Genomic DNA, 57,671 nt, shown 5'->3' with positions numbered 1-57,671 from the left:
TAATCAACGATGTCCTGCGAATACAAGGTGTCATGCTGCAACGCATGCGGTCGCGGCCCGACCAGCGACATTTCCCCGGTCAGTACATTGAACAACTGCGGCAATTCATCCAGGCTGGTACGACGAATGAAGGCGCCAATCTTGGTGAGCCGCGGGTCATCCTTCTGTGCCTGCTTGACCACACCACCTTCGGGCTGGTGGACATGCATGCTCCTGAATTTCCAGATCCGGAACGATTCCCCGGTCCAGCCCGTGCGTTCCTGGCGGAAGAACACCGGCCCGGGGCTGGTGAGTTTGATGGCCAGTGCAACCGTCAGCAACACGGGCGAAGCGCACAGTAGAATCACCGCTGCCAGCACCCTGTCCTCTAGGTTTTTCAGGAAAAGGCTCATGCCCGTCAGGGGCGTTTCCGACAAGGTCAGCACAGGAATCCCGGCAATTTCCCGCACACTGTGGTTGATCAGGCGCAACGAAAAGATATCCGGCACCCAGTTCACCGCGATGCACTTGTCGAGCAACTTGAAGTACACATCGTTGATGACCTCGGAGCCACCGAGCGGCGTGACCAGGTAAACGGTGCGTATGCCATGCTGCGCGACGATTTCATCCAGGTCTGCAATGTGCCCCAGCACAGGCAGGCGCTGCTTTCCCTCGCCGTTGTCACGCCCCTGGCCGTCGCCCTTGTCGAGCAGTACGCACCCCAATACCCGTTCACCAAACCAGGGGTTGTTGCTGATTTTCTGATAAAGAAAATTCGCCAGGTCGCCGTCGCCGATAATCAGCGCGTTATCCAGGCGTGCATGGGCGGTAAAACGCTTTTGCAGTTCACGAACGGCAAAGTGCAGGAATAACTGCGCGATGTAGCCAATGATGAACAACTGCACCACCAACAAACGCGAGTACGTTTCACTCTGCTTGGTCAGGAAGGCCATGACCACGAGAAAACAGAACGTTGCCGACCAGGCCTTGAACAGGCGGAAGGCTTTGATCGAAAGCCCGACATTGGTGCGGTAGATCGCATAATGGTCGTAAATGACGGCCAGTGCGCCAATCAGCAACAGCAGCATGATTACATAATCGGAGGTAATGTAACCAAACTGGTCGTAGATGAGATACCAGGCAATACCGGTGACTGCAATGCCATCGAGCCCTGCCTGAATGGCGTTACTTACGCTGCTTCTTCTTTGGAGTAAGGAACGACTGCTTCTGGGTTCGAAAACCATTTCAGACCTCATCTGTGTCAGCGTAGCCAGTGCCTTCCATCAAGCATCAAGTCTTGAAAACAGCGTGTACAACGCCAGATAAGCAATATCGTGCAGCCCCCAAGCCACTGCTATCACTGTAGCAGCCACCCGCCATCAGCGCGGATTTTGGCCGATTCATACAGTGCCCCTGGCCGAATCGGCTGCCTTGCGGTAAAGCAGCGTGCGCAGCAAGAACAGCGGGTTGCCCACCACATAACGCATGAACAGACGTTTTGGCTCGCGCAACAGCCGGTAGGCCCACTCTCCCCCCAGCCGCCTTAGCCAAGGCGGTGCCCGGCTGACCTTGCCGCCGAGAAAGTCCAGAATTGCCCCACCACACACGATCAGGCACGGCCCGCCAACGGCTGCCAGCCTGGCCGCCACCGCCTCCTGTTTGGGCATACCCATGCCCAGCACGATCAGCTCGGGTTGTTGCTCACGGGCCAGCTGCAGGTAGGTTTCGAGGCTGGCAAAGCCGTCATGTACCGACACGGGCACGACACCAAACTCGGTTTCACACCGCTGCACGGCCTGGTTCAGGTAGGGTTGCCGGGTGCCCCAGAATGCGACCTTGCGCCCACGGTATGCGGCCATGAGCCTGGGAATGAAGTCAGTCCCGTTCATGTTAAGCCCGGGTGCCAGGCCCAGACGCCGATACAGGATGGCCATGCCGGAGCCGTCGCGCAGCAACACGTCGGCTGCCGACAGTGCCTGGCAGTAGGCGCCGTCACGGACCACCAGGTTCATCGCATGGGCATTGACGAAGCCCAGCACGGTCGCGGCTTGCGGGGCTGCCAGCCTGTCGAGCAGGCGCTGTGCCGCGCCGCTGTCGGGTACCACCTCGAGCGCGTCGATTATGCATTGCCAGCGATTCTGCCATTGCCACAGTGCCATCAGTCATCATCCCGTTTTGAGCGCACCCACTCAACCTGGCGCTTGATCAGGAACCCTAGGTACAAAGGGATTTTCTTTGCCGCGTAGAACGGTGCGTAAAGCAAGACGGAAAACGGGATCAGCTCACGGCAGAAGCGCGCCCAGGCCAGCAAAACCGCAAGGCTGAGCATGGCCAAGGCTATCAGGGCGATCCACGCTGGCGCGGCAACATCAAACAGCAAGTACGCAAGCCAGGCCACCAGATTGAGCCCCAGCAGGGTCAGTACCAACAACGCCAAAGGCGGTACCAGCAAGTCGAGGGTCATCGCCAGCAGGCTACCATTGCCTTGGGTCACGGCGGCCAACGCACGCTTGGGCGCATCGGCCAGCATCAAGCCCAAGTGGCCATGCTCCCAGCGGGTGCGCTGGCTGTTCAGGCCTTGCTGGCTGGCAGGAAACTGGCTGGTGACCAATGCCTCGGGGCAGAACACGGGAGGCTTGCCCTGCTGACACAGATCCAGGCCCAGTTTCACGTCCTCTACCAGGTGCCCATTGGCAAGATTGATCAAGGTCAGGTCGTGCCAACCGAATGCCATGCCCGCACCCATCAGTTGGCAGGGCAAGCCCAGCCGCGCCCAGCCACGCGGGCGCACCAGGTTTTTTACCCGCCAGGCAAACTCGGCGACCTGCACTTTCAGCCCGGCCCCCACAGGCGCACGCATCAGGTACAGCGCCTGTACCGGCCGCTGGGTCTGGTGATAGCGACGCGCCAGGCAGTCAATCGCCCCCTCGCCCACCTGGCAATCGGCATCCACCACAATCACCACCTCGGGTGGCTGTTCGGCCAGGTGACGCACGCCGAAGTCCAGCGCATAGCCTTTGCCACGCAACACCGAGTCGAAGCGTTCCACCACCTCGGCGCCGGCGTCGCGGGCCAGCTGGGCCGTATCATCGGAGCAGTTGTCTGCCACCACCAGCAAGCGGTCACCCTCAAGCAATTGCGGGGCAATGCTCGCCAGCGTTGCACGAATGATCGCAGCCTCATCGTGGGCAGGTACCAGCACCGCCACCCGGGGGCGCAGACTATGGCCCAGGTACTGCGAGCGTGGTGGCAGACACGCCAGCAGCATCTGTACAAAAAAAATCGACACAGGCACAAGGACGATGACCGTCAGCAGGCCCAGCGACCAACTCAATACACTTATCATGCGGATGCCTTGAAATAAGCGGCCAGCCGGGCCGCTTCGGTGTCGATATCATGCCGCTGCAGCACACGCTGGTAGGCTGCCTCGCCCATGCGCTGCAATACGTCGGCCGGTTGGCACAGGCAATCCGCCATGGCTTCAGCCAGCTCGTCGACGGCGCCAGCGGGGAAAAGCCAGCCGTTCTCGCCCGGGCGCACCAGCTCGGGGATGCCCGCCACATAGGTGGTCAGCACTGGCCGGCGCAAGGCCATGGCCTCCATGATCACCACCGGCAGGCCTTCGGCGAAGCTGGGCAATACCAGCGCGCGGGCGGCAAGGATTTCTTCGCGCACCTGTGCACTGCTGATCCAGCCAGTGATGCGCACGCGCCGCTGCAAGCCATGCCGGGCAATCAGGGCCTCGATCTGCTGGCGCATTTCGCCGTCTCCGGCCAACACCAGTTCGAAGTCAATCGACTGCGCAGCAAGCTGACACGCCGCCTCAAGCAACAGCAGCTGGCCTTTCTGCTCACACAGGCGCCCCACGCAAACAAGCCGTGGTACTGACGGTACATCGACCGGCGCCACCTCATGGAAACCCCGCTCCAGGCCGCAATGCACAACCTTTACCTTGGGCCAATGCTCGTGCGCCACCCAGCGGAACAGCTGGCTGCGCCCGTAAGAACTGACCGCTGCGACAAAGGCGGCTCGCCGTACCTTTTCGCCCATGTGCAGGAACTGCGGTTTGTCGAACTCTTCCGGCCCATGCACGGTAAAACTATAAGCCGGCCCGCCCAGTTGGTTGGCCAGCATGACCACCTCGGTGGAGTTGGTGCCGAAATGGGCATGCACGTGTTTCGCCTCACTGGCCTGCAGCCACTGCAGCACCTGGCAAGCTTCGGCCAGGTAGACCAGGTGGTAGGGCCAGGCGCGGTCGGCGCGCAGGCCAAGGCGCATGGCCAGCCACAGGGCCTGGAAGAACCGCCCGGGCTGTGCTCGCAGCACCTGTAACGTGGGCCTCAGCAAGCCCTTTACACCAGCCCGCAGCACATAGCGGGTCTTGTCGCGCTCGGCCGTATCCTCGGCATCCTGCAACTCGGCGTCCCATCCCCGCAGGGCAATGCGTTGCACCTCTACGCCCTGACGCTCCAACGCCAGGATCTCGCGGCGGATGAAACTGTGGCTGACCTTCGGGTACTGATTGATGAAGTAAGCAATGCGCATACGAATTCAGATCCCAACCCGCTTGATGACCGGCCTCCCCTGGCAACCTTTACTTCAGGCTGTCGACTACGGGTGGTCTGTCTACTGCCGATGCACTCACAGCAAATGCATCCCCCTGTTTTCCTTGTAGTCCAAGGTTGTGACCGCTGCCCGGCAATGCGGCCTGCAGGCGAATAAAAACATCGTCGAGCAGCGCCTGGCGGCGGCGGTACATCGCGCGCTTTTTGGCCGGGATGTCCTGCTCGGCCCGTTGTGCCGGTGCCAAGGGGATAGTGAAGAAGTCGTCGCGGCTCGACGCCGTAGCGCCATTTTCTTGCCAGATGATGTCGTAGTTGGCCGCCAGATCCTGGGCCTTGTCGCTGCCAAAGTACGGGTGGCGATGGTGCCGGCAGGCATCGCTGACGGCATACAGCTGCGCAACGCCCAGCATGCGTGCCAGGCATTTCAACGCTTCGAGCAGCAGGCTGCGCGGGCGCAGCCCCTCGAAGTCCTTGGTCAGGTCACGGTAGATGGCCAGCGAGGTTTCACTGTCGATGCCCTTGTGAATGCCCTGGACGGCACCGATGAACATCGACAGCCCCCCCTGATCACGGCACAGGGTAAACGCCAACGACGCCACGCGCAGGTCGCCCTGGAACAGGTTCAGCACCAGTTCACCTTCGCGCTTGAACCAGATCGGCCGGTCCATCACCAGGTGGCAGCCCGGCGAATAACTGGCCAGCTCGCACAGCGTCAGGCTTTCGTCCCGCCCCAGTAGCAACAGCGCCGGAAACTGCCCGGCCAGCACTTCAAAGTGCGAAGCCACCACATCCAGGCGCTGCGGGGCCTCCCAGCATTTGCTGAGGTAAGGCCACTGCACCACGCCGATGCAATCCACACCCAGCCGCTGCAGCCCCTGCTGGCCCAGCGCCGCCGTCATGCGCTGCATGAAGGCATGCAGCTCAGGCCATTGCCTGACAATCTCTCGGGTCAACTTGTACTTGTTGTTCAATGCCCGCAACGAGTAGCCCGGTTGCAGGGTAAACACGCTTTTGACGAGGGCGCCGAGCATCATGGGTCTCTCTCACTTGTACTCGATCAAAGCCGATTTGCCGGCCGCGAAGCGGTGGCGCATGAATTTCAGCTGGCCGAGCATTTCCGGGAACTTGCCCAGCACCAGGAACACCGCCTGCAGCCAGTTCTCGCGCGCCGATTTGCCACCACGACGGGCCAGGCGCACAGCCTGAAGCGGGTAAATCAATAGCAGTAGCAGGCCCCAGCCACCGAGCAGCAGGCAAGCCAGCACAATCACCACAGGAATGCCCAAGCCCCACAGCCAGGCCCGGCGTGACTCGCGTAACCAGTGCTGCTCTGGCGGCTGCCCATGCAGGTAAGCCCCCTCGGCATAGGCATGGCCGGCACGCAGGCTGCGCCGCCACCATTGGCTGAAGCGGGTCATGGCCGCGTCGTGCAGGGTCATCTCGGCGTCCAGGCGCCAGACTTTCCAGCCATTGCCTCGCAAGCGCACGCACAGCTCGGGCTCCTCGCCAGCGATCAGGTCAGCGCGGAAGCCGCCAGCGGCAGCGAAGGCGTCTGCGCGCATCAACGCATCGCCGCCACAAGCCTTGGCTTCACCGATGGGGGTGTCCCATTCCAGATCGCACAACAGGTTGTACACCGATCGTTCCGGGAAGCGTTCACGGCGGCGGCCGCACACCACTGCCACCTCAGGGTGTTGGTCGAGAAATGCCTGCGCCGTAGCCAGCCAGCGGGCATCCACCTCGCAGTCACCATCGACGAACTGCACCAGCTGCATCGACGGCAACAGCCGCTGCAAGGCGCTAAAGCCTTCGTTGCGGGCGCGCGCGGCAGTGAACGGAACACGCATGTCCAACGCCAGTACCTCCACCCCCAGGCTGCGGGCCAGCTGCGGCGAACCGTCGGTGGAGCCCGAGTCGACGTACATGACCTTGCCCACACCCTGCATCAGCGAACGCAGGCAACGCTCCAGGCGTGTGCCTTCATTGCGGCCGATGACCACCACACCGATTACCGTTGCCATATGCCTCACTCAACGGGCGCGGTGCTAGCCGGCTGCCTGGTCTTGATGGTGGCCGGCACCCCTACCGCCAACGAGTTGTCCGGCACATCCACCAGTACCACGGCATTGGCGCCGATGATCACGTTGTTGCCTATACGAATACTGCCCAGCACCTTGGCGCCGGTGCCGATATCGACGTTATTGCCGAACACCGGGGCAATTGGCTCGTCGACATTCTTCAAGCCCACCACCACGCCGTTGCGGATGCGGCAGTCATCGCCAAAGCGGGCATAGCCGCTGACAACGATGCCGCCAAAATGGTCGATGACGAAGTTGCGGCCAATCACCACTTCGCACGGCAGTTCGATGCCGGTGATGATTTGCACGAATTTGAACAGCACCTTGTAGATCAACGAGCACAGCTTGCGCAGCAGCGCCGGGCGCACGGTATAGCGCCAGCGGCCAAAGCGATACACCAGCAGTACCCAGAACCCCTGGGCGGCCCAGTCACCGCCGTGGGCCCGCAGGTCAGCACGAATATTCTCGAACATGGCTCCACCTACCTTGTCGCCTGGCTGGCGTACCGGGTCTTGAACAACAATGACCAGGTTGTCTGGCAATGACGCCAGCAGGCCTGTATCGCGCCCCAGCCGCGTCGTTTCAACAGCGCCTTGAGTGCCAGCACCAGGTCACCCAAGGTGACCAGCAGCATGTGCAGGGCCAGCCCCGCCACCCCGTGGTGCTTGCGGAAGTACAGCAACTCGCTTTCGATCTGGTACGCCGAGATCTGCCGGCTTGCAGCCTCCAGCTCGGCCACCGATTTGGAGCTTTCACCCCCGATGTGCACCACGGTTGTATGCGGATAGAACACCACTTTCCAGCCCGCCTCCTTCACCCGCTTGCAGTGGTCCACCTCTTCGTAATAAAGGAAGTAGCGAGGGTCGAACAGGCCTACCTTGTCCAGCACTTCGCGGCGTACCAGGTAGAAGCAGCCGGGCAACCAGTCACACTCGCGAACCGATGCGTGGTCCCAGTTCATTTCGTCGACCATTTTCAGCCCGGGGAAAAACCGCCCCAACCCGGTACGCGCGACAAAAACGTTGAGCGGTGTGGGGAAGTAGCGGCAACTGGGCTGCAGGTCACCGTCTCGGCCCTCAAGGCGCACCCCCAGCACGCCGCACTCCGGGTGGGCCTCCATGTAGTCGAGGGTTTTCTGCAAGGAGTCGGCGGCGACAAAGGCATCGGTATTGAGTAGCAAGGCGTACTTGCCCTTCAGGTGTGCCAGCAGCTGGTTGTTGGCCCGGCCGAAGCCCACATTCTGTTTGTTGCTCAACAGCAGTGCTTCGGGACACACCTGGGCCATGCGCTGCACCGAGTCATCGCGTGATGCATTGTCCACCACTAGGTAGCTGGCCAGCCGCTCGCCGTCGGCGCGGCGCAGGGCGTCGAACATCGGCTGTAGCAGCCCGGCGGTATTGAAGTTGACCACCATGACATCCACAGGTTTGCTAGCCATTTTTGCTGTCCCCGAAGAAATACTGACGCCTTTGCGCCATCAACAGCGGCTCCACTTCCGGGTCGTAGGCGCCATTGCGCTGCTTGACCAGGTCGATCCACGGGTACGCTTCGCAACGCGCCTCGACCCGTTTGATCAGCTGTTCGGTGGTACAGATGAATTCAGCCGGGTTGCCACCGTAGACAGTGCCAGGCGGTACATCCTTGGTCACTACCGCGCCGGCAGCCACGATCGACTCTGGCCCGATGGTCACGCGGGGCATGATGATCGCACCGTGGCCGATGAAGCAGTTGTCCTTGATATCGATGAACCCGACTGAATCCAGGTGCTTGCCGAAGCGATGCTCGATCAGCAATACCACCCCGTCATGACCGATCAGCGTGCAGTCGGAAAGGCCCACACTGTTGCCAATGCGCACCAGCGACGGGTCGAGGAACTTGCAGCCTGTATTGACAAAGAAGTTGGTGCCGACCGAGTGAAAGTTGCCCCAACGGGTGAGGTAGGCGCCCCATTCAAGCCCTGAAGGCCTGCAGAACCGCCTGTAGAACGTGCCGCCCCGCCCGGTTGCATGGGCATAATGCGCCACTGCCTTGCGTATCCATCCCTTCATACTGCCTGGCCTCGCAATCAAATCCGTCTGGAATGTTCCTGAGGCGTTCCGGTCTCGTTCTTCTGGTTGCTGACCGCAGCGCACTCAACCCATGTACAACAAGCGTCACGCCACGGCGCCCCTGGCCGCCGTCATCTTGGCATTGAGGTGGTCGGCCAGCCGCACGGCAAACTGCAGCAGCGGCATGGTCGGGTTGGAGGCGCCGCCCTTGGCGAAAATACTGCTGCCGGCGATGTACAGGTTTTCGGTACCAAACACCTTGCAGTTGGTATCGACCACGCCGTACTGCGGCGAGGCGGCCATGCGCGTGGTGCCCATGTGATGGGCATGCGGGGCCATTTTCAGCGGGATCGACGTGTCGTAGACAAAGTCGTTGAGCTTGACGAAGCCCAGGTCCATGTCGGCGAACTGCTTGGCCAGCTCGCTGCCAATGCACTTGATGGTGTGCCGGTCATCGGCAGTCAGTGCCCAGTTGACATTGACCTTGGCAACGCCCAGTGCGTCCTTCTCGTCCAGCAGCGAAATACGGCTGTGCAGGTTGGGGAATTGCTCGATCATCGTACTGATCACGCCATCACCGGGGCAGCTGAACTTGGCAACGAACGCTACCTTGCTGGCGAAGCCCCAGTCACAGGCCAGGTTTTCGAGAAAATGTTTGACCTCGGCGGTACGACCATAAGTTTGCACATCGGCCAGCAAGGCGGCCGTGACGTTGCCTTTGCCGGCCTTGTACTCATCGACGAAGGCATCGGTGGTGTAGTACTGGCGTGGCTCCGGGTTCTGCCCGGACTTGAGGATGAAGGTCCCCAAGTCGATATTCAGGTGCTCCATGAAGCACCCGCCAACCAGCCCGTCCTTGTTCACCACGCCCGCGCCCACCAAGGTCTCACTGTTGAGCAACTGCCGGGCATTCTCGATGGCACCGGTGGCCAGAATGAAGTTGCTTGCCACCAGGCGCTGCCGATTGCGTTCGTAGTCGGACAGGATCACGGCGGCCAGGTGCCCGGACGCCTTGTCGAACTCCAGGTCCACGCAGTTGCAATTGATGAACACGTCCAGGCCTTTGGTCTGTTCGAGGGCCGTGGCGTATTTCTGCGCAAAGCGCGTGGGTGTGCTCAGCAGGAAACGATCGGGTTCGAAATCGCCGCCGTTGAGGCCGGTATTCATCGCACGAAAATCCGACCCGGCCGGCAGGTCTACGATCTCCATGGCTGCAGGCAGGTAACCCTCGATCTCCGAATAGGCGATGGGCCAGCCAGGCAGGTCGCCTGGCGGGGAGATAGAAAAGTCGGAGGGCGTGAAGGGGCGACAACGGCCGGCCCAATGGTTGGAAGTGCCGCCCAGGTAACGCAGGCGGGTTTCCTCGGCGTACAGTTCAAGGCCCGTGGACGCGCAAGCATACAAGCCTTGCGAGTGCGGCGCATACTCACGCCCGCCGCCCTCGGCGAGCAACACGCTCCAGCCCGCAGCGGCCAAGCGCAGGCCCAGGGTAATACCTGCAGGGCCGGCGCCAATGATGCAAAAATCGTAATGATCGCGCAGCCCCTTCTGCTGCTGATAGTCCTTGATCATGCTGGCTCGTTCCGGAAGTAACGGGACGGCAATACCCAGCCGTTGATCACCACGAACCCCGGCTTTTCGACAGGTTTGCCAGCAACGGGGGAAAAAGCGCCGAATACAGCGCTACCGACGCCCAGCAAGACACAACTCTGGAGAAAGCCCCTACGCCCCAGCTGCGCACTACAAAAAGTAAGCTTCCCCATGATCCCGTGACCTGTACCCGTTGAATTTACACCCAGCACGCTGCATCACAGCCAGTTGAAAAAGGCCGTCAACAGCGCCCCGCACAGCGCTCCGACCAGTAGCATCGGTAGCACCACCAGCTCACGTTTAAGGCTGAAAATACCTAGCTTGCAATTCACGTACACAACCAGCACCAGCGTGGGCACGGTATGCAGGGCAACACCCCAGATGGCCCATTCCACACCGCCAATCGCCAACAGCAGCGGTAGCAGCCCCCACAGCGAGACCAGGCGGATGATGTTGTCCATGGCTTGATACTTGGTCAGGCCCAAGGCGATCCACACCTGATGAGCCAAGGTATAGCGCAATACGATGAACGACAGCGAAAGAATCGCCAGCATCGAGCCTGCCTCACTGTATCGCTCGTCGTACATCCAGCCGATCAGCAGAGGGCTGGCGGTCAGGAAGCCACCGCAGATGAACAGCACCAGCAGGTCGACCAGCAGGCGGAAACGGTGATACAGCGCTTTCAGCCGCGCCTTGTCGTCGGCGCGGGCCGCTTCGCTGAAAGCAGGAAGCGCCACGGCGCCCACAATCTTCATCAGTGCGGTCTGCACCGCGCCCAGGATCAGCACGGCAATCGAATACACCCCCAGCTGCGCCGCCGACATGCTGGCACCGAACAGGATGCGGTCGCCGTACATGGCCAGCACGCCCACCATCGACGACAGCAGGATCCAGCGGCCAAACACGATCAGTTCGGTAAGCGCCGTACGGTCCCAGCGCAGGTGGTTGCGCGGCCCCTCCAACGCCGTGTGGCCCAGCACAGTCCAGGCCACGGCAGACACCAGGCCGGCAATGACCAAGGCCCAGATGGAGTGGGTCAGCAAGCCCAGCACCAGCATCACCACCAGGCCGGCCGCTTGTGACGCCAGGTCCACCAGTACCACACGCTTCTGTTGGAAAGTGCGTACCGCCACATCTATCTTGGTGGACTGGAACCCCCAGATGACCGCCGACAGCCCGGTAACCGCCAGCACCATCGGCAATATGGGCGCGGCATAGGTGGAGTCTGCCGGCCACAGTTCTTCGAACTGCGCCACCCAGGCACACAAAGCCAGCAACAGGGTCAGGCCGAACAGCACGAAGCCGCGGATGATCTGCACGGTCCAGGCGGTATTGAGAAAGTCCGGGTCGTCACCCCGTTGGCTCTGGATGATGTTCTGGCGCAGGCCGACATCGGACAGCAGGTGCAGCAGTACCGAAACGGTGGTGGCAATGACCATCACCCCGAACATTTCCGGCAGCAGCAAGCGGGCCATGATCAGGTTGCCGCCAAGGCGCATGACCTGTGACGCCACCTGCGACACCAGGTTCCAGGACCCGGCCCTCATGGCCCGCTGGCGCAGGCTTGCGGTGGCTGACACATCAATCGACGGCATGACTTCAATCTCTGACTGATTGGCTAAAAGTCACTATAGTTTCAATTAGCCACGATGCTAGCCGTTGCCCACCGAGGGAAAGGTGTACATAGCCGATGCCTGAACATTTTCGTGCGTTGATCGTCATCCTGTTTTTGGCGAGCGTGGTCTTCCTGCTTGCGCGGCGCCCTGCCACCGATCTGATTCCGCTCGCTGACTTCAAGCGCCGGCGCAACTTGTGGTTCCTGCTGACTGTGCTGGCTTTCGTCTCGCACAGCTTCTGGCTGTATCTGGGTGCGGGCGCGGTCATCCTGCTGATTGCTGGACGCCGCGAACACAACCCCATGGCACTGTTCTACATGCTGCTGTTCCTCATCCCGCCTGCGTCGGTGCAGGTGCCCGGATTTGGTGTGGTCAACTACCTGGTCGACCTGAACCATATCCGCCTGCTTACCCTGTGTGTGCTGCTGCCCGCCGCGCTGCAGCTAAGCCGCCAGGCAGGCACCCTGCGCTTTGGCCGCACCTGGGCCGACAAGCTGCTGGCGGCCGGCCTGGTGCTGATGAGCGTGCTGTACTTGCGCGAAACCACCCTCACCGACACCCTGCGCCAGGCGCTGTACTTGTATGTCGACGTCTTCCTGCCGTATTACGTGGCCAGCCGCGGCCTGCGCCAGATAAGCGACTTCAAGGACGCCATGCTGGCCTTCGTGCTCACCGCCTTCGTCATGGCACTGATCGCCGTGGCCGAGTATGTACGCCACTGGCTGCTGTACAGCGCCTTGGTCGATGCCATGGGCGTGCCTTGGAGCATGTCGGGTTACCTCAGCCGCGGCGGCGCGCTGCGGGCCAGCGTCACCACCGGCCAGGCAATTGCCCTGGGCTATGTGATGAGTGTGGCCATCGGCCTGTTCCTGTTCGTCCAGGGCTATGTGCAACGCCCGCTGCACAAAGCCATGGGCGCCCTACTACTGGCCGCCGGGCTGTTCGCACCGTTGTCACGCGGCCCGTGGATCGGCGTCGTGGTCATCGTGGTGGTGTTCATTGCCCTGGGCAAAGGTGCCGTCAAGCGCCTGGCGCTGCTGGGCGCAGCCGGCATGCTGGCCCTGCCCTTGCTCACCATCGTGCCCGGCGGTGAAAAAGTACTGGACCTGCTGCCCTTCATTGGCAACCTGGAAAAAGAGAACATCACCTACCGCGAGCGCCTGATGGACAACGCCTGGATCGTCATCCAGCGCAACCCGCTGTTCGGCTCGTTCGACTTCCGCAACACCCCGGAAATGCAGTCGATGATCCAGGGCGAAGGCATCATCGACATCGTCAACACCTACATCAACCTGGCACTGCGGGTCGGGCTGGTGGGTCTCGGTCTGTTCGTGGCGTTCTTTGCCGTGGTGCTGCGCGGGATCCGCCGGTCCATGCTCAGTTTCGCTGACAAGGATGATGAACGACGACAGCTCGGCCGGGTGTTGCTGGCGACACTGATCGGCATTCTGGTGATCATCTTCACCGTCAGCAGCATCACCTTCATCCCGGTGGTGTACTGGTCCATCGCCGGGCTGGGTGTGGCCTACATCCAGATGGTTCGCCGGCTGCACGACAGCCAGGCCATGGAACTGGCCGAACCCGGCCTACAACCCAGGTAATGTTCATGAACGTGCTATCCCTGCGTCCTTTCGTACGCCTGTCGGCCATTGCCGGCCTGGCCTTGCTGCCATTGGCCGGCTGGGGCTCCGGCTGGCAGGTCAGTGTCGATGAACAGAGTGGGCTGCCCACCGTGACACACGGCGGTGGCCCGGTGATGAAGGCCAAGTTCGACTTCTGGGCCGCCAACTGGAGCTGGACCGGCTTTTATACCGACTTCAAGGTCAATGGCCCCTATCAGTACACGCTGCGGGGCAAGAACAAAGAGCTGGACTTCGACCTGGCGGCTGATATCCGCAAAGCGCAAGCACAAACCCTGAGCTGGGCCTTCGACCTGGACGCCCATAGCCGCCAGACCGGGGTGATGGGTGGCGGCATGGTGTTCCAGTTCGACCCGGCGCAAATCGCCGGCGATATGGGTGCGCCACAACTGCTGGCCGACAATCGCGGCTGGTCCTGGGGCAAGGCTGACCAAGGCCGGCGCATCGAAATGCGCTTCGACCCGCCACTGGCCAAGGTGTATTTCGAACGTGGCAACCCGTCCGAATTGCGTGCGTTCCTGTACAAAGACCCGATCAACGCCGGCAAGCAACAATTCAAGGCTGTACTCAACGTGACCGGCGACATCGAGTTGGGGCCCACTCCCACTGAGCGCTTTGGCCTGGCCGACCCTGCCGGTTGGCCGGATGACCAGCTGGACTGGCGCACTTCACCGGTGGACCTGTCGTTCCTCAACGCGGCGCAAAAGCCCGCCGGCAAACGTGGGTTCGTCAAGGCGGTCGGTGAACAGCTGATGTTCGAGGACAACACCCCCGTGCGTTTCTGGGGCACCAACCTGTCTGCCTATTCGCTGTTCAAAAGCCCCGACGACGAAATTCGCCAACAGGCCAAGCGCCTGTCCGCACTGGGGTTCAACCTGGTGCGCCTGCACCACCACGACTCGCCCTGGGTCAGCCCGAACGTGTTCGGCGACGGTACCCTGGTGCGCGACACCCAGCAGCTCAGTGCCGAGTCACTGCGCAAGCTCGACCTGTGGATCAAGGCACTCAAGGACGAAGGCATCTACATCTGGCTGGACATGCACGTACAGCGCGCACTTACCGCCAACGACAACATTGACGATTTCGATGAGCTGCCCAAGAAAGATGACCGCGTCGACCTGAAGGGCTATGCCTATGTGAACAACAGTATTCAGGCGGCGATGAAGCGCTTTGCCGAGCAGTACCTGACCCATGTGAACGAGTACACGGGCCTTGCCTACAAGGACGACCCGGCCATCGCCGCCGTGCTGATCACCAACGAGAACGACCTTACCCAGCATTACGGCAACGCCCTGATGCCGAACAAGGATGTACCGCGCCACAGCGAGCGCTACATGGCAGCGGCCAAAGCCTTCGCCAGGCAGTACAACCTGCCCGTCGACCAAACCTGGCGCGCGTGGGAGCACGGCCCGTCGAAGCTGCTCCTCAACGACCTGGAACAGCGCTTCAACGCCGACATGATCGCTCACCTGCGCAGCGTGGGGGTAAAGGTGCCAATAGCCACCACCAGCACCTGGGGCGGCAATGGTCTGAGCGCATTGCCGGCCCTGACCGCAGGCGATGTCGTCGATGCCCACAGTTACGGCGCCATCGGCCAACTGGAGAAAAACCCGTTGACCAGCGACGGCATGATCGACTGGATCGCCGCCGCCCAGGTCGTGGGCAAACCACTGACCGTCACCGAATGGAACGCCGAGCCTTTCCCACTGCCCGACCGCCACTCGCTGCCGCTGTACGTGGCCGGCACTGCCAGCCACCAGGGCTGGGACGCGCTCATGCAATATGCCTACAGCCAACAGGCCTTCAACCCTGGCTGGCGCACGGCGGACAACTGGCACGCCTACAACGACCCCGCGATGATCGCCACGCTGCCCGCTGCTGCCCTGCTCTATCGACGTGCCGATGTGAAGCCTGCAACCACCCATTACGTTTTCGCACCGACGCCCGCCACCCTTTACAACCAAGAGATCACCCCACGAAATTCGCCTTTGTTGCGCACAGCCATGGAGAAGGGCCAACTGCAAATTGCCCTGCCGCAAACACCGGAGTTGCCGTGGTTGAAACCGGCCGCCATTCCCGCAGGTGCGCAAGTGCTGCAAGACCCAGGGCAATCGCTGCTGGCCACCGATGCTACCGAATCGGTGACCGACACCGGCGAGCTCAAGCGCAACTGGCAACAAGGCATCTACACCATCGATACACCGCTGAGCCAGGCCGCCACCGGCTGGCTGGGAGGGCGTTCGATCAGCCTGGGGGCCATTCAGGTGCAAACGAAAACGCCTTACGCCAGCGTCGCGGTACAGAGCCTGGACGGCAAACCGCTGGGCCAGTCACGGGAGCTGTTGCTGTCACTGGGTACCCGCGCCATGCCCAAGGCCGATGACAAAACGCCATTCAATGTCGAACCCTTCGAGGGCAGCCTGACCATCGAGGCACCTGCCGGGCTGAAGCTGTTCGCACACGATGCGCAGCTCCAACTCAAGCCCCTGCCGGCAACGTACAAGGACGGGCATTACGTGATTACGTTCGACGGCAACTACATGTCCAACTGGCTGTTCTTGAAATAGGGCATCTGGCCATCTACGCTCAAGTCACCTGTAGCTGGCCAATTCACCTGAACTTTTCAGGGACGGTTCACCGCGTTTGTAAAACAGCAGGTCACAGGAGGTGCGGATGAAGTTCCTGGTTGTCGGTGGCGCCGGCTACATCGGCTCGCATATGGTCAAGCACTTGATCGCTGCTGGCCACGAGGTGGTGGTGGCTGACCTGGTTGCACCTGCACCTGGCGTCCAATGGGCCAAGCTGGATATCGCCGACGAGGCCGCACTGGATGTGTTGTTTGGCGTGTGCCGCTTTGATGCCGTCTTTCACTTTGCCTCGTTCATTCAGGTAGGCGAGTCGGTCAGCGCGCCTGGCAAGTACTACCAGAATAATGTCGCGGCCACCCTTAGCCTGCTGCAGGCCATGGTGAATGCCGGCATCAAGCATCTGGTGTTTTCTTCCAGCGCGGCCGTTTACGGTAATCCGCTCTATATTCCAATCGATGAAGGGCATGCCAAAGGACCAATCAACCCATATGGGCTGAGCAAGTGGATGGTCGAGCAGATTCTCGAGGACTTCGACCGGGCCTATGGCTTGAAATCGGTTTGCCTGCGCTATTTCAATGCAGCAGGCGCTGACCCGGAAGGCCAGCTGGGAGAGCGCCACGAGCCCGAAACCCACCTGATCCCGCTGATCCTGCAGGCTGCCTCGGGCCGACGTGAGGCGGTGACGGTGTTTGGCCGGGATTACGACACGCCGGATGGCACCTGTATACGCGACTACATCCATGTGGCCGACCTGGCGGCGGCGCACGCGCTGGCGGTGGATTATCTATTGAAGGGTGGCGAGCGTACGGCGTTCAACCTCGGCAATGGCCATGGTTTTTCAGTGCAGGAAGTGATCGATACTGCCCGTGCGGTGACTGGGCGTGAAATCCACGTAATCGATGCACCGCGTCGCGCCGGCGACCCGCCCCGGCTGGTGGCCGATGCTGGCAAGGCGGTGAAAATATTGGGCTGGCGGCCGGAGTTTGTATCGCTGGAGCAGATTGTGCGGCATGCGTGGCAGTGGGAGTTGCAGTATCCCTGGACTATGCGGCAAGGCTGACATCTTCGGGGGCTGCGTAGCAGCCCCAATGGTTGCATTTGAAGCCTCAATAATAGGTCCGCGGTTGCTCGTCGGCCTTGTTCAGCACGGTCCCGATCAGGTTCACCTGCCCCAGGTGATGCAGGCAATCCTCGATTTCCTTCTTGTTGTTCATCCCGTTGGCCACCACCAGCAATACACAGTCGAACTTAGGTATCACGGTGATCGCATCATCAGAGCTAAGTAACGGTGGCAAATCGAAAATACAGATGCGCGACTCGTAGCGGTTGCGCAAATCGCTGATCAGGTTGTTCACCTTGGGCGACGACAGCATCTCGGTCGACAACGGCACAGGTACCCGCGTAGGCAGCACTACAAAGCGCGGCAGGGTCGGGTTGACCAGGCATTCCTGCAGTTCGGCCTTGTCCGTCAAAAACTCATTCAGCGCCTGTTCCATGGGCAGGCCCAGGCTGCTGCCGACCTTGGGCCGGCGCAAGTCGAAGTCCACCAGCAGCGCCGTCTTGGTGGTGTGGTGGGCGATGCTCATGGCTAGGTTGATCGCCAGCACCGTCTTGCCCGCCTCAGGTGTGGGTGAGGTGATGGCCAGGGTACGCCAGCCGTTTTCGTCCATAAGCCTGAGTACCTGCGTGCGCAGCAGGTCGATCGGCCCGTTCATGCTGGAGTTCTTGTTGTAGGCCACGATGCGGTGACGTTCAAGGTGCTCCGCGCGAAGCGGCACTACCTTGGTGTTCACGTAGTCGAACTGGCCAGGCACTTCCGCCAGTGCCGTCCCCGGGGCAGGTGACAAGGCCTGGGGAGTTCCCGGTGTCACCGGGTGAACGTTATTGCCAATAGCCGGCTTGATCCTGTCCATCACTGCTTTCCCTATGCAAACCGAGACATGACTTTGAACAACAGCACATCCAGTGGCATGTAGAACACGTGCACCAGCACTACCATGATAGCCGCCAGTACCAGCGCCGCCAGGATCAACCCGTTCCGCCAGCGTTTACGCCTGGCCACATCCGCTTTGGTATCGATGTACGGCACCGCCACCAACACGCGTTTGCCCAGCAGGTTTTCCAGGGCACCGACGCCGCGCACACGCTGGTTGAGCATTTCCAGCAGCATCACCAGTGCACCACCGCCTGCCGGCGCCAGCACCAGCCCCAGAGCCGCGATTTTCTTGCGGTTGGGCTTGATCGGCTTCTCTGGCATCAACGGTGGCTCCAGCAACACGAAGCGCTCGGCCTTGTTTTCCTGTTCCAGGCTTTCGGTAATCTTCGCGCCCATTTCCTTGGCGCGGATTTCTTCGTACTTCTTGCGCGCGTTGTCGTGGTCGCGCATCAAGGTCACCAGGCCACGTTCGACCTGCGGTGCTTCGAGGATCTCGGCCTCGTAGCCTTCCATCTTTTTGGTCAGTTCGCGCTTCTGCTCGGCCAGCGAACTGATACGTTCCTGGGCTGCACTCATCTTGGCGCGCACGCGGGCAACATCGAGGCCCACCGTGGAAGCCGCTGCCGTGCGACCGCCCGTGGCTTCGAGCGCCTGAATCTTGCGTTTGATCGCCACCACATCCGGGTGAGCGTCTTTGTAGCGAGTCAGCAAGCGGGCGTATTCAGCCTTCAGGCTCGGTAGATCCTCGGGCTGGTCGGCGCTCGCTGATTTGCTGCCTTCGATTGCCTTTGTGGCCAGGCCAGCATTGGCGGCGGACAATTCCAGCTCAAGGTAGCGCAGCTCTTCCTGGGCAGCCTTGTAGTCACGGTCGACTTCACGGAATTCCAGCTCCGAGCGCGACAGCATGTTCATGCGCAGGGTCTGGTGCTCGGGCAAAGCGTTGGCATGGGCTTGCTTGAAGTCGGCCAGCTGGTTTTCCAGGCTGGCCAGCTCGGCGCCCAGCTTGTTGGCCTCCTGGGTGAGAAATTCGGTGGTTTCGTTGGCCCGTTCGGTGCGCTGCTTGAGGTTCTCGTTGAGGAACAGCGTCACCAGTTCGTCAGCCACTTCCTTGGCCACTTGCGCCTGCTTGTGCTCGAAGGACACATTGAACGCTACGGTGGCTTCACCCCGCCCGCGCACGAAGGTGGTGAGGGTTTCGACCACGATGGCATTGCGCATCTGGTCGATCTTGTCGCTTTCGCTGAGGCGCTTGTCGGCGAACAGGTCGTACTTGCCGATGATGCGCAGCAGGTTCCCACGGGTCATCACCCGCTGGCGGATCACCTCGATGCGCTCATCGGCAAAGCTGGTGTTGTTGGTAGACACCAGCTCGGGCGAAATCTGCTGCGACTCCACCAGGATAGTGCCGGTCGACTGGTAGATCGGCGGCACCATCAACGCGACGGCCACGGTCGCGGCAAGAATGACTGCGGCACTCACCCCTAACACCAGGGCCCTGTCCTTGATAATGGCGATGTAATCCCTGAGGGAGAGTTCGTAGTCAGACTTCATGGGGCCACCTGCCTGAAGTTCAGATGTCGGGGTACCTGTACGTCAACGTCAAACCAACGATTGTCGCGGTTGCATCCGCTACATGGTCCTGCTGCCGTTCCTTGTACATCAGCGACAGGCGCAGGTCCCAGTACGGCGAAAACTGGCGGCTGGCCCATACGCTGTAAGTCTGTAACGTGTTGGGGCTCTGCCCCTTGCTGTCTTGCCAGGCCGCGTCCGCGCCCACCCGGTTCAGCTCGCTGACCGCATAACTCCACACACCGCGCACCTGGTCCAACTCGGCGAAGCCACCTTCGGCGCTGGCCACCGTGCTGCGTTCGGCAGTAAAACTGGCATCTGCGCGCACTCCGGTGTAGAGCAGCGACACGCCGCCCTCCCCGCGCCGGCCGCCTTCATCACCGGATACTTCGTTGACGCCTACGTGCGCGTCGGCGCTCAGGCGATCCGAAAGCTGGTACTTGATCCCCACCGCCGGGGTGTAGCTGTTGGAGGCTGTCGCGGTAAGGTCTTGCTCGGGCTCATACCGCCGCGCGCCGAAACGGGTGTACAGGTCGGCCCGCTCGCTCCAGGCGTAGGTCCAGGTAAAGACGTTCGCCAATTCGTCGTAACCCGTCAGCGTACTGATGTCATAACGGGCCCGGCTGTACGTGGTTTCGTTACTCAGGGTGCTGCGTTCGGTAACCGCCTGGCTCCAGTTGCCGGTCAGCGTATACAGCTTTTGCGTACCGTCGGTGGTGATCACGCCAGTGTCCAGCACGGTTCCCGACAGGGTCGAGCTTTCGTTATAGCGTGCCACCAGGCCAAAACGCCCACGCTCGGTCGTGCGCTGCCAGCCCAGGCTCAGGTCAGGGTCTTCCCGGTCATCGACTATGTCCGTGTCGGATGAGCGCAACACATGCATGCCCAAGCCCAACCTCAGTTCGTCACGGTCGAAGGTACCGATCAGGGTGTAGTCCGGCGCAATGATCGTGCGCGTTATGCCCTTTTCCCCCGACGTGAGCAACAAAGGGTTGCTGTCGTATTCGACGGATGTCGGTACCACCACCGTGGACTGCCAATTTGCCGCCAGGACCGCGTCCGTGAACGGCAACACCAGAATTGCCGTTGCAATGCGTGTTGTTTTAAGAAGATGCATTAAATGTTCTTATTAAAGGCAAGATCAAGGAACGACCAGCGTGTCGCCAGCCTGAAGTTGGATGTTGGTGGACATGTCCCGCCCAGACACCAGGTCCTTATATCGCACGGGCAGGATCTTTTGGGAAGCGCCAGTGCCACGGACCACCTTGATTTCGCTTTCGTCCGCAAACTTGTCCAGGCCGCCCGACATGCTCAGGGCCTGAAGCACCGCCGTAGGGCCTGCCATTTGTACAGGGCCCGGCTTGATCACTTTGCCTTGGACATAGACCAGGTTGCCGGCGATGCTCTTGACGACAACGCTGACGTTCGGGTCGGGGAGGAACTTTTCGAGTTTGGCAGCGACTTGCTTTTCAACCGCCGTGACATCCAGCCCGGCAACATTGATGCGCCCGGCCAGGGGGAAGGTAATACTGCCATCGGGAAGTACGGTGGCTTCTTGACGCAGGCTGTCTTCCTGCCACACCGAAACCATGACGACATCGCCGGGGCTGAGCAGGTAAGTCGCACTGCTCTGGTCGGCGTTGCCCACGCCAGACCACACAGTCAGCATGCAGAATGCGGCAATCAACGAACGCTTCATGAGGGTCCCTCCGGCCAAATGGCCCGACAAAGAGCACTGAATGAGAACAGCACACCAACTCTCGCTCCGCTTCGCGACCGACATCCGCCGCGATGGCCCCTACCTTCCTGGAGGCCTTTACCTTGACGCTGTATACGAGGGCTGCAACGTGCTGCAACCGTGGGCCTCATGGGCTAATGGGAATATAGCAACGGTTGGGGAATTCACAAGCCAGGCCCAAGGCTTGGGGCAACGCGTTGTACTTTATAAACGTGCCGAGCAGGTTCAAATCTTTCTTCTGTTAGCCACCAGCACAAAACCCACAACAGCAAAAGCCAACAACCAGCCTGCGGTTGAAACAGGAATGATACTGTTTTGATTTACATACGAATCTGCTGCGCGAGCGGCACCACTCAGCAACACCAGCAAAAACATCGATTTGATAATCAGAGTCGTGCGCATACGCCCCTCCAAAAAACAGGAAAATCAATTAGTTATTTGCGTGGTGTGGCGAGAGTTGTTTCGCTGTTGAATTGAGCTTATGGGCACAATGACACTACGTCAATGATCCGACACCATAATAAAATTCAATGGACGATGGGCGCTATCGTCAAAATACCGACATGCAGAATGTGCAACCGTACACTGTCGGAATGGAGGCTGTGCATCACGGTCGAGAAGGCATGGGGCCGTGCCACACGCCCCTGGCTTTTCATTCGTCCGCGTGGTGAACCACGACCAGCAGCTGCGCCGGTTGCGCACCCACCGAGCGCAGTCGGTGGGGTGTCTGGGCGTTGAAATGCAGGGCATCGCCCTGTGCCAGCAGCACCCGCTCGTTCATGAAATCCACCTCGACCTGGCCGGCATGCACGAACAGGAACTCCTCGCCCTGATGCTCCTTGAACGTGGGGTCAGTGAATTCGGAAGGCGGCTGGATCAGGAACGGCAACAGGCTGCGCTGCCCCACCTGGCTGGTGAGGGCCGCGTACCCCGGCCCTCGCCCATCGCCGACCAAAGCCTGGCGTTCGCCATGGCGCACCAGACTGTAGCGGCTCGGCCCTGTCTGTTCTTCGGCGAACAGCTCTTCAACATTGACGTTCAGCGCCCGCGCCAGCTTCAGCGCGGCTGCGATCGAGGGTGTGTTGAGACCACGCTCGACCTTGGACAGGTAGCTTTTGGTCATGCCGGTCTTTTCGGCCAGCACTTCCAGAGTCATCCCCAGTTTCTTACGCAGCAGTTTCAATCGGATAGACATGTGACGCGGGTTTCCCAGGCTGAGGCAGCCATGATACGCGTCTGAAAGCTGACGCCAAGCCTGAGAGCCCCTTTAACTACGGCATTACCGGCGGCACATACTGCAGCGTCGTACCTAGCGCCCACAGCAACACCAGCACCAGCGGCACATGCACCAGCAACTGGACGAAGGAAAAACCGATCAGGTCGCGCGCCTTGAGCCCTAGCACGCCCAGCAGCGGCAGCATGTAGAACGGGTTGATCAGGTTCGGCAGGGCTTCGGCAGCATTGTAGATCTGTACCGCCCAGCCCAGATGGTACTGCAGGTCGTTGGCCACCAGCATCACGTAAGGCGCTTCGATGATCCACTTGCCACCGCCGGAAGGGATGAAGAAGCCCAGCACCGCCGAATAAACGCCCATCAGCACCGCATAGGTGTCATGGGTGGCGATCTGGGTGAAGAACAGCGAGATGTGGTGCGCAAGGGTCTGCTCATCCACACCTTTGACCTGGGTAAGGATGGCAGCAATCGAGCCATACAGCGGGAACTGGATCAGCACCCCGGTGGTGGTCGGTACCGCTCTCGCTACGGCGTCAAGAAAGCTGCGCGGGCGCCAGTGCAACAAGGCACCCAGCATGATGAACAACAGGTTGTAGGTGTTCAGCCCGGAAATCGCCGTGATCGCAGGTTTAGTGGCGAACTCCTGGTACAGCCAGCCAGCAGCCAGGGCCACCAGCAGCAGAATCAGGATCGGGCTGTGCTCCAGCCACTCCCCCGGGCGCGTACGTTGCGGTGCCGGTGGCGCGGTGAAACTGGGGTCGACACCGCAGTCTTCGGCGCTGCGTGCACTGTTTGGCCCAGGGGCCGTGGCGTAGGCAATCACCAGCGACACCACCACCAGCGCCGCCAGCATTACGCCGGATTGCCAGAGGAAAATGGTTTCGGTGAACGGGATGACCCCGGTAATCGACAGGATCGAAGGGGGCAGGCTGGCCGGGTTGGCTTGCAGTTGAGCAGCCGATGACGACAGGCCCAAAGCCCATACCGCGCCCAGGCCCAGGTAGGCAGCAGCACCTGCGGCACGGTAGTCCATTTTCAGCTCGGTGCGCCGTGCCAGGGCGCGTACCAGGAGGCCACCGAATACCAGCGACAGGCCCCAGTTGAGCAAAGAGGCCAACATCGAGATCAGCGCGACCCAGCACACTGCCGAGCGACCATTGCCAGGGATGCGCGCCAGGCGGTCGATCAGCCGTGCAGCAGGCGGCGAGCTGGCCACCACATAACCGCCGATAACCACGAAGGCCATCTGCATAGAAAAAGCTGCATTATCGTAACGCAAATCCTCATAGCACATTTGCGTGCTTAGCGCAACTATTTGTTGACAAATCTTAGAATCGTGTTATAATATAGGTGTAGAAAGGGAGATGAGAGAATGTCAGGTTCTTCAACTCTCCTGATATTAGATTCTCCCTCTCTTCCAATTCCTCTAGTAGTTGTTTGACAGTCCTCCCTGTCTTTTGACGACTACCAGTAGCGGTCAATTCCTTCTTATTGATCACGTACAATGCTGACAGCACATTGGCTACGAATGTTGTCTTAAATTCCGATTTCATTGCTTCAATTTGCAATGACACTCTCGCAAGGGGCAGCGGTGCCTCCTCTCAGTTCCGGTAGTAGCTGGCGAACACTACCGCTAATTCTTCCTATCATACCTACCATATCAGCAAGCTGTTCTGGAATCGGCCTTTGGTCAATTCTCCAGATGGGTTGGGATTGTGCCGCGTGTCACAAGCTGGCTACACGCACTCAAATCCTTATGTTAAGCAGACCCAAAAAGTCTGCTTTCTTTTTGCCCTTAAAAAACATTCTTAGCACATTTCCCGCTAACAAATTCATCCTCAAGGAGATACCAAATGGCCAGTAGTGTCGTAATCAACTGTGCGTGCTGCGGAAAGGCAGTGATCACAAAACACAAATCCAAGAATCGCACCTGCTCCACATCGTGCTACTTCAAGCTCTACCGTGCTAACAAAAAGCTGGAGAAAGCAGAAGCTGAGAAGCAAGCAATCATCGAAGCCTTCCTAGCTGAGCAAGCAGAGAAGCCCATCTGATCCATCAGACAACCCCCCAACTCATTAGGAGAAATTATGGATATCACAATCAACGTAACAATCAACTTTGCTCCAGAACAGACAGTTGCTGAAAACATGAGAGGCCGACGCCACCTCACGCCAGCAGAAGCACAAGCCAAACAAATAGAACAGGAAAAGCAGCAAGATAGCTTGCTTCGTGCTCAGCTACACAAACAACGTTTAACTGAGAAGCTGGAACAACTATTTGGCAAAGACACAGCGCTCCAGTACCAAGCAGGGGTACTGTGATGCTTACAATTTTCTGCATGTGCACATCCGCCTTATCCTTCGCTTGCTTCTGTCAAGCAACAACCACAGCCGTAGCCGCTGCTAAACAATTTCTAAATGGAGAATCCAAATGACTTACAAGCCAGAACAAACACGCCGCATCCTTAAAACTGAACAAGCTGCATACGTGCAGAATGCAATTGATCGTGCAAGAACAGCACCAGCAGCTTACGAAGGTAGTCTTGATCCTACAGGTAGCACAGTGTTTTACCACACTACAGTGCATGAAGCCCTTGAGCATTACGCTGATTTGAAAGCAGCAGGCTGGACACTTCAACATACAGCACCTGTCTTCTACGATAAGCTGAATAGCTTTGTAGCAATCAAACCAGAATCTGTATTTGAAAAAGACATTCCACAAATCGCTGCCCGTGCAGAAGCTGCTTATATTGCAGAAGTAGAAGCCCATAACAGACAAGCACAAAAGCTTCAAGAGCGCGCTAAGGAAATCCAACTGGAATTTGATCGCCGCGAAGAAGAACGTAAGGCACTTCTAATGGCTGAGATTACAAAGGAATTTGAACAGAAAGCCCGTGCCCAGTTTGTTCCAGCAGCCAGCAATGGCCTTCACCACTAAGGACTAACAATGTCGCTTCTATTTACATGGATTCCAGCAGTACCAGCCAACGCACTGCCATACGATCAAATCATTAGTTCTGCCGATGTGCTTCAAGCATTGGCAGATTACACCTGCAACTACATCGGGGAAGACTTGTACAACATTACTGCTGGTTTGCTGGGAACAGCATGGCAGTGGTTGTATATGGGCATGGATTCATCTCAATTCAACGAGATGCTAGACGCCTTCTTCGACCTAACATAAGGACAACAGAACATGGCTGCACATAAAGAAGAAATAGCCCAGCTTACAGGCTCGTTGAGATTCAATGTAGAGAGTGCTGGGTTTAAACGTTTTGAGAATATGATGAAAAATGCCAGCAAAACACTGGCAGCTTTCGCCCGTCAATATGAAGCCCTCTCCAAGCAGATGGCAAAGACCCTGAAACTCAAAATTGACACAACAGCGGCTGACAAGGCCAAGCAAAAACTTGATGCAGCCACCAAACGTCAAGCACATGCTGAGGCTGCTCTTAGCAACCAACAACGTAAGACATTCACTGCCGAGCTACAGCAACAGAAACTGAAATACGCAGGCACCAAAGCTCAACATCAGCTTAACAATGCTGCTCTACAGAGCCAGAAGGATGCCGCTGTTGTAGCTGCTAAAGCGGCTGCAAGCCACGCTAAGGCACAAGGCACAACCAAGGCTCAGCTAGCCAGCCAAAACGCTCTAACGGCCTCCCTGACACGCCAAGCGAAGCTAGAAGCAATTCTAGCGAACACCCGTGCTGCAACTCAGAAGGCCAGCCAGCAACACCTAGCAACCCAAACCAAGCTCCAGCGTATTCAACAACAGATGAATCACGCTCAGCAGCAAGCACACTACCGTGCTCAACAACAGCAAGCCAAGATGGCAGCAGCCCAGCAGACAGCTCAGAACAAAGCACAGAACGCCACACAGAGCGCCGCAAGGTTCCAATGGGCACAACAACGTCATGCAGCGTGGCAAGCCCGTCAGAACGCTCCAACTCCAAGCTCTGGCATGTTCGGCAGTGGTATTGGCAATGTGTTGGCTGTAGGTGGTGCGATTGGTGGTATCGGTGCTGCTGTAGCCCTGCTATCCACAGCCGTCTCCAAGCTGGGCGAACGTATCGACCAACGTAAGGAATCGGTGCAGGGTGCAGAAGCCTTCAATGGGATGTTCACTGCCATCAGCCGTGACCCGAAGGTGCAAGCGATGTGGCGAGATACGTTTATCAAATCTCAGCTCGATAACGGGGGCACAGTTGACACGGATTCTGCCAAAGATTTCCGTAACTTCGTGATGGCTCAGCTTGCCTACAACAAAACGCCTGACCAAATCACCAAAGGTTACAACCTACGCCAGCAGGCTTTTGCAATTGGCGGAGCCACCAGAGACGACGCAAAGGAGCTAAACAAGCAGCTCGGTCAGATGAGTTCGGATGGTACAGGTAGCAAAGCAGATTACGACATTATCAACGACCGTATGCCAATGATGGCTCCATACCTTGTCCGTGCATATGGTGAACAAAACAACATTGCAGACCGCCAGAAAGCCTTGCAGCAATTCAACAAAGACCTGAAAGGCGGTAAGGGCGTTAAGTATTCTTGGTATGAACGTGCTATGGAACTCATGGTTAAAGAGAACCAAGGCATGTTGGATGATCGTAAGAAAACTGTATCTTTCGCACAAAACCAAGCTGATGCACAGAAATTCTTGAATGATAACCACATCAACACAAGTGCAGAATTGTCTTCTGCTTTGAAGGATAGTATTCAAGCGAGCAAGGAGTTTGACAACGCCCTGCAACCTGTTAACGAATCTCTCAAAAATTTCGACCAAGGTTTGATCCGTGCTAAGACTGCAATCTTGTATTCTCTGCTGGGCAAGAACCCTGATGGTTCTGTTAAGAAAGATTCTAACACTGCCGAGTCTGGTGTATTCAGTCTGGATGCTCCCGCCATTAACCCATCCGCAGGTGTACAGCTTGATAACTCCAAGGAAGCAGCAGCGAAAGCAGCAGCAGCCGACCCAGTTAATAAATTCTGGAACTGGATTTTCGGTAACGATAGGCAAGATAGTAAATCTGACACTCCAGCCCCTGGGCTTCTAGGCTCTCTTCCAGACTTCAAACTCGACACATCCAAGCTACTCAGCAATATGCCAGATTACACAGCTCTAGCTTCCAACCTTCCACCATTGCAAGCAGCCGCTACAGGCTTCAAGACGATGCAAGATCAAATGTCTTCCAGCAGCGTCATGCCAACGACAAATCAAACGTTCAATTCTCCAATCACGGTTGAAGGCTCTAAGTTTGATATCACTATCAACGGCAGTGCAACGGAGAAAGACAAGCAAGAAATGCTTGATTTCATGAAAGCAGGACTGGCAGAGCAAGAACTTAGCATTCCGCGTGTTGCTCAGAAAGCTGTTCTAGATGTGTTTGGGCAAGCCAGAGCACAACAGGCAGAACGACAATAACCGAGGGGGCACTCAGCTCCCTCATCCTTTCACCATAAACAAGAGAACAAAATGAATCACCCTTTAGCATCTTTCATCATGATGCTGATGTTTTGCTTTACCCTTTTTCTCTCCGTGCATTCATACAAGATGCAGGACGACTATCAGCGACAAGCCCTCATCATCATCAAGCAAAGCCAAGACTACACAGACAGACAGGTTGCACATTTGAAAGTGAATTCTTTCGATGTGATTGCATCCTTGTCCCTTTCCACAAGACGCCTCGCCACAATCGAATGCTACAAACAAGGCGAGTGCAAAAAGCCCAAAGACATGGAGAAGCCACAATGACCGAAATTCAAAAGCTAAAAGACGAAGCTACAGAGAAATACCAGAAGCATGGCAAGTGGCATGTGATCTACACCAACTACATCACAGACTGCTTCAAAGAGTACGACAGCCTCACAGCCAAAGGCTACAAGCGCGCTCCAGACAGCTACCTCATTGCTGAAAACATGAATCTGACTGTTAACCAAGTGATTCGCATGGAGAAGCCAACCAAGCTGCAAGCACAAGAACTAAAAGAAATTCTGGATAAAATCGAGAAGGAGAACGCAGAATGAAAATGCAGTATAGCCAAATCAAAAACCATTATGACCAATACGAAGCAGCTTACAAGTACCTAGAAGACTGGTACGGCCACCACGTGCCATATATGTTTCCAGACCTTGTAGGCCATCTGGTGCGAGCAATCGACTACAACGTCTCTGAATCTCAGTTCAAACGGGACGCAAAAGCAATGTACAACGTGTAAGGAGCCTCGATGCCAAAGATCAAAGAGTATGCAAATGACGTAAAGAGCTACCTGCTACTACACAAAGTCTCCAACCTCATCGTAAAAGATTTCCAATCCAGTCAACGCCTATCAGTTCCAGAAGAATACAAGCTGATCCAAGTGTCTGAGACAGTGCTTGAGAAATATCACAATACCCTGGAAAAGCACTCAAATGGCACGTGCGTAGATGCTGGAGAGTTCGCCATCCTCAGTCCAAGCTTTCTGGAATCATTGAAACTAACACATTGAAATATTTGCAGATAAAGTGCAAATAATTGTTGACATATTGGATATCTGTTATAAAATATGTATGTAGCAGTAGAAATGTTTTAGTTGGAGCAATTCCAACTTTAGTAGCCCAAAAGCTACATGCCTCTGTAACCTCATATAACGCGATTACAGCGACGTTAGCTTAGCCCTAAGCTACCCTACATACCCCCTGTTTTAACACAGCCAAAGGCCGCATTCTACGGGCTTTCCAGTAGCCATTTCTGGCATCTGACTAGTCACTCAATCCCCAACTCATCACCAAACTCCATTGGAGAAAATTTATGCCTGTTCAAAACAAACGTGCTTGCAGCTTGAAAGATCTTACCTGCCGTGTATGCGGTAAGGAGTTTGTTCGCAGGAAAGTCCAACCTGTGTGCTGCCATGCCTGCAATCTGATTTACAAATCGACCTGCACAGGTCAATCCAACACCGTATCCCAAGCCGACCTTCAAGGAGCTAGCAATGACCCAATCCGTAACAACCAAGAACAAGCCTGAGCCTTCCAAGAAGGCGAATATCTGCAAAGCCGCCAACTGTCGTAAACAAGCCAAGTCGAAGTTTTGTTCTGCATCGTGCAGAGTCGCTTTCCATCGAAAAGCAGAAAAGAAGAAATCCCCAAGAGTGGTTAAGACAGCCATCGATTACATGGATGGCAGTTTCTGGACGAAGCTCTGCAACCATCTTGGCCGTTCTGGCACTGTCGAAGCATCCCCATACAACGAAGGCGAATATCTAGCCCTTAGCAAGCTGGACAAGCAGTGTGCAGCCTTCAACGGTGATGCTGGCCGTATCTATGAATTGAGCCACATCATTCCAGCATCTAAAGGCGGAATGTTTAATCTGCAAAATCTTGTCATTGCTCCAGTTTCCATGAACCGTGCTCACGGCTCTTCTCATTTCGGGTATGGTGAAGGTGTTGACCTGACAGAAGCCAACCCACAGTTTCTAATCACCACTAAAACCCCTCACGAAGTCATCAAACAACTTCTAATCGATCTCCATGGTGAAGCATTCATGCTTAAAGAAGCCAAGGCCGTCAAACCTGTCAGATCCACACGCAAAGCTGACTTGGCACAGGTGCTGATGAAATTCGATCCTGACAATGACGTTCATGCCGATCTACTCAAGAGTGTTGAGTTTATCAATGGCTTGAATGGGTATCAGATGAAACAGGCACTTGATGTTGTTACCGGCAAGAGCACAATGCCCATCTACTTCACTCCAGCAGCTTCTACAGCGTCTGTGTTCATTTCTGAACTTGCACGCATGGCAGAGTACCGTCCTGAACTGGAATCCGTTTCCAAACGCCTTACAGAAGCTCTAACAACACAGAAGCACTGTGCATCGGCATTCACCACAGAACACGCCAAAACATTGTTCAACCTGCTACATGGCAAAACTCTGGTGCAATCTGTCATTGACCAACTGATCTTGGAAAACACTATCGAAATGCGTGTTCGCTACGGCACAGGATTTGATTTCCATGTCATCGATGATCACCACAGCTTCTGGCTCAATGACCGTCCTGACAGTGTATCGTTCGTATCCCACTGGGCCATCGCCCAAGATGCAGCAGCATCTTTGGAGTCGCCATTCTGACGATAGACAGCCCGTAAGGTAGGAGTACGCATGTAACGCTTACTCCACCCTCTAGGCCGCGGATTACAAGGGCTCCAGCCGTTTTCCAATGCAGAAAATCTGCATGGAAATGGGTGATTGCCAATGCGTGAGGGCGGGCATCGCCCTACAGCACAGCATTGGAACTGACTCACTGTAGAGCCGACATACAGGCTAGCGGAGCGATGAGAATCATCCTTAACGGATTAACGAAAGACAAAATACAAGTTGACACAAACCCAGAATTCTAATACACTTCGTGCCCCGCACGGAGTGGATATGCTCCTACTGGAATTGCACCAGCGGAGCGAGAGGTGATGCACTCAGGAATGAAGTGACGCACGAATACAGCGTTAGCTGTAATTGTTATATCTACTAATCATTATCAAGAAGAAAAGTGCTCTTCTGTCTGAGCGTTAGCGAGTGCTTTTGCTTCTGCTCTTCTGTAATCCGTAGGATTGAGTGTTATCTCCCTGTCGCGTAGCTACAGGCTGACAGCTTTCTGATTTTTGTTACTTTGGTTTTGTTGTGTTGGATGTACAAGCCTCCGCTAACGCTACGTCCTTCTTAGTGGCATTCCTCGATAGTTTGTCCTCTCCATGCGTTCGCATAATTGTCCTTACGGACGATGCACCACTTCGTTCATGATGTTTTGTCCTCAGCAGCGCAAAGGCTTCTCTTATATGTGCGACACAATCACATCCACTACCAAGGCTACCAGAACCCAGTGGATTATCCTGCCAAACTCTACTGAGAAAGGGTAAATCTCCGTGCAGAAATACCCTGAATAACCCCACATTATCCACTAATTTTGTAGTGGTATTCCCCCGTCCGTTAGGACATACCCCGTCTCCTTGTCCGTGAGGACAATCCTCCATTCTCGACGTTCTGAGCAGCCTTAGCAGGCTCGACAGCCCGTATTCTCTGGCTTACAGGCACGTGCAAACATTCCTTCGTAACAGTTATGCGACAGTTGTACGTCTGGCCACAACGTCAGATGTATTAAGCAAAACGGTTTCTCTCTCGCAACAAACCAGAAAAATTTCATTTTCACATTCTGGAGTGAGGGCGGTCTGCTTGCCACCTCACAGTTAGACCATTCTGTCAACACCCAGTATCAATTTTCAGTGATTCTCCCAAACTCTCCAAATTCAGAATTCCAAATAGCATCCGTTCTCATCGTTCATGTTCCAGTCCGACTGATTCCAGATTTACCATTTGCACAGACGACCGTTAGCCCAGTTGATAAATTGAATCAGGGTTGATAAAATGAGCACACACCCAGCTGAGGAATCGCCCATGAACGTTGTTGCCTACTACCGAGTATCGACCAAAGGGCAAGGCGAATCTGGCTTGGGCATCGAAGCCCAACGGGAGTATGTGGAACGTGCTGCCCAACAGCAGGGCTGGAACATTATTGAAGAGTTTGAGGATGTGGGCGTGTCTGGTGGCCTGCACCCTCTGGAGCGTCCAGAAGGGGCCAAGGCGTTCGCTACTGGTTATCCGGTAATCGTTGCCAAGCTGGATCGTCTGAGCCGCGACGTTGAGCACATCGCTGGCCTGATGAAACGTAATACGTTCAAGGTGGCCACAATGCCCAACGCCTCTACAGTAGAGCTCCACATCTACGCTGTGCTGGCTGAGCAAGAACGTACATTCATCAAACAGCGCACCAAAGACGCTCTGGCATCCCTTAAGAAGCGTGCAGAAGCTGGAGACGCTGAGGCCGTCCGTAAGATCAACAATCGTGCAGAAGCCCAAGCCAAGGGGCGTGCTGTCGCTGACATTTCAGCAGCTAACACTGTGCGTATGGCAGGTGTGTCGAAGTATCAGGAAAGCATCCGCCCGCACCTGGAGTCGTGCCTATACAACAAGATCAACACGCTTCAATCGGTCGCTGACTGCTTGAACAGAAAGGGCCAACGTTCTCCACGTGGCTCCAATTTCACTGCCACATCTGTAAGGCGCCTTATGCTGGCCCTCAACGTGTCGTTTTAACACGCCAGTGTATTCTGGCCCCCTTGAGGTAGGAGCCCGAGTGTAACGCAGGTATCCGCCCCAACCCTGCGTATTACGTGGCCTCCAGCCACATTCTAATGCAGATTTTGTGTAGACATTTGTCTACGACAGATCCTATTCACATAGTGAGTAATTCCCCTCTCAAATGCGAGCCATCAGAGCTTGCCCCACGGCACGCCCTGCCAGAGTTATTTCTATTTTCCAAACGTTTCTCATTTGGGCAGCCGCAATTGCGTTAAGAAGCTCTGCGGATACCCCCGATTTCAGAATCAGTTTTCCTGAGCTTCAGCGATTACTTTTTCTGGCTGGAATCTGAGAACACCTGCAAGTGCTCAAAATTTTTGGCGGCGGGATTGGATTTCGTACAGAAATGGTCCTTGCAGAATTCCTGCTAACATTCTAGAATTGGATCACATAACACATTCTAGAGGTGCAAGACGATGGCAACACCAGTTATCCCAATGCCAGAAGGTACTGTGCTCAGGTCTGACATAGGCCAATCGTGGAATACCCAACACGGGTATGTCCAAACGCCGTCCAAGCACTGCGACAGGCCAGCTCTGATGTCTTCTTTTCAGGCTTCTGGTCAAGAATCTCTGACATGGCTACGCGGACAAAGCCAAGATGGTGTGCTGGTTCCTCCCTACGCCACGTTCCGTACTTGGCTACCCGGTAACAAGCCATCCCCAGTGCAAAAACCATCCACCACACCTGCTCAAGCAGCGACTATCCCAAATTCCCCCGAGGCTATCAAAGCTGAGATTGCACGCTTGCAGGGTGCGTACAAAACCAGCTTACAGTCCAAGGTTGACAGCCTGAAAGCTAAGATTGAGGCCATGCAAGAAGAATTGGTAGCAGCAGAGCTGGAGCTGGAAGAGCTTTCCGCTTAAACACGATGTAATGCATAAGCCCGCCTAGAGCGGGCTTTATTTTATTTAGAAGAAAGTCCAACCATCAACGACCTTGAAATCTATATACTTGGCCATTTGTGTTTCAAGCACTAGCAAGTCATTTTTCAATTGATCAAACGCTTTGTCGTTCCTATCGTGTAGTGCGCTAGCACTCGATCCGCCTGTCTTCTGATCTTCTGCCTTAGCTTTTCGATATGCACCAATAGGGCCGCCACAATCCTTGATGCTAGTAAGTGTGTTGAAAACTCCGTCTTTTTCATCAAATAAAAATTTGGATTCTCTGTAGCATCTGATGAATTGCAAACCCTTTTCTTTAAAATCTTCATCATCTTCGCCCCATGCAGCTTTGTAATAATCCAGAGCAGAGAGATAGACATTGAATCGCTTGTTGTAAAGATCCAGCTTCACTTTTGCACTGGCGATCTTCATCTGTGTATAGCCCACAGTGAGAGTGGCAATGCTTATCAGTGCAGCTGCAATGCTCAGGTAGAATGTTACAGATGTGTAGATCGGATTGCTGGCTACAGTGCTTACAGCTTCTACTGCCATTTCTTCATTCCTTAATAAGATTTAATTTCAAGCCCAAAGCTTCCATAATGTTTTCACTCCCGTTCCTGAAAGGTGCAACAGGAATAGCCGTAAATTGTCCTGCGGACGATTGCCCACCTTCCTTCACAACGTAAGAATCAGATGCACGCTGATACCCAACATACTCCCATTCTCTGATTTCTCCGTGCGTCGTGACAAGCTTGCCATCCATAGTGCAAGTGATCGTGTAACCAACCGTCTGCAAGTCTGCTCCAAGCTGCATAGGATCGGCGTCAGTGATTTGAATATCCTGCACCTGATCCAGAATGGACACATCTGATCCGCTCGCACTGATAGACTCCAGTTCCTTCTGTAGTGTCTCCCTCTGTGCAGACAGCTCATCAAATTGCTGTACTAGCTCAGGTTCATCACCAATTCTACCAATAACACGTGCTAACCCTTGCAACCTCTGTGTAATGCTGGCAATCTCGCCCTCAATCACAATCACACGCTTCTGATTGACAGTGAGCTTCTTCTTGCGGATAGCCTCAACCCTGGCCTGCTGTGATGTTTTCAGTAGCACGAATTCTACAACAGCTAACGGAACACTCTTGCTGTTCTCGCACTTCTCAGCAGTGGTCATAAACCGATTACTACACTGCAACACCGTAGGCTGCTCCTTGAACACGTGGTAATTGTAATTACGTCCACAGTGCCCACACTTCACAATTCCCGTCAGTGCGTGCTTAGAGGGGCTGGCAGGCCGTGTTGTCTTATTCCCTGCAATGCGTTCTTGCACACGATAGAAAAGCTCAGGATCGACCACAGCAGGGTATACATTCACAATGTCACCCCAATTGCCAATGGCAATCTTGTTCTGTAACCAGCGTTTCAGCGTGCTCCCGTACAATCCCTGAAATTCAGGGATGCCAGTTTCCTGCAACCTTCTGAGAATCCTACGCTCGCCAAACCCATCGGCGTACAGTTCAAATGCTTGTTTGATATGAGGTGCGAGGTGTTCGATTAGCTGCCCATCACCATCAAGCCATAGAGGTGTGCGTCTCTTAGGAATTTTGCCCTGTGCGGCTTCCTCTCGACGCCTGACATAGCTTTTGTTAACACGTTCGCTAAGCCGTTCTGAGAATTGGTTTGCAGCCTGTATCTTGGCAACGAGCAGGTAGATGTGCCCCCCGTTCAAGCTGTCTTTCGTATACTCAACATCATCGTCCAATGTGTACAGTGACACACCAGCTCTGAGAATTGGAGTGATTACAGTGGCGAGCATATCGGCTACATCGAGTCGCCCAGCACGGTCGAGAGCTTCGACAAGGACAACAGCACCCGGACGGATGAAGCCAGCTTCTACAGCGGCCAGCAGCTCACCCATGCCACCTTCGATGTGCGCACCTTTCCAACCAGATTTGCCCAAGTCCTCAAAGCTGAGGTCTGACGGTTCGTAATCGGGGTGTTGAGTGAGCCAGTGAGCCACTTTGGCATCCTGCCGCCATTCGCTACTGCCCTTGGCCTGTTTACCACTCGAAAAACGGATGTACGATATCGCTTGTTTCTTCACACAGCCCCCGTGAACGCTGGCCTAAACCTTAATGGGGCTAGTCTACAGGATTGCAGCCTAAAGTATGGTGAACGGAATCAGGCTCCAGAAGCCATCGCCAAAGGCTTTGGCGGTGTCGGTCGGCTTGGCCCCCATGGCCAGCGCGCCGATGCACACCAGCAGCACCGCCAGCGCGGCGAACACCCAGGAATCGGGGAACCAGCGTTCCGCCCAGTTGGAACAACGCAAGGCAAAGCGGGCGGAGCGGCTGTCTTGGATTTCAGCGGCCACAGTTGAATTCCTTTTATTGGTTTTATCGGATAAAACAGCAAAAACACAAAACCCCTGTAGGAGCAGCTTTGTGTCGCGAAAGGGCCGCAAAGCGGCCCCTGATCTCAGCGTCGAGGCCGAAATCGCGGGGCTGCTTTGCAGCCCTTTCGCGACACAAGGCCGCTCCTACAGGGGGCGGTGTAAAGCGAGTGATTAGAAGGTCATTTCCTTCACATCATCCGGCACGATCAGCTTGCCGGCGGTTTTCTCGATGATTTCCTCAACGCTCACCCCTGGTGCGGTCTCGCGCAGGATGAAGGCGCCGTCTTCGATTTCCAGGTAGGCCAGGTCGGTCAGCACCTTGCGGATGCAGCCAGCGCCGGTGAGTGGCAGGCTGCACTGCGGCAACAGTTTGGACTCGCCGTCCTTGGAGGCGTGGGTCATGGTGACGATGATGTTATCGGCGCCAGCCACCAGGTCCATGGCACCGCCCATGCCCTTGACCAGCTTGCCCGGGATCATCCACGAGGCGATGTTGCCATGCACGTCCACCTCGAAGGCCCCCAGTACGGTCAGGTCGACGTGGCCGCCTCGGATCATGGCGAACGACTGCGCCGAATCGAAGATCGAGGCACCGCGGCGGGCGGTGACGGTTTGCTTGCCGGCGTTGATCATGTCGGCATCAATCGTACTTTCGGTCGGGAATTCGCCCATGCCGAGCAGGCCGTTTTCCGATTGCAGCATCACATCCATGTCGGCGGGGACGTAGTTGGCCACCAGGGTCGGAATGCCGATACCCAGGTTCACGTAGTAGCCGTCCTTCAGTTCGCGGGCAACGCGTTGCGCCATCTGTTCGCGGGTCAGTGCCATGGTCAGGATCTCTTTGTTGTTCTGGTGGATGGCACTCAGGCCTTGACGGTGCGCTTTTCGATACGCTTTTCGAAGGTGCCGACGATAACCCGGTCCACATAGATGCCCGGGGTATGGATTTCGCTGGGCAACAGGACGCCTGGCTCGACGATTTCTTCCACTTCGACCACGGTGATCTTGCCGGCGGTGGCTGCCAGCGGGTTGAAGTTTTGCGCCGTGTTGCGGTACACCACGTTGCCGTAGTGGTCAGCCTTCCAGCCCTTGACGATGGCGAAGTCGCCTGTGATGGACTCTTCAAGGATGTACTTGCGGCCCTTGAACTCGCGCACCTCCTTGCCGTCGGCAACCGGGGTGCCGTACCCGGTGGCGGTGTAGAACGCCGGAATACCGGCACCTCCTGCGCGCATTTTCTCGGCGAGGGTGCCCTGCGGAGTCAGCTCCACCTCCAGCTCGCCGCTGAGCAGCTGGCGTTCGAACTCGGCGTTTTCGCCCACGTAGGAAGCGACCATCTTGCGGATCTGCCGGTCTTCCAGCAGTACGCCCAGGCCAAAGCCGTCGACGCCGCAGTTGTTGGAAACCACGGTCAGGCCCTTGACGCCGCGCCGCTTGATTTCGCCAATGAGGTTTTCCGGGATGCCGCACAGGCCGAAACCACCGGCCAGTACCGTCATGTTGTCGGTCAGGCCTTCAAGGGCCTGTTCATAGGTTGCAACGCGCTTGTCCAGTCCGGCCATGCTGATCCGCCTTTTGTAGTTGTTGAACCGACGAAGCTGTCGGTGAGCGTGTGCAGACATCTTCACCGTAAGCGACTGATTTGTTAATTTTGTTTTCGTCATTGATTGATAACTTTTACAAAACAAAAAAGGCCTGTCATGAACGTCAAGCAACTGCGTGCTTTTGTCGCCGTGGCCAAGTATCAGAGCTTTGCCCAGGCCGGAGAGCACTTGCATGTGTCACAGCCCGCTCTCAGCCTGACCATCAAGGCGCTGGAAGAAAACCTCGGCGGTGCCCTGCTCAGCCGCACCACGCGCAGCGTCAGCCTGACCGCCGAAGGCGAAGTGCTGCTGCCACTGGCACGGCGGCTTCTGGCCGATTGGGACGACACCGAGGAGATGCTGCGCCAGCGCTTCACCTTGCAACTCGGCCGCGTGGCGGTGGCAGCCATGCCGGCCTTCGCCGGCAACCTGCTGCCCCACTCGCTCAAGGTGTTTCGCCAACGCTACCCCAAGGTCAACGTCACCGTGCATGACGTGATCAATGAACAGGTGCAGGAACTGGTGCGCCATCGCCGCGTCGAACTGGGCATCGGCTTCGAGCCGGACAACATCGACGGGCTGGACTTCCACCCGTTATACATGGACCGTTTCGTCGCGGTGGTGCCTGCCGACTCGCCCCTGGCACTGCTGCCCGAGGTGAGCTGGGCACAGCTGATGGCCGAAGACTTCGTCGCCCTGCAACGTCCTTCGGCAGTGCGCCTGCTGATGGAGCAGAATGTGGCCCCCCAGCACGGCAAACTGGCCGTGGCCTTCGAAAGCCACCAGTTGGCGACCATCGGCCGCATGGTCGCCAGCGGCCTGGGGGTCAGTGCCGTACCGGCGCTGTGCATCAACCAGATGCAGGAGCTGGGCGCCCGTTGCGTGACCTTGGTTGAGCCCACGGTCGAGCGGCGCATCGGCGTGATTGCCCTTAGCGAACACAAGCTTTCCACCGCAGCGCAGGCGCTGCTTGAGGTTCTGCATTCCAATACCCGAATCCCGGAGGTGAAATGCGTTACGTGAAACTGGCAGGTTCGAGCGTTCCGGCCATTGGCCAAGGCACCTGGTATATGGGGGAAGACCCTGGCCGCAAAGCTGCAGAAGTGGCGGCCTTGCAACAGGGCATCGAGCTGGGCCTGACCCTGCTCGACACGGCAGAGATGTATGCCGAAGGCGGTGCAGAAACAGTGGTTGGCCAGGCCATTGCGGGGCGCCGCGACCAGGTGTTTCTGGTCAGCAAGGTGTACCCGCACAATGCCAGCTCACGCGGCATGGCAGCTGCCTGCGAGCGCAGCCTCACGCGTTTGGGGACCGACTGCATTGACCTGTACCTGCTGCACTGGCGTGGCCAGCACCCGCTGGAAGAAACGGTCGATGCATTCGAGCGCTTGCGCGAGCAAGGCAAGATCAAGCGCTGGGGCGTGTCCAATTTCGACGTAGACGACCTGCGCGAACTGCACAGCCCTGACTGTACCACCAACCAGGTGCTGTACAACCCGGCTCAGCGTGGCATCGAGTTCGACCTGCTGCCGTGGTGCGAAAAACGTGCGCTGCCGATCATGGCCTACTGCCCGCTGGCTCAGGCCGGGCGCTTGTTGCAGCACCCCGTGCTGGCAGAAATCGCCGAGCGCCATGGTGCTACACCGGCCCAGGTCAGCCTGGCCTGGGTGACCCGCAACGACGGGGTGATCGCCATCCCCAAAGCCGTGACACCTGAGCATGTGCGGCTGAATGCTGCTGCGGGTTTATTGACCTTGAACAGTGAAGACCTGCGAGCGATAGACCGGGCGTTCCCGGCACCGACGCGCAAGCAGCGGTTGGCGATGGTATAAGCACCCAGTCTTGAGCATCTTGGGGTTGCTTTGCGGCCCCAATCATTTAATGGAAGTCGCGGCTGCGCACATCCAGCCCCTGCAACAATGGGCTCACATCCTCCAGTCGCCGCGCAATCAGGTGCCTCACGCCCTCCTCCTGCTCCAGCCGCCCACTGACCTTCAATAGCTGCGACCCCACCAGCGCCCGCCGTTGCCGCTCGGCAAGCTCCCGCCACACGACCACGTTGACCATCCCGTGCTCATCCTCCAGTGTGACGAAGGTGACGCCACTGGCAGTCTGCGGCCGCTGGCGACCGACTACCAACCCGGCTACGGCAATCGTGTCGCCATGCGCGACACCTTGCAGCTCACTCGAACTGCGACACCCCAACGCCCTCAGGCGTGAACGTAACAAGGCCAGCGGATGCGGCCCGAGCGTGGTGCCCAAGGTTTGGTAATCGGCCATCAGGTCCTCACCCACGCTTGGCACAGGCAAATCAACTGCGGCTTCAGGCGCCGCTTCCACCTCTGCGAACAAGGGCAACTGCGGCTGCACCGCCGCCACCTGCCAGCGTGCCTGATGGCGGTCGCTGGCCAAGGTACGCAACGCCCCGCCATCAGCCAGACGGGCACGGGCGCGTTGGTCGAGGCCAGCACGCAGGCAAAGGTCTTCGACGTCGCGCCACGGCCGTTGCGCCCTCGCCTGCTGCACGCGCCTGGCATCGGCTTCGGCCAGGCCACGCACCAGCCGCAAGCCCATGCGAATGGCCAACGCACCTTGAGCATCAGGTTCGAGGGTGCAGTCCCAGTCGCTGTGGCAAACGTCGACGGGGCGCACCTCGATACCTTGGCGGCGCGCCTCCTGCAGCAACTGGTCCGGGCTGTAGAAGCCCATGGGCCAGCTGTTGACCAGCGCGCAGGTGAAGATTGCCGGCTCGTGGCACTTCAGCCAGCTGCTGGCATAACACAGCAAGGCAAAACTGGCCGCGTGCGACTCCGGGAAACCATAACTGCCAAAGCCCTTGATCTGCTCGAAGATGCGCTCAGCGAACGCCAGTTCGTAACCATTGCGCAGCATGCCTTGCACCAGCCGTTCGCGGTGCGGCTCCAGGCCACCGTGGCGTTTCCAGGCCGCCATGCTGCGACGTAGCTGGTCGGCCTCGCCCGGCGTGTAGTCGGCTGCGACCATGGCCAGTTCCATCACCTGCTCCTGAAACAATGGCACGCCCAAGGTCCGTGCGAAGACTGCCTTGAGCTGCGGCGACGGGTAGGTCACGGGCTCCTGCTTCAGGCGCCGGCGCAAGTAGGGGTGCACCATGTCACCCTGGATCGGCCCGGGGCGGACAATGGCCACTTCGATGACCAGGTCATAGAACGTTCGGGGCCGCAGCCGAGGCAGCATGGCCATCTGCGCACGCGACTCGATCTGGAACACCCCCATGGTCTCGGCGCGGCTGATCATCGCGTAGGTGGCCGGGCATTCGCTGGGGATGGTCGCCAAGGTCAGCTGCCGGCCACGGTGGCGTTGCAGCAGGTCGAAGCAACGGCGCAAGGCACTGAGCATACCCAGCGCCAGCACGTCGACTTTGAGCAAGCCGACCATGTCCAGGTCGTCCTTGTCCCACTGGATCACCGTGCGTTCCGCCATTGCCGCATTCTCCACCGGCACCAGCTGGTCGAGCGGCTGCTGGGAAATGACGAAACCACCCGGGTGCTGCGACAGGTGCCGAGGGAAGCCGATCAGCTCACCCGCCAGCACCAGCACCCGGCGCAACGAAGGGCTGCCGGCCTCGAAGCCGGCTTCTGCCAGTCGCTGGTCGTCGGGTATGCGGTCGCTCCAGCGGCCACAGCATTTGGCCAGGGCATCCACCTGATCCATTGGCAAACCCAGCACCCGCGCCACATCCCGTACCGCACCCGCTGCATGATAAGTGTTGACCACCGCAGTCAGCGCGGCACGGTGCCGGCCATAGCGGCGGAACACATACTGGATCACTTCTTCGCGCCGGTCGTGCTCGAAGTCCACGTCGATATCGGGTGGCTCGTTGCGCTCGCGCGACAGGAAACGCTCGAACAACAGGTGGTGCTCCATGGGGTCGAGCTCGGTAATGCCCAGCACGAAACACACCACCGAGTTGGCAGCAGAGCCACGCCCTTGGCACAAAATGCGCTGGCTGCGGGCGAAGGCGACGATGTCGTGCACGGTCAGGAAGTAACTCTCGTAACCCAGCGCTTCGATCAGCGCCAGTTCCTTGGCCAGCACATCACGTACCTTGTCACTGGGCCCCTGCGGCCAGCGCAACGGCAGGCCCTGCTCGCACAGCGCGTGCAACCAGCTTGCCGGGGTGTGGCCCTGGGGCACTAATTCGCGGGGGTACTGGTACTTCAACTCGCTGAGGTCGAATTGGCAGCGCTGGGCAATGGCCAGGGTTTCGGCCAACAGGTCGAACGGGTACAGCTCGCCCAGTTGCGCCAGGCTACGCAAGTGCCGCTCGCCATTGGCAAACAGAAAACGCCCGGCTTCGGCCACCTGGCAATGCTGGCGGATGGCAGTCATGCAGTCCTGCAAGGCACGGCGGCCGCGCACATGCATGTGCACGTCGCCACATGCCACGGCGCGGATCCCCACATCGGCCGCCAGTGCCCGCAAGCGTTGCAGGCGCATGGCATCGTCGTGGCCACGGTGCAGGTGCACCGCCAGCCACAGGCGCTCATCGAACACACCGCGCAGCCACTCGCCGGTGGCCGTATCGTCACTGTCATCGGCCACCCACAAGGCCAGCAGGCCCTGACCGTGCAGCTGCAGGTCGTCACGAAAAAGCTGGTATTCACCCTTTTCTGCCCGCCGACGGGCACGGGTGATCAGTGCGCACAGGTTCTGGTAGCCGGCCAGGTTTTCGACCAGCAGCACCAGTTTGGGGCCGTCGTGCAACTGCACCTCGCTGCCGACGATCAGCCGCAACCCATGCGCCTTGGCGGCCTGCCAGGCGCGCACGATACCGGCCAGGGTACATTCGTCCGTGATCGCCAACGCCTGGTAACCCTGTTCAGCTGCACGGCGGAACAGCTCCTCGGCACTCGATGCTCCGCGCTGGAAGCTGAAGTTGGACAAGCAATGCAGCTCGGCATAACCCGGCGTGCTCATGCAAACCAGCCCTGCAACCACAGCGGGCCGGCCTGGCCCAGGTCGCGGTAGGCCCAGCCACGCAGGCCCTCACGGGTTTCGATGCGGTAGTAGTCGCGGCGCACATCGCCGCCATCCCACCAGCCCGATTCGATGCGTTCGGCATGGCCCTGCAACCGATAGCCGGCATCATCCAGCGCCATCGGTGCAGGCAGTAGCCAACCTGGGCGGCTGCCCGGGGCAACCGGCATGTTGCCTTGTACGCCCTGCTCTGCCAGTTGCCAGGCGCATTCAGGACGGTGATCTGCAGCCGCGCTCAGCCCCTTGACGGCCTCATCACCCAGGCGGGCGCGCAGCCGCTCACGCAATTGCGCCCAGGGCTGCGCCTGTTGAGCACGCGGGTCGAACAACGGCTGATGCTGCGGCACGAAGGGCGGCAGGTCTTCGGCGACCAACCGCAGGTTGCGCACCGGTGCAGGTATACGCAGTGGCTCCAGGCGCCCACGGGCCAGCTCGAACAGCATCGCAGCATCGCGCTCAGCCGCCAGCAGGCCCACCTTGAGCAGGGTATCCGGCCCTTCGGCATGCTCCAGATGCAGGCAAAAGCGCTGTACGCCACAGTCGCGCCCGGCGAGAAATGCCGCCAGATCGTTGAGCATGCGCCGCAGCGGGAACAGCAGCGCCTGGTGTGATTCAACGTCGAAATTCAGTTCCAGCCGGGTTTCGAAACGGTCCGGTGGCTGGTAGAAGTCCAGCCCCAGGTTGCGCAGGCCGAGCAACTGGTCGAGGTGCAGCTGTACCTGGGCCGGAAAGCGCCTGGCCAAGGTATCGCGCGGCAAGGCCAGTACCTGGCCCAGCTGACGCAAGCCCATGCGGGCAAAGGCTTCGGCAGCCTCTGCCGGCAAGCCGATTCGCGTGATGGGCATGGCCAGCAATGCTGCGCGAGTTGCTTGGGCATCGCTCACCGCCAAACCGTCGTGGCCATTGGCGAGCATACGTGCCGCCACCGGGTTGCTGGCCAGGACGATGCGTTGGCGCAAGCCCAGGTCTACCAGCTCCTGGCGCAGACGCGCCTCGAACAAGGGCCACGGGCCGAACAGTTGCAGGCTGGAGCCTACTTCCAACAACAGCGCCCGAGGGTAATGCACGCTGACCTGGGCGCTGAAACGGTAGGCCCAGGCCGCCAGCAACTGCTGCACCTGCTCGATGCGCTTGGGGTCGCTTTCGACACAGATGAAGCCATCCGCCAGGGCACGCGCTGCGGTCAGGGTTTGCCCGGCCCGCAAGCCAAGTGCAGCGGCCGCCGGATTGACGGCCTGCACCACACGCCGCTGGGTAGGCCCGCCAACAAGCACCAGAGGCGTATCAGGGTCGTCACGCTCACGCAGGACGGTGTCCAGCGCCAGCTGCGGCAGCAGGATGCAGGCCCAGAGCATGGTGCATCAGCCCCGGCCCGGGCAGGCGATGGGCAGCGCTGGCGGTATGCCGCCACGGCTCTTCAGCACACGCCATTGCGCCGGGCGCGTGTCAACGGCAATGCGCAGCGCTGCAGGTGAAGGGTTGTACGCCGCCTGCTGCGGCCTGCAGGCGAATGCCAGTGCCTGACCGGTTTCGGCGGCCACCTGCAAGCGCCTCAGGGCGCGGTCATCGGCACGTTCCGGCCAGCATAGCACCGCCGCACAACTGCCCGAGCGTAGGCACTGTTCGGCGGCCCACAGGGCATCGGCGGGTTCGGCATCCACCTGTACCAGCCAGCGCAAGTCCACCCCCGCCGCCTGCCAGGCCGGTGCATACGGAATGAACGGCGGTGCCACCAGCACCACGCGGCTGGCGTCAGCGCTTAGCCGGGCCAGGGTTGGCCACAGCAACTGCAATTCGCCACAACCGGGGCTGGCCAGCAACAGCTCGCTAAGTGCGGCCACTGGCCAGCCGCCTTCCGGCAAGCGCTCGTCAAGGGCCGTATGGCCGGTGGGCTGCAACCCGAGTGGCCGCGCCTGGGCCTGCCGCCCGCGCCATACCCGGCGCTGGTCGAGCAGCCTGTCGAGGTCGACCACCGCGCCCATCAGTCACGCCTCAGCAAGCCGCAGAACACGCCTTCGATGAAGAACTCCTGGTCAGGCTTCACATCGATGGGCGCGTAGGCCGGGTTGCGCGGCAACAGCCGGTAATGGCTGCCTTTGCGTTGCAGGCGCTTGATGGTGACTTCACCGTCAAGGCGCGCAACCACGATCTGGCCATCGCGGGCGTCGGCCTGCTGAAGAATGCCGACCAGATCACCGTCGAAAATGCCGTCGTCGATCATTGAGTCGCCACGCACCTTCAGCAGGTAATCCGGTGTACGGCGGAACAGGCTGGGGTCGAGCAGCAATTGTTCGTGAATGCCCAGGTCTGGGCCGATGGGGGCACCTGCCGCCACCTGGCCCAGCACCGGTACTTCGAGGATTTCTGGCCGGCGCAACGGTTCAGCCAGGCGGATGCCCCGCGCCTGGTTCGGCGTGACATCAATGTAGCCGGCCTGGCACAGGGCAGTGATGTGCTTGCGCGCGACGCTGCGCGAGGCAAAACCGAAGCGCGTGGCGATATCAGCCAGGCTTGGCGGCTGGCCATGGTCGGCAATGCGCTCACGAATGAATTCGAAAATGGCGCGGCGTTTGGGGGTTAGATTGTCCATGGAGCACATTTGTACTCTTTTCGGGGCGCGCTGAACAGCCCCCTTTGTCGCAAGCTTTGGTTATGATCCCCTGGCTTGTGTTTTTTGATCTGGATATCTCATGCTGACCGCCCTGCTGTTCGACCTCGACGGAACCCTCACCGACACCGATACCCTGCACCTGCAAGCCTTTCGCCAGCTGCTGCGTGAGCACGATGGCCGCGAGCTTAGCCAGGCGCAGTTCGATGCCCAGGTCAGCGGCCGCGCCAACGGCGAGCTGTTCGCCGAGCTGTTCAGCGACGCCAGCGCCGAACAGTGCAAGGCGCTGGCCGACCGCAAGGAAGCGCTGTTCCGCGACATGTCGCCTTCCCTTGAACCAATGCCAGGCCTGCTGCGCTTGCTGGCACATGCCCAGGCGCGCAGCATCGGCATGTGCGTGGTCACCAACGCACCACGGCTGAATGCCGAGCACATGTTGAATGCCATGGGCCTTGGCCAGCGCTTCGCGCATGTGCTGGTGGCCGAGGAACTGGCACGGCCCAAGCCAGACCCGCTGCCCTACCTCACCGGGTTGCAGCGGCTGGGCGCCGAAGCCGCGCAAGCGCTGGCCTTCGAGGATTCATTACCAGGCGTGGCTGCGGCCAGTGGCGCAGGAATCTTCACCGTAGGCGTGGCCACGACGCAGACGCCGGAGCGATTGCTGGCGGCGGGGGCCAGGCTGGTTGTGAATGACTTCGATGACCCGGCGTTGTGGGCATTGATCGAATCCATGCAATGACCGCCCAAGGCCGCCTATGCTGATCGACGAAGAACTCACCCTCAAAAAGCTGGAAACCTTCCTCGCCTTCATGCGCACCGGCAACCTCGGCCGCGCCGCTGCCGAGCTGTCCACCAGTGCGGTCAGTGTGCATCGCGCCATCCACTCACTGGAAAGCGCCCTGCGCTGTCCGTTGTTCAAGCACGAAGGCCGCCAGCTGATCCCGCTGGAAAGTGCTTACGTGCTGGAAAAGAAGGCCCGACAGCTGATCCAGGACGCTGAGCAGATGGTGCGCCAGACCCGTGAGGCCGCCGGCTTCTATGCTGAGCGCTTCCGCCTGGGCGCACTCTATTCGCTAACCGTGAAGACTGTGCCCAAGCTGGTCATGGGCCTGAAACTGCGCCGCAGCGAACTGAACATCGACCTCACCCTGGGCTCCAACATCGACTTGCTGCAGCGCCTGAAGAACCACGAACTGGAGGCCATTCTGGTCTCCCTTGACGAAAGCGTCAGCGACCCGGCCTGCGAGCAATTGCCGCTGTTCTCCGATGACATCTTCCTCGCGGTCCCCACCGACTCGCCTTTCGCCGAGCAGGCCGAGGTGGACCTGGCCGACCTGGCCGACTCCACGTTCATTACCCTGACCCAGGGCTTCGCCACCCACCGCGATGGCGCACGGGTGTTCCAGCAGGCCGGCTTTGAACCGAAGGTGGCCATGCAGGTGAACGATATCTTCACATTGCTGAGCATGGTCAGCTCGGGGGTGGGCTTTGCCCTGCTGCCCGGGCGCATCGCCGCGGTATACGAGAACCGCGTCCGGTTGATTGCCTTGAAGCCGCAATATCGCTTGCAGCAGCATATCGGTGTGGTGTTTCTGAAAGCCCGGGAGCGGGAGCCGAACCTGCTGGCGTTGCTGGCGGAGTGCCGGATGTACAGCCTGGAGCGCTAAAACGCACTGAGCACTGGCATACCAACCAACTCGAAATAACCGTCACATGCACCTGTGCGATCTCTCGCACATCCCACTCAGCCAGAGCTTCTCTCGAGGCATGTGCTCTACAGCCGACTTCACACATTTCCTTACACTTCCAGTGTCGACAGAGAAACAGTTAAAAGTGCATGTTCCTGAAGCACACTGAAACTCAGAAGACAATCAACAAGATTATCAAAATCATCACCCAGAGGAATTTTCCTACAAAACGAACTTACTCTATTTAACCATAGCGAGTAAACGCATAGCCCTGGAACGCGCTGCAATACGTGACAACTAACGCCACGGAAGGCATTGGTTTTTTCTCAATGAGCAGTACCCAATGGATAACTCTGAAGAAGAAATACGCCGGTCACAAGCCGACATCATTCTACGCAATGCTCATCAATATTCTTACTTTCAGCTTCTTGAACTGGTACACCAGCTGTACGGTGACGATCTGGAACAGCGTCCGTTGTCCCATGAAACACGCCGACGGTTACGACTGGAAGTTTCACCGAAACTGTCCTTCCCCGTTGCCGATGTGCTGAGCGCCGACCACCTGAAGGCTGATCGCTACCGCATCCAGGCCAGCTTTCTGGGCCTGCATGGCACCGACTCGCCGCTGCCCACCTATTACCTTGATGCCATCGCCTATGAGCACGCACAGGGTATCGGTTTACGCCCGGCGTACCTCAACTTCTTCAACCATCGCCTGCATACCCTGCTGCATCAGGGCTGGCGCAAATACCGCTACTACCGGCGCTTCCAGCCGGGTGCGAAGGACGGTTTCTCCCGCTATATCTTTGCCTTGATCGGCCTGGAGGATTCAGCCCTGCGCGGCGCTACCCCCCTGCCCTGGAGCCGCCTGCTTGGCTTTGCAGGGATGATCGCCAGCCGTAGCCGCTCACCGGGCATGGTGGCCGGCATGATCGCGCACTGTTTTGACCTCAAGCAGGTCAGCATTCGTGAGTTCGAGAAGCGCACGGTGCTGATTCCTCACGCCCAGCGCAATGGCCTGGGCTCACGCAACTGCTCGCTCAACAATAACTTCCTGTTGGGCGGCAGCACCGAGTCACGCAGCAGCAAATTCACCCTTGTGGTCGCGGGTCTGGATCAGCAGCAGTTTCGCAAGTTCCTCCCCAGCGGTGACAACTTCCACCGTCTGACCCGGCTGGTGGATTTTCTGCTTCGGGATGTCGGGGCGTATGACCTGGAGTTGCGCATGCGCGCCGAGGAAGCACCACCCTTCAGCCTCCGGGCAGAGCATGGCTCTCACCTGGGTTGGACCAGCTTCATTGCTGACCGCAATGACCCCACCCCTCCCCCTGTTCGCATCACGGTACGCGCATGAGCCCACACGTCCCCTCACCTAATCTCACTCTGGCCGTTATCAATCCGGAAAACCTGCTGCATGGCAGCGAGCCACAGCATCGTTTCGAAAAAGCGGGTGGCACGCTCGGCACTGAGGCTACCTGGCGGCTGCACGATCGCGACGCACGCATCCTGCCGTTGCATTGCGAGATCAACTGGCATGAAGGCCACTTCTGCATCATTGACCACAGCGGCAACAGCTACATGAACGGCTGTGACACCGCACTGCTATCAGGCACGCCTATCCGTCTCAGGCACAACGACAGGCTTCAAATCGGGGATTACCGAATTGCCATTCGCTTGTGCAGCGAGGATGAGGAAAAGCCTGAGCCTCTCTCTGCCAACAACCCGCTCTCGGCTCTTCAGGCCACACAACGCCTGTGTCCATTGCAGGTACTCGGCACACCGGCTACCGACGAGTTGGCCATGTTTCAAGCCTTGAAGCCCGTGCCAATGGACGAACTCGATCCACAGGCCTATCTGGACCGTGTTGCGCAGGCCCGGGTTGACCCTTCCATTGCTGAAATTTTCGGCAAGGAGAGGCGATGAGCAAGCACATAGGTGCATTACTGGCCTGCCTGGCACTTAGCGGCTGCACGTCAATGAGTAGGGCGTACCAGGTGCTGGTGGATCCGACGCTCTCTATCGGCGGCCCCAACAATGAAATCAGCCATGTCGCGCTGAGCCTCAATGCGGCTGATCCACCCGCTGCAGTCAGTTCAGCGCATGGGGCCTTGGGCGAGCCATTACCGCAACCCGATCATTCCTCCCGGTTGGGGGTCACTCTCAATGCCTCGGATGCCATTGAGTTGACCGACAACGTTAGTGCGCTGGCTGAACAACTGCACCACAACCCTCACACATCACCCAATGCGCCTGCGCAGTTGGCCAGTTACATGGCAGTGCAAACTGTGATGCCCGAAACCCCTGACCAACCTCAGCAGCAGTCACCCGCTTCCATTGCGTTCAAAGTGCTTCAGCTCAGGGATGATTCTTTGTTGTTGGATGCCACTTACGAGCAGGTCGAAAAGGACTTGGAGAAGGCGCTGGGTACCACTTTGATCCGTGTTGACGATTACCGTCTGGTGCCGGGCCATTTCAAGTTCATCGAGCCTGAAGAAATAAACGAACGCACCCGCTATATCGCGGTAGTGGCGCGTCTGGATGCTCCACAGAGCAAGTGGAAGGATGCGATACGTATCAAACCCCGCGGGTACAACCACACGGTGCACATCTATTTCGAAAACAACAGCGTTGAATTGCGTAAGGACAGCGAACTTCGCCGAAGCCAGTGACCACGCCCAATCAAAGAAGGAGTACCCGATGAGTTCACGTAACGCTGTACTGTGGAAGGAAGGCCTGTTCGTCAAACCCCAGCACTTCCAGCAGATGGCCTTCGCCGCCGAATCGGCACTGCAGCAACGTATTTCCAGTTTGAACGACGCATTCTATGGGTTTAGCGAGCTGGAGTTGAATGCCGAGTACCTGAGTTTCGGCAAAATCGCCATCATCCGCGCCCGTGGCGTGATGCCCGACGGCACCGTCTTCGACATCCCCGGCGACCTGCCAGCACCTGCACCGCTGGAAATCCCCTCAGGCGCCGCAAACAAGGAAGTCTACCTGAGCCTTCCCTTACATGCCCCAGGCGCGACCGAAGTGCGCTGGCCCGACAGCGAGGGTTTGGACGGCCGCTTCATCGCCAAAGGTGTTCCCGTCATGGACAACCACGGCGGCAGCGGCGACTCGATGATCCTGGATGTCGCGATTCCGAACCTGCAGCTCAAACTTCAGGATGACGACAACAGTAACTACAGTTGCCTGGCCCTGGCCAAGGTCTTGGACAAACGTCCCGACGGTAGTGTGATGCTCGATCAGCACTTCTACCCCACCAGCATCTCCCTCAAAGGCGCCCCCGCCCTGCTGAGGTTCCTTGAGGAAGCCACAGGGCTCATACGCGAACGAGCACGCAACCTTTCCGAACGAATCTGTTCACCCGGCCAGTCCGGCATCGCCGATGTCACCGATTTCGCATTGCTACAGGTGCTGAATCGCCTGCACCCCTATTTCCACCACCTCGCACGTCGCCGTCACGTACACCCCGAGCAGTTGCATATTGCGTTAGGTCAGGCCTGTGGTGAGCTGGTGACGTTCACCGATGATGGCCGCCTACCCATAGACTACCCCGCCTACCAGCACGACAATCTCGCAGATTCTTTCCATGTACTGGAAGAAACCCTGCGTCGGTCACTGAGCACGATCCTGCAGCCACGGGCCGTTTCGCTGCCGATCCAGGAGCAAAGGTACGGTGAGCTAACCGCAACCCTGCATGAGCGTAAGCTACTGGAAGAGGCGACGTTCATCCTGGCTGTGCGGGCCGACTTGCCCGGTGACGATCTGCGCAAGCGGTTCCAGCAGCAGGGCAAAGTCACCCCGCTTGAGCAGCTGCACAACTTCGTGCAGCTGCAGATGCCCGGCTTACCGCTCATCCCCCAGCTGGTAACACCCCGCTACCTGCCGCATCACTCCGGCTTTGTATACTTCGAGCTCGACCGTCAGCATGAATCCTGGCAGCAGTACAAGCACGCGAGCGGCTTTGGTTTCCACGTCGCGGGGGAGTTCCCGAACCTTGAGATGCAGTTCTGGGCGATCAGGCCGGATTAAACCCTCGGAGCAGCCAAATGAAAAATCCCGATCCCGTACTGGCATCGGGATTTTTCATTGCTGGGGCTGTTACCGCTGCGCCACTTCGCTGCCAACCTCTTCGCGCAAAAGCCGCTGCGGCAATGCGAACCCGGCGAACAGCCGACGCGTGAAGGGGTTGTTCGCATCTGTAGCATGGAACTTGTACCGCGCCGAATCACCGGCAATCCTGAAGCTCAAATCGACGCTGGTCTGAGTGCGTGCATTCAGCTCACCGCGGCTGAGCAGACGATAGAACGACCACGGCCCCTGGTAGCCCAGGCTGACCGTGGTGCCGACAGCCTGCACCAGGCTGACCCGGCTATGCCCGCCCTCCCCGACAAGGCCTGGCCAGGTCATTCCGATAGGGGCTTTACCCTTGTCGGCAAATGCCTGCAACTGCCCATCCACCCCAAAGACGCTGCCACGCAATCCGCTGCTGATGGCCACTGGCTCCAGGCCAAAGCTCACGTTCAATTCGCCACGATTGTCGAAGAACGCATTGCGGATTGCTTCCGCTTGCTTGAGCTGCTGCATAACCTCGGGGCGAACCAGATAGCCTTCATCCGCACTGGAGTACAGCGCACTGATGTTGTCTTTGAGAAGCACCGTGAGGTACTGATCCTGGAAGCGCTTGAGCTGACCTTGAGGGCCGAAAAACGCCTCGAAATCCTTGAGCGAAACATCCGGCCCGGTTGGGTCGATGGGGTAGCGTGAAGCCAACCGCTCCTGGTAGACGCTGTAGACCTCCGCGTCCCAGCGCTGCTCCAGTTCACGCAGGGCCACGACCATCAACACCTGAGAAGTCTGATCCGCCAGTTGGCGAACATGCCGGTTCACAGGTTCCGGCAAACCCCTGGCGATGCGCTGCAGGTTGCGGATGGGGTCAGGTTCTTTCTCCGAGAAGCGACTCAGGGCCACTGCCAGCGCAGCCTTGCCCTGATTCGGATTATCCTGCACTGCTTTCACATAATCGTAGACAGCACTGACCGCCTGAAGGGTTTCGTCGTAGTACGAAGGCTTGTCACCCTGTACATCGAGCATCCCCGAAAGCCCTGCAAATGAGCGGTAAATCCCCATGGCCTGCGCGCGGCCCTGCTGATTGGCTTGCGGCTCCTGCTCGTTATCCCCGGGCAGAGGGTAAATCAACGTGTTGCCGCGCACGGTTTCCAGCAATCGGCGCATCGGCGCGGCCGGGCCGGTGATCTGTTCCAAAACACTTAAAGCATGGGGCAGGTCGGTGAATTCGGTGACCGAAAACTGGTTCAACACTCGCCGCCAGCTGTCAATGTAGTCGGCGCTGTACAAGGCGCGCAGGCGCTCGGTCAGCGCCTGTCGGTCCACGTCGGAATAGTCGAGGGTACGCCGTTCGCCCAGCACCCATTGATCAATCAGGGCAAGGTCGGCCACGTTCTGGCTGTGCGGGTCGAAGTAATCACGGTAGCCACTCGCCGTGAGCAATGGCGGTAGCGACAAGCTGCCATCGACCGCCGCCTGGTGGTTTCGCTCGGCTAACGGCTCATAGACGATATCGAAGGCTGGTCCGATCTCATTACGCAGATCCAGCTCACCGTGCAATTGCTCCTGGGCCTGCTGCTTCAGGCCGATGTAAACACGTTGGGCCAAGGGCAGCTTGCGCAACTGCTGTTGCGCCTCGGCCACCACACCTTGGTAGCCCGGTAACTCGACATCGGCGTAAGCCAGGCCGTATTGAAGATGGCGCATCAGTGCGGCCTGCAACTGGCCCTGACCCGGATAGGCCTTTTGCCACTCACGGGCCATCCATTGCTCAACCAGTTCTGGCCGGCGATTGTCGCGGTCCTCAATCATACGATACACGCGCAAAGCAGCCAGTTGCTCGTCGCTACCGGGAGCCGCCTGCTTGATGGTCACAACCAGACCGCCTGCAATCGCCGGCAGAAAGCGTCGGGCCAGTGCATTCAGGTACGCCTGATCCACCTGTGGTCCGATGGCTTTACCTTGGTACAACCCCATGTCTGTGAGAACCGTCCAACCTGAGCGGTAATCGCCGTACAGGCTCACGGCATCCCGGATTTCATCCAGCGGGGCCAGTAGTTTGCGCCCGGTCAGGTCACTCTTGGCATCGGTGCTGGTGGTAAACGCATGGCTTTTCTCCAACACATGCTCTGCCTTGTCACGGTTGACGCTATAGAAGTACAACCAGCCACCGGCCATGACCACCCCACATACACCCGCGGCGACGGAGCCTCCTCTGAGTAGCCGGGCTTTGCGCTCAACGACCCTCTGGTTATCACCGGCCAAGCCAGCCTCGGGGTAAACCACACGCTGCAACAGTTGCTGTGCGAAGTAAACCACAGACCCCCCCTGGGGCTTGGTCGTCAGCGCTGGCGCACTGAAAGCGAAAGCGCGAGCAGAGGCATCCGCGAGCAAATTACGTACCTCGCCACGCTGATAGACCGAGGAAAAATAAAGCCCCCGTACCAGCGCTGGTGTGGTGTAACGATCACTGCCCAGCACGTCGCCAAGGAAACGCAGCAACATCTTATGGCCACCGCTCAGTTCCCTGAGCAACGCGTAAACGCGCTTGCGAGCCGCAGGCGGCATCGCCTCGATGGCGGACACCAGCGTATCCCCAAGGTGCTCGATGAAACGTTGGTAAGCCTTGCCAAGCTCGTCCATCCAGGCGTCGAAGTTCTTCACCGATGCCAACGTGAAGGTAAAGCCCTGCACCTGTTCTCGCTCACGCGCAGGGAGCTTGGCAAACAACTCCTCGAACCCCTCCAGCAGGTCGAACTTGCTCATCACCACGTACAGCGGCAAGCGAGTGCCCAGCTCGCCACCCAATTCCGTCAGGCGGGCACGCAGCACCAAGGCCAGGTCACGCCGCTCCTTTTCGGCCCGTGTAAACAGCTTGCTCATATCCACCAACAGCACAACCCCATTGAGCGGCCGTCGACTGCGGTTTTGCCCCAACCAGCCGATCAAGTGCCGCCACAACCGGCGTTCAATGCCTACCGGAAGCCCTGGTGAATCGGCTGGTTTAAGCGCCAGGGGCGCAGCTGCTTCCGCAGGCACGGACGACTCGTCCCGGCCTTCTTCTGGCTCTGACTGAGGCTGCACGGTGGCAGGTGCAAGCACAGAGCGCTCCGGCTGGCTGATGAACTCGCCAGGCGGATCAATCAGCACCGCATCGTCGCCCAGCCACCAGTCAACATCGAACACCAGCTCGGGATCGATGCTCGCCCGTTGAGCCGAGCCATGCTCGGTATGGGCCAAGGCAAAGCGCTGGTCCGAGCGGCTGACGAAACTCGACTTACCCGTGTTTTCTTCCCCCAGAATGAGGTACCACGGCACATCGTAGCGATGCCCGCGACCGCCCTGGCTATCGCGCAGGCGGTCCAGGCTGCTATCGAGGGCTCGCTGTTGTGCCTGCAGGTAAACCAGACAGGGGTCTTCCACCTCACTACGCTGCCGCTGCTGCTCACGCACGATCGAGCGATGGCGTCGGTGCACCAGCGCGCTCCACACCAGCAAGGGCAGCACCAAGAGCAGCACCGTGACGGCAATGCGCACTGGCAGCTCTGCCAGCGGCTGCAGGTCACGCCATTGCCACTGAGGCCCCCACCACCATAGCCCGACCATTGCGACTGCAACACAGAGCAATAGGGTGACAACAACTATGGGCCTTGCCTGGCGCTGCACCAGCGACAAACCACGCAGCAGAATGTCCTTTTTCACTTTCATAGCGGCAAACCTTACCGACTGCATTTTCGATTAATTGACGCACGCTCAGGGCACGAATTACAGACGACAGTAGCAGCACCCGAAATTAATTATCAATGCTCACCAAAAGAAATAAGTGCTAACACTTTTTCTGGAGACGAGGCGCAACGACCTGCAATAAATAATAAATAGGCACGCATCACACCATAGCAACTAATTCGCGAGACTGTAGGAGCATTCCTACATATTAAACCGATCAAGTTTCATTGAATCGGACCAACATCCTTAAGTAGAGCGCTCGAAACAATAAACATGACGTTTAAAGACTGGTTCATGCAAGAACTGCAGACGCTCCGAGAGCTGGGTGACGACTTTGTCGAGGATGATCCGCGCCTGGCGCCTTTCCTCGGCAGCACCGCTTCAGACCCGGGCAGTGCGCACCTGATAGAGCACTTCGCCTTTCTGACCGCCCGCCTGGCCATGAAGATCGAAGACCATCTGCCCGAACTGACGCACCCATTGCTGCAGCAGCTCTACCCCAACGCGCTGCGCCCACTGCCGAGCCTGACCCTGATGCAGTTCCAGCCAGTCGATCACGCACTGAGTGAAACCCAGGTGCTGCCCAAGGGCACACCTGTTTTTTCCCGTCCCATTGATGGCGTCAGCTGCGAATTCCGTACCTGTGCTGCGCTGGCCATAGCACCGCTGGAGATCCGCAGCATTACAACCCAGCCCAGTGCCGAAGCGCCCGTGGTGCGCATCCGCCTCGCTGCCTTGTCCGAACAACCGCTGCGGCGTATGAAATGCGACCACCTGCAGTTTCATCTGGCCGGGGGCAACCGCAATGCGCTGAACCTCTACCAGTGGCTGTCACAGCACCTGGACAAACTCTACCTGCACATCGGCCAGCACCGCTTTGTTCTGCCGCCTTCCGTGACCTTCGTAGGATTTCAAGTCGATGAAGCCCTGCTGCCAAGCCCGGGCGAGCACATGGACGGCTACCGCATCCTGCAGGAGTTCTTCTGCTTCCCTGAACGCTTTCATGGCTTTCGCATTGAAGGCCTGACGGGCTACTGGCCCGATGAAGCCGCCGAGCACATCCAGTTGGAGTTGCGCTTCAACGCGCCCTTGCCGCCCGGCATCCAGATCGATCAAACGACGGTCCTGCTCAACTGCATCCCCGCCATCAACCTGTTCAGCTGCCCGGCCGAGCCCATCCCGCTGAATGGACAGGCGATTCGTGCCCCCATACGCGTAGGCCGCCAGGGTAGCCAAAAGGACGAGATCTTCAGCATCGATCGGGTCAGCAGCCAGCGCCTGAAGTCGAACGATCATGTGCAGGACTTCAAGCCCTTCGAGGCATTGCACCGTGATTTCCCGCTGGGCGAGCCGATACCTACCCGCTATTACAAGCTGGATATCGAGCAGGAACCGATCAACGACAAGGTGCAACACCTTATTCGCCTGGTGCACCACAACCTGTCGCCCTACCAGGGCCAACAAGAAGAGTTGAGCATCGACCTGACGTGCAGCAACGGCGCCCGGCCCCAACAACTGAAGGCGGGCGAGATCGACCTGACGACCCAGGACACCCCCTCCTACGTCACCTATCGCAACTTGACCCCGCCCACGCGCAGCTACCCGCCCATGCTGCAAAGCGGCGGCCACGATGAGTGCCACTGGGCGCTGATCTCCAACCTGGCTTTGAACAACCTGTCGTTGTCCTCCCCGGCCGCCCTCGCCTCGGTGCTGCGGGCCTACGACTTGATCGGTACGCATGACCTGCAGCAGGCACGCAGGACCTCCCAACGTCTCAACGCCATCAAGGAAGTGCGCAGCGAGCCCTACGACTGGCTGGTCAAAGGCCTGCCCGTGCGCGGCATGCGCACTACCCTGCACATCGACCCTGAGGGCTTCGAGTGCGAGGGCGAGGTACAGCTGTTCGGCAACGTGCTCTCTCACTTCATGACGCTATATGCGAGCAGTAACTCCTTTCATCAACTGCAGATCGTCAACACCGCCAACGCAACCCGCCAGCTATGGCCCGCCCGGACCGGGCGGCAACCGGTAATGTGACCAGGAGGTCCATCCTATGACCGTTACAACCTCTCAATCGTATGACAAGGACCAGAAAGACACGCGCGAATCCCCTTCATTGAGCGAGCTATTCCCACGGGTTGATGCCCTGGGCTTCGACACCCGCTCAAATACAGGCAATCCCCTCCACGACATCGCCTCACCGCTACTCGGTCTCGTCATTCGCCTGGAGGGCACCGAGCAGTATGACCACGTGGAGCAGCTGTACGCCCACGTCAAGGCCATGATCCATGGGATGGTCGAGGAAGTGCGCCAAATTGAGCACTGCGACGAAGGCGACCGTGTGGTGTTCTCCTACTGCCTGTGCTGCGTGGTCGACGAAGCCGTGATGGCCACGCCGTGGGGCCGCGACTCATCGTGGAAGGCAGAGTCGCTGCTCAGTGCCATCCACCAGGAAACCTGGGGCGGCGAGAAGTTCTTCAGCGTGCTGGAGCGGCTGCTGGCGGCACCCGAGAACCGCTACGACCTGTTCGTGTTCCTGTTCTGGTGCCTGGCATTGGGCTACCGCGGCAAGTACGCCAACCAGACCAACGGCGATCAGGAGTTGGAGATCTGGATCAAGCGCCTGCGCGACCGCATCGTTGAGTTGCGCGCCACCCGGCCCACCTCTGAACGGTTGACCGATCCCTTTACCAACGTGGCGCCCCGGCACTACCGCATGAACCGTCAACTGCCCTGGTGGACGCCCTGGGCGATCATGGGCGTCTGCTGCACGGGCATCTATCTGTACTTCGCCACCAAACTCAACGGCATGACCCAGCAGGTATTGGCATCACTGCAAACCATGCTCCAGCAATAAATCAATCGACGCTGTTTTGATATGACTCAACAGTCACCGCGCTCAATAGCGCGGCAAGTACGGCTTTGCACATTAAAGCCATGGAACTGAA

Annotated in this window: 50 protein-coding genes and 2 pseudogenes (1 of these 52 running past the window's edge); 24 read left to right on the top strand and 28 right to left on the bottom strand. The window is 58.4% G+C overall.

Annotated elements, in window-relative coordinates; genetic code table 11:
• The 11 genes from PM2_RS14350 to PM2_RS14300 all read right to left on the bottom strand — a co-directional run.
• On the bottom strand, positions 1 to 1,223 hold the 5' portion of the coding sequence (locus PM2_RS14350) for an undecaprenyl-phosphate glucose phosphotransferase (protein ID WP_019096272.1). Its footprint begins 199 nt before the window's first position; only the first 1,223 of its 1,422 coding nucleotides appear in the window; the start codon lies at positions 1,221 to 1,223; its stop codon lies beyond the left edge, outside the window.
• A 156-nt stretch (positions 1,224 to 1,379) separates the two neighbouring features.
• Positions 1,380 to 2,138, bottom strand: coding sequence for a WecB/TagA/CpsF family glycosyltransferase (locus tag PM2_RS14345; RefSeq protein WP_016715282.1), 759 nt, complete (start codon positions 2,136 to 2,138; stop codon positions 1,380 to 1,382).
• Positions 2,138 to 3,325 carry a glycosyltransferase family 2 protein gene (locus PM2_RS14340; protein WP_016715283.1) on the bottom strand — a complete coding sequence of 396 codons (1,188 nt, stop codon included), beginning with the start codon at positions 3,323 to 3,325 and terminating at the stop codon, positions 2,138 to 2,140. Before PM2_RS14340 ends, PM2_RS14345 begins: the two co-directional genes overlap by 1 nt.
• Positions 3,322 to 4,524: a glycosyltransferase gene (locus PM2_RS14335; RefSeq protein ID WP_016715284.1), complete on the bottom strand. Its 1,203-nt coding sequence runs from the start codon at positions 4,522 to 4,524 to the stop codon at positions 3,322 to 3,324. Before PM2_RS14335 ends, PM2_RS14340 begins: the two co-directional genes overlap by 4 nt.
• A gap of 49 nt (positions 4,525 to 4,573) precedes the next feature.
• A complete protein-coding gene (locus PM2_RS14330; protein WP_028699178.1) occupies positions 4,574 to 5,578 on the bottom strand; it encodes a VirK/YbjX family protein in 1,005 nt (334 codons plus the stop codon).
• Positions 5,579 to 5,587: 9 nt separating this feature from the next.
• The gene (locus PM2_RS14325; RefSeq protein ID WP_016715286.1) at positions 5,588 to 6,565 is read right to left on the bottom strand and encodes a glycosyltransferase family 2 protein; all 978 of its coding nucleotides are present in this window, start codon (positions 6,563 to 6,565) and stop codon (positions 5,588 to 5,590) included.
• A 5-nt stretch (positions 6,566 to 6,570) separates the two neighbouring features.
• Positions 6,571 to 7,095 (bottom strand): serine O-acetyltransferase, encoded by a 525-nt coding sequence (locus tag PM2_RS14320; protein WP_016715287.1) that lies wholly within the window; start codon positions 7,093 to 7,095, stop codon positions 6,571 to 6,573.
• Positions 7,096 to 7,103: 8 nt separating this feature from the next.
• Positions 7,104 to 8,060, bottom strand: a complete 957-nt coding sequence (locus tag PM2_RS14315) for a glycosyltransferase family 2 protein (RefSeq protein WP_028699177.1) — start codon at positions 8,058 to 8,060, stop codon at positions 7,104 to 7,106.
• Positions 8,053 to 8,670 (bottom strand): acyltransferase, encoded by a 618-nt coding sequence (locus PM2_RS14310; RefSeq protein WP_016715289.1) that lies wholly within the window; start codon positions 8,668 to 8,670, stop codon positions 8,053 to 8,055. Before PM2_RS14310 ends, PM2_RS14315 begins: the two co-directional genes overlap by 8 nt.
• Positions 8,671 to 8,775: 105 nt before the next feature.
• Entirely contained in the window at positions 8,776 to 10,242 is a 1,467-nt protein-coding gene (locus tag PM2_RS14305) for an FAD-dependent oxidoreductase (RefSeq protein ID WP_028699176.1), read from the bottom strand.
• A gap of 236 nt (positions 10,243 to 10,478) precedes the next feature.
• Complete coding sequence (locus tag PM2_RS14300; RefSeq protein ID WP_016715292.1) at positions 10,479 to 11,855, bottom strand: oligosaccharide flippase family protein; 1,377 nt, start codon at positions 11,853 to 11,855, stop codon at positions 10,479 to 10,481.
• Between the two features lie 95 nt (positions 11,856 to 11,950).
• Here PM2_RS14300 and PM2_RS14295 point away from each other — a divergent pair, with 95 nt between their 5' ends.
• From PM2_RS14295 to galE, 3 genes are all read left to right on the top strand, one after another.
• Positions 11,951 to 13,477, top strand: a complete 1,527-nt coding sequence (locus PM2_RS14295) for an O-antigen ligase family protein (protein ID WP_016715293.1) — start codon at positions 11,951 to 11,953, stop codon at positions 13,475 to 13,477.
• 5 nt (positions 13,478 to 13,482) lie between these two features.
• Positions 13,483 to 16,083: a glycoside hydrolase 5 family protein gene (locus tag PM2_RS14290; RefSeq protein WP_028699175.1), complete on the top strand. Its 2,601-nt coding sequence runs from the start codon at positions 13,483 to 13,485 to the stop codon at positions 16,081 to 16,083.
• 106 nt (positions 16,084 to 16,189) lie between these two features.
• On the top strand, positions 16,190 to 17,164 hold the full coding sequence (gene galE, locus PM2_RS14285; protein WP_028699174.1) for a UDP-glucose 4-epimerase GalE: 975 nt from the start codon (positions 16,190 to 16,192) through the stop codon (positions 17,162 to 17,164).
• Between the two features lie 46 nt (positions 17,165 to 17,210).
• Here the strand turns inward: galE and PM2_RS14280 are convergent, their stop codons facing one another.
• From PM2_RS14280 to PM2_RS14250, 7 genes and pseudogenes are all read right to left on the bottom strand, one after another.
• On the bottom strand, positions 17,211 to 18,017 hold the full coding sequence (locus PM2_RS14280; RefSeq protein WP_016715296.1) for a CpsD/CapB family tyrosine-protein kinase: 807 nt from the start codon (positions 18,015 to 18,017) through the stop codon (positions 17,211 to 17,213).
• Positions 18,018 to 18,028: 11 nt separating this feature from the next.
• The gene (locus PM2_RS14275) at positions 18,029 to 19,591 is read right to left on the bottom strand and encodes a GumC family protein (RefSeq protein WP_016715297.1); all 1,563 of its coding nucleotides are present in this window, start codon (positions 19,589 to 19,591) and stop codon (positions 18,029 to 18,031) included.
• A gap of 19 nt (positions 19,592 to 19,610) precedes the next feature.
• Positions 19,611 to 20,726: a hypothetical protein gene (locus PM2_RS14270; protein WP_019096226.1), complete on the bottom strand. Its 1,116-nt coding sequence runs from the start codon at positions 20,724 to 20,726 to the stop codon at positions 19,611 to 19,613.
• Between the two features lie 24 nt (positions 20,727 to 20,750).
• Positions 20,751 to 21,308: a polysaccharide biosynthesis/export family protein gene (locus tag PM2_RS14265; protein WP_019096225.1), complete on the bottom strand. Its 558-nt coding sequence runs from the start codon at positions 21,306 to 21,308 to the stop codon at positions 20,751 to 20,753.
• Between the two features lie 264 nt (positions 21,309 to 21,572).
• Complete coding sequence (gene eppA / locus PM2_RS31190; protein ID WP_016487266.1) at positions 21,573 to 21,749, bottom strand: EPS-associated small membrane protein EppA; 177 nt, start codon at positions 21,747 to 21,749, stop codon at positions 21,573 to 21,575.
• A 250-nt stretch (positions 21,750 to 21,999) separates the two neighbouring features.
• Positions 22,000 to 22,542 carry a helix-turn-helix domain-containing protein gene (locus PM2_RS14255; RefSeq protein ID WP_028699173.1) on the bottom strand — a complete coding sequence of 181 codons (543 nt, stop codon included), beginning with the start codon at positions 22,540 to 22,542 and terminating at the stop codon, positions 22,000 to 22,002.
• Positions 22,543 to 22,618: 76 nt separating this feature from the next.
• Positions 22,619 to 23,839 (bottom strand): annotated as a pseudogene (locus PM2_RS14250) (short-chain fatty acid transporter); the annotation flags it as partial.
• A 595-nt stretch (positions 23,840 to 24,434) separates the two neighbouring features.
• Between PM2_RS14250 and PM2_RS14240 the strand changes: the two are divergent.
• The 11 genes from PM2_RS14240 to PM2_RS30745 all read left to right on the top strand — a co-directional run bounded on the left by PM2_RS14240 (position 24,435) and on the right by PM2_RS30745 (position 33,615).
• A complete protein-coding gene (locus tag PM2_RS14240; RefSeq protein ID WP_028699172.1) occupies positions 24,435 to 24,632 on the top strand; it encodes a hypothetical protein in 198 nt (65 codons plus the stop codon).
• A gap of 36 nt (positions 24,633 to 24,668) precedes the next feature.
• The gene (locus tag PM2_RS14235; protein WP_028699171.1) at positions 24,669 to 24,902 is read left to right on the top strand and encodes a hypothetical protein; all 234 of its coding nucleotides are present in this window, start codon (positions 24,669 to 24,671) and stop codon (positions 24,900 to 24,902) included.
• A gap of 109 nt (positions 24,903 to 25,011) precedes the next feature.
• The gene (locus tag PM2_RS30750) at positions 25,012 to 25,518 is read left to right on the top strand and encodes a hypothetical protein (protein WP_154670328.1); all 507 of its coding nucleotides are present in this window, start codon (positions 25,012 to 25,014) and stop codon (positions 25,516 to 25,518) included.
• Between the two features lie 9 nt (positions 25,519 to 25,527).
• A complete protein-coding gene (locus PM2_RS14230) occupies positions 25,528 to 25,764 on the top strand; it encodes a hypothetical protein (protein ID WP_028699170.1) in 237 nt (78 codons plus the stop codon).
• 12 nt (positions 25,765 to 25,776) lie between these two features.
• Complete coding sequence (locus tag PM2_RS14225) at positions 25,777 to 28,005, top strand: hypothetical protein (protein ID WP_028699169.1); 2,229 nt, start codon at positions 25,777 to 25,779, stop codon at positions 28,003 to 28,005.
• A gap of 51 nt (positions 28,006 to 28,056) precedes the next feature.
• A complete protein-coding gene (locus PM2_RS14220) occupies positions 28,057 to 28,335 on the top strand; it encodes a hypothetical protein (protein ID WP_028699168.1) in 279 nt (92 codons plus the stop codon).
• On the top strand, positions 28,332 to 28,607 hold the full coding sequence (locus PM2_RS14215; RefSeq protein ID WP_028699167.1) for a hypothetical protein: 276 nt from the start codon (positions 28,332 to 28,334) through the stop codon (positions 28,605 to 28,607). The genes PM2_RS14220 and PM2_RS14215 overlap by 4 nt, the downstream gene beginning before the upstream one ends.
• A 200-nt stretch (positions 28,608 to 28,807) precedes the next feature.
• Positions 28,808 to 29,068, top strand: a complete 261-nt coding sequence (locus PM2_RS14205; protein ID WP_028699165.1) for a hypothetical protein — start codon at positions 28,808 to 28,810, stop codon at positions 29,066 to 29,068.
• A gap of 483 nt (positions 29,069 to 29,551) precedes the next feature.
• The gene (locus PM2_RS14195; RefSeq protein ID WP_154670327.1) at positions 29,552 to 30,688 is read left to right on the top strand and encodes a hypothetical protein; all 1,137 of its coding nucleotides are present in this window, start codon (positions 29,552 to 29,554) and stop codon (positions 30,686 to 30,688) included.
• A gap of 1,317 nt (positions 30,689 to 32,005) precedes the next feature.
• Positions 32,006 to 32,704: a recombinase family protein gene (locus tag PM2_RS14190; RefSeq protein ID WP_028699162.1), complete on the top strand. Its 699-nt coding sequence runs from the start codon at positions 32,006 to 32,008 to the stop codon at positions 32,702 to 32,704.
• Between the two features lie 584 nt (positions 32,705 to 33,288).
• On the top strand, positions 33,289 to 33,615 hold the full coding sequence (locus PM2_RS30745) for a hypothetical protein (protein ID WP_154670326.1): 327 nt from the start codon (positions 33,289 to 33,291) through the stop codon (positions 33,613 to 33,615).
• A 45-nt stretch (positions 33,616 to 33,660) separates the two neighbouring features.
• Here the strand turns inward: PM2_RS30745 and PM2_RS14185 are convergent, their stop codons facing one another.
• The 5 genes and pseudogenes from PM2_RS14185 to PM2_RS14165 all read right to left on the bottom strand — a co-directional run bounded on the left by PM2_RS14185 (position 33,661) and on the right by PM2_RS14165 (position 37,590).
• Positions 33,661 to 34,185: a hypothetical protein gene (locus PM2_RS14185; RefSeq protein ID WP_042132028.1), complete on the bottom strand. Its 525-nt coding sequence runs from the start codon at positions 34,183 to 34,185 to the stop codon at positions 33,661 to 33,663.
• A gap of 4 nt (positions 34,186 to 34,189) precedes the next feature.
• Positions 34,190 to 35,737, bottom strand: coding sequence for a recombinase family protein (locus PM2_RS14180; RefSeq protein WP_080694006.1), 1,548 nt, complete (start codon positions 35,735 to 35,737; stop codon positions 34,190 to 34,192).
• A gap of 63 nt (positions 35,738 to 35,800) precedes the next feature.
• Positions 35,801 to 36,007: pseudogene (locus tag PM2_RS14175) on the bottom strand (TIGR00366 family protein); the annotation flags it as partial.
• 192 nt (positions 36,008 to 36,199) lie between these two features.
• Positions 36,200 to 36,856, bottom strand: a complete 657-nt coding sequence (locus PM2_RS14170) for a CoA transferase subunit B (RefSeq protein ID WP_028699159.1) — start codon at positions 36,854 to 36,856, stop codon at positions 36,200 to 36,202.
• Positions 36,857 to 36,891: 35 nt separating this feature from the next.
• The gene (locus tag PM2_RS14165; RefSeq protein ID WP_016715303.1) at positions 36,892 to 37,590 is read right to left on the bottom strand and encodes a CoA transferase subunit A; all 699 of its coding nucleotides are present in this window, start codon (positions 37,588 to 37,590) and stop codon (positions 36,892 to 36,894) included.
• A 138-nt stretch (positions 37,591 to 37,728) separates the two neighbouring features.
• On the opposite strand from PM2_RS14165, the gene PM2_RS14160 reads away from it, so the two are divergent.
• Positions 37,729 to 38,634, top strand: a complete 906-nt coding sequence (locus PM2_RS14160; protein WP_016715304.1) for a LysR family transcriptional regulator — start codon at positions 37,729 to 37,731, stop codon at positions 38,632 to 38,634.
• On the top strand, positions 38,622 to 39,443 hold the full coding sequence (locus PM2_RS14155; RefSeq protein WP_016715305.1) for an aldo/keto reductase: 822 nt from the start codon (positions 38,622 to 38,624) through the stop codon (positions 39,441 to 39,443). Before PM2_RS14160 ends, PM2_RS14155 begins: the two co-directional genes overlap by 13 nt.
• Positions 39,444 to 39,489: 46 nt before the next feature.
• Here the strand turns inward: PM2_RS14155 and PM2_RS14150 are convergent, their stop codons facing one another.
• Genes PM2_RS14150 through lexA form a run of 4 tightly spaced genes read right to left on the bottom strand, consistent with a single transcriptional unit; the run spans position 39,490 to position 45,220 of the window.
• Positions 39,490 to 42,570, bottom strand: a complete 3,081-nt coding sequence (locus PM2_RS14150) for an error-prone DNA polymerase (RefSeq protein WP_016715306.1) — start codon at positions 42,568 to 42,570, stop codon at positions 39,490 to 39,492.
• Positions 42,567 to 43,985, bottom strand: coding sequence for a Y-family DNA polymerase (locus PM2_RS14145; RefSeq protein ID WP_028699158.1), 1,419 nt, complete (start codon positions 43,983 to 43,985; stop codon positions 42,567 to 42,569). The genes PM2_RS14150 and PM2_RS14145 overlap by 4 nt, the downstream gene beginning before the upstream one ends.
• Before the next feature lie 6 nt (positions 43,986 to 43,991).
• Positions 43,992 to 44,612 (bottom strand): translesion DNA synthesis-associated protein ImuA, encoded by a 621-nt coding sequence (gene imuA / locus PM2_RS14140; protein WP_028699157.1) that lies wholly within the window; start codon positions 44,610 to 44,612, stop codon positions 43,992 to 43,994.
• Complete coding sequence (lexA, locus tag PM2_RS14135) at positions 44,612 to 45,220, bottom strand: transcriptional repressor LexA (RefSeq protein ID WP_162998268.1); 609 nt, start codon at positions 45,218 to 45,220, stop codon at positions 44,612 to 44,614. Before lexA ends, imuA begins: the two co-directional genes overlap by 1 nt.
• A gap of 100 nt (positions 45,221 to 45,320) precedes the next feature.
• Here lexA and PM2_RS14130 point away from each other — a divergent pair, with 100 nt between their 5' ends.
• From PM2_RS14130 to tssK, 6 genes are all read left to right on the top strand, one after another.
• Positions 45,321 to 45,977, top strand: a complete 657-nt coding sequence (locus tag PM2_RS14130; RefSeq protein WP_016715310.1) for an HAD family hydrolase — start codon at positions 45,321 to 45,323, stop codon at positions 45,975 to 45,977.
• A gap of 16 nt (positions 45,978 to 45,993) precedes the next feature.
• On the top strand, positions 45,994 to 46,905 hold the full coding sequence (locus tag PM2_RS14125; RefSeq protein ID WP_016715311.1) for a LysR family transcriptional regulator: 912 nt from the start codon (positions 45,994 to 45,996) through the stop codon (positions 46,903 to 46,905).
• Positions 46,906 to 47,269: 364 nt separating this feature from the next.
• Complete coding sequence (gene tssG / locus PM2_RS14120) at positions 47,270 to 48,280, top strand: type VI secretion system baseplate subunit TssG (RefSeq protein ID WP_016715312.1); 1,011 nt, start codon at positions 47,270 to 47,272, stop codon at positions 48,278 to 48,280.
• The gene (locus PM2_RS14115; protein ID WP_028699156.1) at positions 48,277 to 48,849 is read left to right on the top strand and encodes an FHA domain-containing protein; all 573 of its coding nucleotides are present in this window, start codon (positions 48,277 to 48,279) and stop codon (positions 48,847 to 48,849) included. The genes tssG and PM2_RS14115 overlap by 4 nt, the downstream gene beginning before the upstream one ends.
• Positions 48,846 to 49,595: a type VI secretion system lipoprotein TssJ gene (gene tssJ / locus PM2_RS14110; RefSeq protein WP_016715314.1), complete on the top strand. Its 750-nt coding sequence runs from the start codon at positions 48,846 to 48,848 to the stop codon at positions 49,593 to 49,595. The genes PM2_RS14115 and tssJ overlap by 4 nt, the downstream gene beginning before the upstream one ends.
• 28 nt (positions 49,596 to 49,623) lie before the next feature.
• Positions 49,624 to 50,961: a type VI secretion system baseplate subunit TssK gene (tssK, locus tag PM2_RS14105; RefSeq protein ID WP_028699155.1), complete on the top strand. Its 1,338-nt coding sequence runs from the start codon at positions 49,624 to 49,626 to the stop codon at positions 50,959 to 50,961.
• 69 nt (positions 50,962 to 51,030) lie between these two features.
• Here the strand turns inward: tssK and tssM are convergent, their stop codons facing one another.
• A complete protein-coding gene (tssM, locus tag PM2_RS14100; RefSeq protein ID WP_028699154.1) occupies positions 51,031 to 54,705 on the bottom strand; it encodes a type VI secretion system membrane subunit TssM in 3,675 nt (1,224 codons plus the stop codon).
• Positions 54,706 to 54,996: 291 nt separating this feature from the next.
• Between tssM and tssF the strand changes: the two genes are divergently transcribed.
• Together tssF and icmH are read left to right on the top strand one after the other, a co-directional pair.
• On the top strand, positions 54,997 to 56,760 hold the full coding sequence (gene tssF, locus PM2_RS14095) for a type VI secretion system baseplate subunit TssF (protein ID WP_028699153.1): 1,764 nt from the start codon (positions 54,997 to 54,999) through the stop codon (positions 56,758 to 56,760).
• Positions 56,761 to 56,776: 16 nt separating this feature from the next.
• Positions 56,777 to 57,580 (top strand): type IVB secretion system protein IcmH/DotU, encoded by an 804-nt coding sequence (icmH, locus tag PM2_RS14090; protein ID WP_042132023.1) that lies wholly within the window; start codon positions 56,777 to 56,779, stop codon positions 57,578 to 57,580.
• Positions 57,581 to 57,671: the final 91 nt, after the last annotated feature.

The organism is Pseudomonas monteilii NBRC 103158 = DSM 14164 (assembly GCF_000730605.1).
Lineage (GTDB): Bacteria > Pseudomonadota > Gammaproteobacteria > Pseudomonadales > Pseudomonadaceae > Aquipseudomonas > Aquipseudomonas monteilii.
This window is presented reverse-complemented; position numbering and strand designations above follow the sequence as displayed.

Coding starts and splice junctions, on each gene's coding strand:
- PM2_RS14345 (WP_016715282.1), bottom strand. CDS start 2,138: ATGGCACTGTGGCAATGGCAGAATCGCTGGCAATGCATAATCGACGCG.
- PM2_RS14340 (WP_016715283.1), bottom strand. CDS start 3,325: ATGATAAGTGTATTGAGTTGGTCGCTGGGCCTGCTGACGGTCATCGTC.
- PM2_RS14335 (WP_016715284.1), bottom strand. CDS start 4,524: ATGCGCATTGCTTACTTCATCAATCAGTACCCGAAGGTCAGCCACAGT.
- PM2_RS14330 (WP_028699178.1), bottom strand. CDS start 5,578: ATGATGCTCGGCGCCCTCGTCAAAAGCGTGTTTACCCTGCAACCGGGC.
- PM2_RS14325 (WP_016715286.1), bottom strand. CDS start 6,565: ATGGCAACGGTAATCGGTGTGGTGGTCATCGGCCGCAATGAAGGCACA.
- PM2_RS14320 (WP_016715287.1), bottom strand. CDS start 7,095: ATGTTCGAGAATATTCGTGCTGACCTGCGGGCCCACGGCGGTGACTGG.
- PM2_RS14315 (WP_028699177.1), bottom strand. CDS start 8,060: ATGGCTAGCAAACCTGTGGATGTCATGGTGGTCAACTTCAATACCGCC.
- PM2_RS14310 (WP_016715289.1), bottom strand. CDS start 8,670: ATGAAGGGATGGATACGCAAGGCAGTGGCGCATTATGCCCATGCAACC.
- PM2_RS14305 (WP_028699176.1), bottom strand. CDS start 10,242: ATGATCAAGGACTATCAGCAGCAGAAGGGGCTGCGCGATCATTACGAT.
- PM2_RS14300 (WP_016715292.1), bottom strand. CDS start 11,855: ATGCCGTCGATTGATGTGTCAGCCACCGCAAGCCTGCGCCAGCGGGCC.
- PM2_RS14295 (WP_016715293.1), top strand. CDS start 11,951: ATGCCTGAACATTTTCGTGCGTTGATCGTCATCCTGTTTTTGGCGAGC.
- PM2_RS14290 (WP_028699175.1), top strand. CDS start 13,483: ATGAACGTGCTATCCCTGCGTCCTTTCGTACGCCTGTCGGCCATTGCC.
- galE (WP_028699174.1), top strand. CDS start 16,190: ATGAAGTTCCTGGTTGTCGGTGGCGCCGGCTACATCGGCTCGCATATG.
- PM2_RS14280 (WP_016715296.1), bottom strand. CDS start 18,017: ATGGACAGGATCAAGCCGGCTATTGGCAATAACGTTCACCCGGTGACA.
- PM2_RS14275 (WP_016715297.1), bottom strand. CDS start 19,591: ATGAAGTCTGACTACGAACTCTCCCTCAGGGATTACATCGCCATTATC.
- PM2_RS14270 (WP_019096226.1), bottom strand. CDS start 20,726: ATGCATCTTCTTAAAACAACACGCATTGCAACGGCAATTCTGGTGTTG.
- PM2_RS14265 (WP_019096225.1), bottom strand. CDS start 21,308: ATGAAGCGTTCGTTGATTGCCGCATTCTGCATGCTGACTGTGTGGTCT.
- eppA (WP_016487266.1), bottom strand. CDS start 21,749: ATGCGCACGACTCTGATTATCAAATCGATGTTTTTGCTGGTGTTGCTG.
- PM2_RS14255 (WP_028699173.1), bottom strand. CDS start 22,542: ATGTCTATCCGATTGAAACTGCTGCGTAAGAAACTGGGGATGACTCTG.
- PM2_RS14240 (WP_028699172.1), top strand. CDS start 24,435: ATGGCCAGTAGTGTCGTAATCAACTGTGCGTGCTGCGGAAAGGCAGTG.
- PM2_RS14235 (WP_028699171.1), top strand. CDS start 24,669: ATGGATATCACAATCAACGTAACAATCAACTTTGCTCCAGAACAGACA.
- PM2_RS30750 (WP_154670328.1), top strand. CDS start 25,012: ATGACTTACAAGCCAGAACAAACACGCCGCATCCTTAAAACTGAACAA.
- PM2_RS14230 (WP_028699170.1), top strand. CDS start 25,528: ATGTCGCTTCTATTTACATGGATTCCAGCAGTACCAGCCAACGCACTG.
- PM2_RS14225 (WP_028699169.1), top strand. CDS start 25,777: ATGGCTGCACATAAAGAAGAAATAGCCCAGCTTACAGGCTCGTTGAGA.
- PM2_RS14220 (WP_028699168.1), top strand. CDS start 28,057: ATGAATCACCCTTTAGCATCTTTCATCATGATGCTGATGTTTTGCTTT.
- PM2_RS14215 (WP_028699167.1), top strand. CDS start 28,332: ATGACCGAAATTCAAAAGCTAAAAGACGAAGCTACAGAGAAATACCAG.
- PM2_RS14205 (WP_028699165.1), top strand. CDS start 28,808: ATGCCAAAGATCAAAGAGTATGCAAATGACGTAAAGAGCTACCTGCTA.
- PM2_RS14195 (WP_154670327.1), top strand. CDS start 29,552: ATGACCCAATCCGTAACAACCAAGAACAAGCCTGAGCCTTCCAAGAAG.
- PM2_RS14190 (WP_028699162.1), top strand. CDS start 32,006: ATGAACGTTGTTGCCTACTACCGAGTATCGACCAAAGGGCAAGGCGAA.
- PM2_RS30745 (WP_154670326.1), top strand. CDS start 33,289: ATGTCTTCTTTTCAGGCTTCTGGTCAAGAATCTCTGACATGGCTACGC.
- PM2_RS14185 (WP_042132028.1), bottom strand. CDS start 34,185: ATGGCAGTAGAAGCTGTAAGCACTGTAGCCAGCAATCCGATCTACACA.
- PM2_RS14170 (WP_028699159.1), bottom strand. CDS start 36,856: ATGGCACTGACCCGCGAACAGATGGCGCAACGCGTTGCCCGCGAACTG.
- PM2_RS14165 (WP_016715303.1), bottom strand. CDS start 37,590: ATGGCCGGACTGGACAAGCGCGTTGCAACCTATGAACAGGCCCTTGAA.
- PM2_RS14160 (WP_016715304.1), top strand. CDS start 37,729: ATGAACGTCAAGCAACTGCGTGCTTTTGTCGCCGTGGCCAAGTATCAG.
- PM2_RS14155 (WP_016715305.1), top strand. CDS start 38,622: ATGCGTTACGTGAAACTGGCAGGTTCGAGCGTTCCGGCCATTGGCCAA.
- PM2_RS14150 (WP_016715306.1), bottom strand. CDS start 42,570: ATGAGCACGCCGGGTTATGCCGAGCTGCATTGCTTGTCCAACTTCAGC.
- PM2_RS14145 (WP_028699158.1), bottom strand. CDS start 43,985: ATGCTCTGGGCCTGCATCCTGCTGCCGCAGCTGGCGCTGGACACCGTC.
- imuA (WP_028699157.1), bottom strand. CDS start 44,612: ATGGGCGCGGTGGTCGACCTCGACAGGCTGCTCGACCAGCGCCGGGTA.
- lexA (WP_162998268.1), bottom strand. CDS start 45,220: ATGGACAATCTAACCCCCAAACGCCGCGCCATTTTCGAATTCATTCGT.
- PM2_RS14130 (WP_016715310.1), top strand. CDS start 45,321: ATGCTGACCGCCCTGCTGTTCGACCTCGACGGAACCCTCACCGACACC.
- PM2_RS14125 (WP_016715311.1), top strand. CDS start 45,994: ATGCTGATCGACGAAGAACTCACCCTCAAAAAGCTGGAAACCTTCCTC.
- tssG (WP_016715312.1), top strand. CDS start 47,270: ATGGATAACTCTGAAGAAGAAATACGCCGGTCACAAGCCGACATCATT.
- PM2_RS14115 (WP_028699156.1), top strand. CDS start 48,277: ATGAGCCCACACGTCCCCTCACCTAATCTCACTCTGGCCGTTATCAAT.
- tssJ (WP_016715314.1), top strand. CDS start 48,846: ATGAGCAAGCACATAGGTGCATTACTGGCCTGCCTGGCACTTAGCGGC.
- tssK (WP_028699155.1), top strand. CDS start 49,624: ATGAGTTCACGTAACGCTGTACTGTGGAAGGAAGGCCTGTTCGTCAAA.
- tssM (WP_028699154.1), bottom strand. CDS start 54,705: ATGAAAGTGAAAAAGGACATTCTGCTGCGTGGTTTGTCGCTGGTGCAG.
- tssF (WP_028699153.1), top strand. CDS start 54,997: ATGACGTTTAAAGACTGGTTCATGCAAGAACTGCAGACGCTCCGAGAG.
- icmH (WP_042132023.1), top strand. CDS start 56,777: ATGACCGTTACAACCTCTCAATCGTATGACAAGGACCAGAAAGACACG.